Below are 57,671 nucleotides of genomic sequence, written 5' to 3' on the forward strand. Positions count from 1 at the left end.
AATCGGCCTTACGGCCGGCCTGCGTCTTGCAACCTGCCTGGGGTCAACATCAGGCACAGCAGGAGATTGGTGGTCCAATCCGGATGCAGTGGTGCGCCTGGCAGACCCTCATCGTCACGGTAGCCTTAGGCCTAAGTTTCATTTAAGAAACGTGCCCTGATCTGTTTGCGACACAACAGAGTCAACCAGTGCTGTGCCATGCCGCACAACGAGGGATGGACAATTCCCGGCGTGGGCCATCGATCACCCCCTTGAGGTGTGGCTCGCCGTCGGTGCTTGGGCTGCGCTGGACGACACCACCATTCGTTTTTCCCTGCGCTGACGGCCCATGCCAAGCAAAGCGCTACCTCTGGATGTGCCGGCCCTCACGGACGAGGAGTTGCGCGACATCTGCCTGCGCATGCGCAATCCGGACGTAAATGACCTGCTCAACTCCTTTACTCGTATCAGATTGCCCTGCAACTGTCACAGGAAGACGCCCTGACTTTCGCGCAGGTCATGGACTGCAGCAGGCGACGACCGTGGAAGCCTTGAACCTCGCCGCAGACCTGTCAGGTACGTGCCCGACATGGTGCAACAGGATGAGCTTCGAGCGGAATTCGAGCGCCTGAAGAAAGGCGACGACTAAACCCCGAGAGCAGAGCGCCGCGCGTGTGAGAACCAGGCGTGACAGCCGGCAGAGACCGGCACGCTTACAAACGTAGCAGGAACAAACATGACCAAGTACGGAAAGCTGGATTGCCTCATCTTGCGTTCCTTTGGCGAGCAGTCGGCGCAATTTGCTTCCATCCGCGACCTTCTGTGCGCTCCAGGCCTGTCAATCGTTGCCACGATCTCCGCCTCGACCTCTACCGCCGTCGCCCCCGCGATTTCCTCCACGGTCATCAGCGCGGTTGCCGCCGCGGCCACTGCTTCTGTCTTCGCCACGCTCGGCGCGGCGGTCCGAGCCGCGATTCTCCGCTCGCTCATCGCCGCGATTCCACCCACGCTTCTCACCGCGGTTTTCGCCTTGATTTCCACCACGATTCCAACCGCGGTTGTCACCGTCGTTCCAATCGCGGCCCCTGCTGCGTTTCTCGTCCCGGTCCCAGCCGCGATTCCAGTCACCATCCCATTTGCGATTACCGCCGTAGTACCTGGCGCCGCTCCAATCAGAGTAACCTCCGCCGTAGTATGGGCGCGAGTATCCGCCGTGGTAGTAGCCGTCATCGTAGGGAGCGACAGCACAGCCGGTGAGAAGTGCTGCCGTAGCTACGGTGAGCACGAGAGGGGGTTTCATGGTGACCTGCGTTTGCGGTTGGCGAATTTGCCGCAAGAATACCGACGGGCGACTCCCCCAGTTGTAAGAAATCGTGTCCCGTTGATGATCGTTCATGGCGTGCATCGCCACAGCCATCGGGGTTGATGGCGACGTCGAGGAGGAACTGGTCCTGGATCCCCTCTTCGCCGGACCCGATCACCGGCGCCGGCGCGCGGGACGCCCGATCCGTCGGTGTGGGTGGTGGGGTTCAGGAGGGTCGAGCGACAGACTTAAAACTCGAGTTCTTTCAGCGTCCTGGTGGCCAGGTATGTCGCAGCTTCCTTCGCCTCATCTCTAGTTGGGAAATCCTCCACGGTTTGGTGTGGCACTTCTGCATCCGGCTCTTCTTCCAAACGGCGGATATACACATACCCTCTGAACCGTCCAGGAGCGGTCTCCATAACCGCTATCCGGGCCACATGCGTGTCCGTGGCAAAAAGCTCATCTTCCATGGCAGCCTCCACTTCTAATGTCTCAGGATCGTAGCATGATCAAATCCCCCAGGAACCGCTATGAAACGACTGATCGAGACCACGCTGGACGGTGAGGGCGGATGCATCCTGTCGGATTGCGAGCAGTACCGGTACCGCCTCTGGCGCGCCTGGGACGACAACCGCCCAGCGCTCGGCTTCATCATGCTGAACCCGTCGACGGCCGACCACCACGTCAGCGACCCGACCATCACCAGGTGCCTGCAGCGCGCGCTGGCCGGCAAGTATGGTCGGCTCGAAGTCGTCAACCTGTTCCCACTACGATCGACGGATCCGGATGGCCTGCTGAGTCATCCGGATCCGCTCGGAGATCCGCCGGGTCGCAACGACGGCGCTGTCATGGATGCAATCGATGGCTGCTCGACGGTCATCTGCGCGTGGGGATCGCACAGAGCGGCACCGGCGCGTGCGGCGGAAGTGCTGCGAATCGTCCGCATGTGCGGCCGCGGCAACCTGCTTTACCACCTCGGACTCAACCATGACGGCAGTCCAAGGCATCCGCTCTACGTCGCGGCCACAGTCCAACCGCAGCCGTACACCGCCTGACCGGACCCGCGAAATATCATCGAGACAACCCCGCAACACAGGGACGCATAAATCCAAGCGCGGTACCCTGCCCGATCTACACGCCTACCTAGCAATTACAGCGCGGGTCTACGACCGGAGCAAAATGGTCAGACGCAAGGCACACTAGAGCCGTGCAGCGTCAAGGCGGAGCGTCTCCGATTCATAGACCGGGAACTTAGCGTTGTGCGTGACCTTCGCACCAGGCGCCAACCGCGCTTGAATTTCCGCGACCAAGTGCTCGAGCTTCTGCCAGTCCTTCGCGCCCGCCATGTTCTCTCCTCATTGTTACGGAAAAGTAACATGAGACCGGGGCGAGATTGGAGGGCTATTCCCACCGTGGGAATATGGCGGGAACAGACCACTGTATGGATGTCCAGAAAGCAAAACAGCCGCTTTTGTAAGCGGCTGTTTTGCAAAGAATTTTTGGGGTGGCTGATGGGACTCGAACCCACGACGACAGGAATCACAATCCTGGACTCTACCAACTGAGCTACAGCCACCGTAGAGGTCATCAGCGAAGCGCTGATCGACGAAAACTAAAATTATACAAACACTTTTCCGAGATGGCTAGTATCCCGCACAAATTTTTTACGGGGCTTGCATCACGCCTTGCGCGGCTGCCACTTGGCCTCCAGCAGCACTGCCTCCTTGATTGCGGCAATGGTCTCCGCCTCGGTGTCGAAGTGGCCCAGCAACCGGCGCGACTTTCCGTTGAGGACGGCTTCCTGCAATGCCCTGGCCGCGGCTGCCGAGGTGCCGTGGTGCCAGCAGTAGCGCGCCGTCCATTTGCCATCCTGCAGTTGTTCGGCGACCCAGACCAGCCTGAAGTCCTCAAACACTTCGCCGAATGACTCTTCGTTGTTTGCGTTCGCTTTGTCCACGCTTGCTGCCGTCCGTTCGCCCGTGGCGATGCGAAGAATCGTAGCACGCAGGCCAGGGCGCCAGACATGGGCGCGGAGCGCGGCAGCGAGAGGCCTTTGCGGTAAGTCACCAATCCACGGGCGATTTGGCGTGCACAGCCCCACCTCTGCAGGGTTCTTGCCGGTCGTGCGCACAGCGATACTCTGCCCCGAGGGATATTGCCCCCCCCCTCGATCTTCCCCTCAGGCGGCCCGCCCCATCGGGGGTTCGCTATTGCAATGGTTCGCTGGAACCTGGCGCACTGGCAGTGGCCCAACCATCTTCAGGATGAATTGCGGGGAAGGAGCATGCCAACGATGCTTGGACGTCTGGCGGGAGTCTTGCTGCTGCTGGGGATGGTCGCGGCCCTGGGGGGCTGTGCGGCCGGCGGAGCCGATGAACAGGAGTCGGGAATTACGGCCTACGGAACGCTGGACGTGGGCATCAGCCGTACTTCGCGATAGATCCAGCGCTACCGGCATGACCGATGGAACTCTTTTTCATGCAGTCCGGTCAAACCGGCTCGACTGGCGCGATCGCAGAAGGCCGCAGAAGGCCGCAGAAGGCCAAAAAAAGAGTCCGCAGCGCGGACTCTTAACTTTAGCGATCTCAAATGCCCTGAAGGCCGTTGCAATGTAACTGTCATCCGGGGATTGCACCATTCGGGTAAACGAAGAGCGCCGGACGCGCCGACGAAAAAAAGCCCGCCGAAGCGGGCCGAATAATCAGTTGAAGAAAGCCCTGTATTCGAGGGCAGGCACAGTGTAAAAAAGTGCCCTGCCTCGGCGAATTAGGGGAATCCCTTTGCGGGCGCCAGTTCCGGGGCGATCGGACATTGCAAGTGTCGCGTGCGCTACGCTCCCGGGAGCCATGCACAGTTTGGCGATTCGGTGTTAGAGCAGCGATTCAAGCGCCCAAAAGCATGCCGGTGCTCGATCGCTCAGCGCGACTCGCCCTATGCCGCCAGCGGCTCTGACGCCAGGGGACGCAGGTGTGTACGCGCCTCTGCAAACAGTGCATCCACATCGGCGCGAGTGCGCGCGGCATGCATGCGCTTCGCATCGGACAGCACGCGGCGCCAGCCTCGTCCTCCCGCAACGCCGCGGTACAGCCCCAGCATATGCCGAGTAGCGGCGCCCATGTACCCGCCGCGTTCGACCATGTCGCCGATGTAACCCTGCATCGATAGTTCTACATCCAGCCGCGATCGCACTGCCGCCTCGGCGTCGCCATAGAAGCGTACGTCCATTTCCGCCAGCAGATAGGGCTGGTGGTAGGCCTCGCGGCCAATCATCACGCCATCGACGTGCTGCAGGTGCCGAGCCATCTCGTCATAGGTGGCGATGCCGCCATTGATCAGGATCTCCAGCTGCGGAAATTCCTGTTTCAGCTGGTATGCCACTTCATAGCGCAGCGGCGGGATCTCGCGGTTTTCCTTTGGACTCAGGCCTTTCAGGATGGCATTGCGCGCATGGACGATAAATGTGTCGCAGCCCGCCTCCGCGACCATGCCGACAAAATCCCGCACGAAATCGTAGTGCTCGATGGTATCGATGCCGATGCGATGCTTTACCGTCACCGGGATGCTGACCGCATCGCGCATCGCCTTCACGAAATCGGCAACCAGTTCGGGCTCCGCCATCAGGCAGGCGCCGAAAGCGCCGCGCTGCACGCGTTCGGACGGGCAGCCGCAATTCAGGTTGATCTCCTTGTAGCCCCATTGCTCGCCCAACTTCGCCGCCGCGGCCAGGTCTGCCGGCTCGCTCCCGCCAAGTTGCAGCGCGACAGGCTGCTCGGCCGCATCGAAATCCAGGTGGCGCGGCACGTCGCCATGCAGCAGCGCACCGGTGGTCACCATCTCGGTGTACAGCCAGGTATGGCGGCTGAGCTGGCGATGGAAGGTGCGGCAATGGCGGTCAGTCCAGTCCATCATCGGCGCCACGGAGACGCGGCGCGGACTTGCCGCGGCAGGTTTACCTTGAAAATGGGTCATCTTGGAACGGATCGGCGCGACCAATCCTCATGCTACTCGCAGATATCAACAACGCCCGGTGGAGGCGATTCCCGTGCGGCGGAGGCGTCGCACAATGCAGCCGCAGCAGTATTGCGGCTTTTCGGGAGGCGCACGAGTTTACCACCCTGGCAGATCTTTCGCCTGAGACGCAGGCCGCCACGACCCGGCTGCAACGAAGGTCGCAGCCGGCGCGGCGAAATCTGAATCTACTCGACGATCCTGACCATGAACGATCAGTAATGCCCGGACGCGGCCGGGCCCAGGGGCTCATCGTGTGGCAGCAGTCTTGTCGATCCACGTGGCGAACGCGGTCAGGAACTTGTCGAGGAACCCCCGCGTGGATTCGTTGGCAATGCCGCCCTGTTCGTCGAGCAGTTTGTCGACACCGCTGATATAGGCCTCGGGCTGCTGCAGGACCGGAACATTGAGGAAAACCATCGACTGCCGCAGGTGATGATTTGCGCCAAACCCGCCGACGGCACCCGGCGAGGCACTGATGATGGCGCCGGGCTTGCCGTCCCAGACGCTGCTGCCATAGGGGCGCGAGCCCACGTCGATGGCGTTCTTCAACGGTGCGGGGACCGAGCGGTTGTACTCGGGCGTGACGAACAGCACCGCATCGGCGCGACGCACACGGTCGCGGAATGCGACCCAGGTCTGCGGCGGCTTGTCGTCCAGGTCCTGGTTGTAGAGCTGCAGGTCGCCGATCTCGACGATCTCCAGCTTGAGTTGTGCCGGCGCCTGCGCGATCAGCGCCTTGGCCAGCTTGCGGTTATACGACTCCTTGCGCAGGCTTCCCACCAGTACAACGACATCACGAGGATTACTCATCACGGCTCCCTTGTCTGTGTGGACACTTGAAGCGGACGGTGCGGGCGCCATGGCTGGCATGGCTAGCCGCGCCGGTCCAGCCACCACTCTACCCGAGTCGCGACTGGTCCACCGCGAAGCGAGCGGCGCGCACGGCCGCCCGGCCATGTGAACGGGCGCTCAGGCGCCCTTGCCCAGCGCGGCCAGCGGATGGTCTTCCGTACGCCACGGGCTGTCGAAGAACGACTGGATCGTCTCGCGGCCAACCTCATCCAGCCGGGCATGCTGCCAGCGCGGCTTGTGGTCCTTGTCGATCGCCAGGGCGCGGATGCCTTCGACGCCGTCGCCATTGCGGAACACGTAGTACATCATGTCCAGTTCCATGCGCAACTCATCTTCGAGCGACATGCCGCGCGCGCGCCGGATCTGCTCCAGCGACACGCACAGCATCAGCGGCGAGCGGCTGCGCAGCATGGCAGCGGTCTGCGCGGCCCAGTCGCCCGGCGCATCGCTGACGGCCGCCAGGATGTCCTGCGCGGTATTGCCGGCGAACAATGCGTCGATCTGTGCGGACAGGCCAGCCAGCGTGCTTTGCGCAGGGAGGCAGTCTGCGCGGTGCGGTGCGGTGAAGCCATCGATATGCGCGAGGACGGCCTCGCCGCTGGCAAACTGCTGCGCGCGCAGCGAAGCGACCAGCTCGGCCAGCCGGTTGCCGGGCAGGTAGGCATCGGCCAGGCCTGCGTACAGCGCATCGGCTGCGCTGATCGCGGTGCCGGTCAGCCCCAGGTATTCGCCGATATGGCCTGGCGTGCGTGCCAGGAACCAGCCGCCGCCGACATCGGGGAACAGGCCGATATTGGTCTCGGGCATGGCCATCCTGGTGCGCTCGGTGACCAGGCGCAGCCGGGCCCCTTGCGAAATACCCATGCCGCCGCCCATCACCACGCCGTCCATCAGCGCGATATAAGGCTTGGCGTAGCGGTGGATCAGGAAATTGAGCGCGTATTCCTCGACAAAGAACTGGTCGAGCAGCGGATCGCCTTCATGCGCCGCCTTGTGGAAGTAGCGGATATCGCCGCCAGCGCAGAATGCCTTGCCGCCGGCACCGGCAACCACCACCGCCACCACTTCGGGCGCCGAAGCCCACGCCTGCAGCGCCTGGGTCATGGCGCGGATCATGTCCAGCGACAGCGCGTTGAGCGCCTGCGGACGATTCAGCGTCAGGTATCCGATGCCACCGTGGACTTCGGTCGTGACGAATTCAGTCATGTCTTGCTCCTCCAATGCAACTGGCGATTTTACGCCAGTCGCACCGGCAGGCGTACCCCGTTGGCAGCTTGCGGCGCATGCAAGGGCCATGCGCGTGCGCCGCCGGCGGCCGCGTTCAGGCCAGCCTGAACGTCGCCACCAGCGCCGTCAGGCGCTGCGCCTGGTCTTCCAGCGAAGCGGCCGCGGCGGCGGCCTGCTCGACCAGCGCCGCGTTCTGCTGGGTCATGCTGTCCATCTGCGACACCGCCACGTTGACCTGCTCGATGCCCTGCGACTGTTCGTCCGACGCCGCGCTGATATCGCCGATGATGCCGCTCACGCGCCGCACGGCGTAGACGATGTCCTCCATGGCGCGGCCGGCATCGTCGACCAGTCCCGTGCCTTCGCGCACGTTCGCCACCGAAGCGCCGATCAGCGTGCGGATTTCCTTCGATGCGCCGGCGCAGCGCTGCGCCAGGTCGCGCACGTCGCCCGCCACCACCGCGAAGCCGCGGCCGTGCTCGCCGGCGCGCGCCGCTTCGACGGCGGCATTGAGCGCGAGGATATTGGTCTGGAACGCGATCTTCTCGATCACATCGATGATGTCCACGATCTTGCTCGAACTGCCGTCGATCGAACGCATGGTATCGACCACGCGCGACACCGCCTCGCTGCCCCGCTCTGCCAGCGCGCTGGCGTCGGTGGCCAGCGTGCGCGCCTCACGCGCGCTGTCGGCGTTCTGGCGCACGGTACTAGTCAGCTCTTCCATGCTCGACGCGGTTTCTTCCAGCGATGCGGCCTGTTGCTCGGTACGCTGCGACAGGTCGGCGTTGCCGCTGGCGATCTGCTTGCTGGCCGAGGCAATGGCGTCGGCACCACCGCGCACTTCACCCACCATCGCCACCAGGCTGTATTGCATGCGGCCCAGCATGCCGAGCATGCGCGCGGTTTCGTTGCGCGCCGACTCATCGGCCTGCACGCCACCGCCGTCCGCTGCCTGGACACTCAGGTCGCCGCCGGCGATCCTGTCGAAGCGCGCGATGGCGACATCGAGGGGCTGCACGATCGAACCGCGCAGGCGCCACGCCACCACGGTACTGAACGCCAGCCCGAGCACCAGTGCCATGACCGACAGCGTGAACAGGTTGCGATAACGGTGCTGCGACGCTTCGTAGACCTCCCTCGCGCTGGCCAGCTGCAGCTTGTTGAGTTCGGCATTGGCCGCGGTGAAGGCGATGTCGAGCCTGGGGATTTCCTCGAGCACGTACTTCATCACCGCATCGCGATCGGCCGCGTGCAACGCGGCGATCATGGGGGCCACACCTTGCTTGAACAGTGCGTCGCGCTTGGCGGTGACATCATCGACCATTCGCTCCTCATCAGCCGGGCGCTGCAGCGCAAGGTAGGCCTTCCATGCTTTCTCGGAATCGCGCGCAAAACCCTCGGCGGTCGCGGCGCGGGCCTTGGCGTCGGCGGGGTCCGTGGCAAAGGTGGCCTGGTCGAGCAGCACCCGCACCAGCAGCTGGTTCGAGCGCGCCTCGGCAAGATGCACCGCTGCCGACAGCTGCTGCGAATAGATCTGGCGCGTGGCATCGTTGCTGCGCGACATGCCGAGCCAACCGACGGCACCGACAATCAGGAGCAACAAGTTGGTAACGATGGTCAGGAACCACAATCTGGCTCCGATGGTGGTGTTCTTGAACATTGAAGCTCCGGGGTTAGAAGGGCGAAAAATGCGGGGCGAAGGCGTTTGCGAAACCAGGGGACGTGGCATGCCGCCCCCCTGCTCATCTACGGCGCGCACAACGGTTCCTTAACCCGGATTACTTGCCTTCCAATGCGCGACACAACTGCGCATCAGTACAGCAATGCGGGGATACGCCCGATGCGGCTCACCCGCGCTATCGCGCATGTTTGGAGGAACTCCTCGTAGCAATTCCGCATGAAATGTGCACACTGGCGGGATGACCACCGAATCGCTCGATCCCGAACTCGTGCTGCTGGCGTTTGCGCCGGTCTTCCTGTTGGCCATTGCCGGCGAGGCCTGGTACTGGGCACGCCGCGACCGGTCGGTGTACAGCCTGCGCGATACCGTCTCCAATGCGACGCTCGCGCTGATGCACCAGGCCTCGGACGCCTTCTTCCTCTGGCTGATGATCCGGACGGTGTATAGCTGGTGTTACCGGCATGGATTGCATGCCGTCCCGGAGACCGCGTGGTCGTTCGCGCTGTTGCTGCTGCTGCAGGACTTCCTGTACTACTGGTTCCACCGCGCCAGCCATCGCGTGCGCTGGCTATGGGCGTCGCACGTGACGCATCACTCGTCGGAAGGCATGAATTTCTCGACGGCGTTCCGGCAGAGCCTGACGTATCCGCTGTCCGGGATGTGGCTGTTCTGGATTCCGCTGGCGTATATCGGCTTCACGCCGGACTGGGTGATCCTGGCCGTGGGCCTGAATCTGGCATTCCAGTTCTTCGTCCATACGCGGCTGGGGCGGCGCCGGCCGTGGATCGAATCGGTGTTCAATACGCCTTCGGTCCATCGCGTGCATCACGCCAGGAACCCGCGGTACATCGACCGCAACTACGCCGGCGTGCTGACGGTATGGGACAGGCTCTTCGGCACCTTCGTCCCCGAGCGGGAGGCGCCGGTGTACGGCATCACGCGGCAGGTGCGCACGCACAATCCGCTGACGCTGACCTTCCACGAATGGCGCGACATGTTCGTGGATGCGTGGCGCGACCGGGATTTGCGCTACCTGTGGAAGCCGCCGGAATGGCGCAGCCCGCGTGCGTCCGCCACGGGGGTGCTTCCGGGAACGTAGGAGCCAGATGCATCTGGTGACGCGGCGGCAATAAAAAACCGCGCTCGAAAGCGCGGTTTTTTTTGACACCGAAAGCGCTTATGCGCCTTCGCGTGCGGCACGCTTGCGCTCATGCTCCTTCAGGTGGCGCTTGCGCAGGCGAATGCTCTTCGGCGTGAGCTCGACCAGTTCGTCGTCGGCGATGAATTCCACCGCGTACTCGAGCGACATCTGGATCGGCGGCACCAGGCGCACGGCTTCATCGGTACCCGAAGCGCGCACGTTGGTCAGCTGCTTGCCCTTGATCGGGTTGACCACCAGGTCGTTGTCGCGGCTGTGGATGCCGATGATCATGCCTTCGTACAGCGCATCGCCCGGCTTGACGAACATGCGGCCACGGTCCTGCAGCTTCCACAGCGCGTAGGCCACCGCATCGCCGTCGTCCTGCGAGATCAGCACGCCGTTGTGGCGCTCGCCCAGGCCGCCTTCGCGCACCGGCGCGTAGTCGTCGAAGATATGGCTGATCAGGCCGGTGCCGCGCGTCAGCGTCAGGAACTCGCCCTGGAAGCCGATCAGGCCGCGGGCCGGGATGCGGTATTCCAGGCGGGTACGGCCCTTGCCGTCCGACGCCATGTCGAGCAGTTCGCCCTTGCGGCGGCCCAGCTCTTCCATCACGCCGCCCTGGTGGCTGTCTTCGACGTCCACGGTCAGCAGTTCGTACGGCTCGTGCTTGACGCCGTCGATTTCCTTGAACACCACGCGCGGACGCGACACGGCCAGCTCGTAGCCTTCGCGGCGCATGTTTTCCAGCAGGATGGTCAGGTGCAGTTCGCCGCGGCCCGACACTTCGAAGACGGTGTCGTCGCCGGTATCGGCCACGCGCAGCGCCACGTTCGACTTCAGTTCGCGGTCAAGGCGCTCGCGCAGCTGGCGGCTGGTCACGAACTTGCCTTCACGGCCTGCCAGCGGCGAAGTGTTGACGCAGAAGTTCATGGTCAGCGTCGGCTCGTCCACCTTCAGCATCGGCAGCGCGTCCTGGGCGTCCGGCGCGCACACGGTGCAGCCGATGCCCAGTTCTTCGATGCCGTTGATCAGCACGATGTCGCCGGCTTCGGCCTCGGGCACGATCTCGCGCTCCAGGCCCTGGAACTTCAGCACCTGGTTGATGCGGCCCTTGATCGGGTTGCCTTCCGGGCCGAACTTGACCACCACGTCCTGCAGCGGACGGGCGCGGCCACGCGAGATGCGGCCCACGCCGATCTTGCCGACGTAGCTGGAGTAGTCCAGCGAAATGATCTGCAGCTGCAGGGGGCCGTCCCGGTCGTCGTCACGCACCGGCACCTTGTCCAGCACGGTCTCGAACAGCGGCTTCATGTCGCCGTCGCGCACGTCTTCGGTAAGGCCGGCAAAGCCGTTCAGGCCCGATGCGTAGATCACCGGGAAGTCGAGCTGCTCATCGGTCGCACCCAGCTTGTCGAACAGGTCGAAGGTCTGGTTGATGACCCAGTCCGGGCGCGCGCCCGGACGGTCGATCTTGTTGACCACCACGATCGGCTTCAGGCCCAGCGCCAGCGCCTTGCGCGTGACGAAGCGGGTCTGGGGCATCGGGCCCTCGACCGCGTCGACCAGCAGCAGCACGCCGTCGACCATCGACAGCACGCGCTCCACTTCACCGCCGAAGTCGGCGTGGCCCGGGGTGTCGACAATGTTGATATGGGTGCCGTTGTATTCGACGGCACAGTTCTTCGCGAGAATCGTGATCCCGCGTTCCTTTTCCAGGTCGTTCGAGTCCATCACCCGCTCGGCGACTTGCTGGTTGTCGCGGAAGGTGCCTGCCTGGCGCAGGAGCTGGTCGACCAGGGTGGTCTTGCCATGATCGACGTGGGCGATGATGGCGATGTTTCGGATGGCGCGGGTCATTGCTGCGTCTCGCTAAGAGCGGCCCTCGCAAGGAGGGTCGGAGAATCTGAGGTAACCAAATATTCTAGCATGTTGCGGCGCAAGATGCGTTGACTCAACCGTCACTCCCTTAGCAAATATTATTTCACAAAACGAAATAACGAATTTCCGTTCTTGCGCATCCTTAAACATGAACATATATTTGCCTCAGCAAAGATTGCAAAGGCAAAGATGTCAAAGGACCCTACCTCCGGACCGTCGGCAGCAGATACCACACTGTTCGATCCCGCCAAGTACCAGATGTGCGACAGCGTCGGCTATCTGCTGCAACGCGCGAAGAACACGCTGGCACATAGCGTCGAGCAGGAGGTCAGCAGCCTGGACATCACGCATGCGCAGGCCAGCTGCCTGATCATGATTGCCACCGGGCGTGCCGCTACCGTCACAGATCTGGGGCGCGAACTGAACACCGACATGGGCTCGGTTACGCGTCTGCTGAGCCGCATGGAAAAACGCGGCCTGGTCGAACGCCAGCGCCGCGACGACGACCGCCGCGTGGTCGACCTGTTGCTGACCGAACAGGGCCAGGCCCTGGCAGACCGGCTGCCGACCATCTTCTGCAAAGTACTTTCCCAGCACTTCAGGGGGTTTTCCGCCGACGAACTCCAGTTGCTGAAGACCATGCTGCGCCGGGTCATCGATAACAACAGCGGCTAGCGGCATGCCGGCCGGAACCCGGCAAGGCAGACCGTCCGGCACGCCGGACCACACCGCACCACCCGTCACAAAGCATGGCTCCGCACACGGAGCGACACCATGAAACAAGCCCTCTCTTCACAAGCCCCCCTGTCGGCACGCCCGCACCAGCTGGCACGCCGCGCGGGCATGCTGGCAGTGACCGCCGTGGCCGCGGCAGTGCTGGCCGGCTGCGCCGCGCTCGGCAATTCGCACAGCACGCAGACCATGGCCGAGCCGGCCGCGATGGCCAGCTCGCAAACCCTGCCCGGCGAACACGGCCAGTGGCCCACGCAGGACTGGGTAGACCAGTTCAAGGACCCGCAGCTGAGCGCGCTGGTTGATGAAGCGGTCAAGGACAACCCCAGCCTGCAGGCTGCGTTTGCGCGTGTGGAAGCTTCGCGCGCCATGGCCGATGCCACCCGCAGCGCGCTATATCCGCACGTGGAGTTCGAAGGCAGCCTGATCCGCCAGCGCTTCTCCGAGAAGGATCTGTTCGAAGGCACGCCGCTGGCCGGCTCGTGGCAGAACCAGTCGCGGCTGCAGGTCGGCCTGTCCTATGACTTCGACTTCTGGGGCAAGAACCGCGACGCGCTCGAAGCCGCGCTGTCGGACGACCGTGCCGCCGAGGCGGAAAGCCAGGCCTCGCGCCTGATCCTGGCGACCTCGATCGCGCGCAACTACGCCCGCCTGGCCGCGCTGTATGCCCAGCGCGACGTCGCCGAGCGCGCCATCGCGCAGCGCCGCGACCTGACCGAGCTGTCGCGCCAGCGGCTGGCCGCCGGCCTGGACACGCAGGTCGAGACCACGCAGGCACGCGGCACCGTGGCCGCGTCGCAGACCGACCTGCAGCGCGTCGACGAAGAGATCGCGCTGGCCCGCAACCAGCTCGCCGCGCTGCTGGGCAAGGGCCCGGACCGCGGCTTGCAGATCCAGCCGCCGGTGCTGCTGGCCCAGTCCACACCCACCCTGCCCGACGACCTGACCATCGGCCTGCTTGGCCGCCGTCCCGACCTGGTGGCTGCGCGCTGGCGCGTCGAAGCGGCATCCAAGGACATCAATGTCGCCAAGAAGGAATTCCTGCCCGACGTCAGCCTGACAGCGTTCGCCGGCCTGGCCGCGCTGGACCCGTCCAATCTGCTGATGGGCATCAGCCGCACCTTCGGCATCGGCCCGACCATCCGTCTGCCGATCTTCGAGGGCGGCAGGCTGCGCGCCAACCTGAAGGGCAAGTATGCCGGCTATGACATCGCCGTGGCCAACTACAACCAGGCGCTGGTCGATGCGCTGCGCGAAACCGCCGACACCATGACCAGCATCCGCAGCGTCGACAAGCAGATCGAGAGCCAGCGCGAAGCACTGGACCTGGCCGAGCACGCCTACGTACTGGCGACCACGCGCTACAAGGCGGGCCTGGGCACGCAGCTGACCGTGCTGAACGCGGAAAGCAACGTGCTGCAGCAGCGCCGGCTCGCGACCGACCTGCAGGCACGCCGCCTCGACTTGCAGATGGGCCTGATGAAGGCCCTCGGCGGCGGCTACCAGGAACCTGCCGAAGGCGAAGAGAGCCACGCCGGCCACAGCCAGGCCGGCACGGCGCAGCAACAGGACAAGACCCAGGCGGGCGCCCGCGGCTGATCCGCGCACCCAGTGATTGCAGACAGGATTCACCAGAGAACATCATGAGCAACAACCAGCAAGCGGCCGGCACCAGCAATCCCCAGCAAGCCCCGGCCCCCAACGGCAACGGCCAGCGCAAGCGCATGCTGCTGTCGCTGACCGCGGCGATCGTTGTCGCCGGCATCGGCTACGGCGTGTACTGGGGCATGTACGCCCGCCATTTCGAAACCACCGACGATGCCTACGTCGCCGGCAACGTGGTGCAGGTGACCCCGCTGGTCGCCGGTACGGTGGTGTCGATCGCCGCCGACGACACGCAACTCGTCACCGCCGGCCAGCCGCTGATCCAGCTGGACCGCGCCGATACCCAGGTGTCGCTGGAACAGGCCGAGGCGCAGCTGGCGCAGGCCGTGCGCGAGGTGCGCACGCTGTACGTCAACAACGGCTCGCTCGCCGCCAATGTGGCGCTGCGCGAGGCCGATGTCGCCAAGGCGCGCGAAGACCTGCGCCGCCGCCAGGCCATCGCCGGCTCGGGCGCGGTCTCCAATGAAGAAATCTCGCACGCGCAGGCGGCGGTCAAGGCCGCCGAATCGGCGCTGCTGGCAGCGCGCGAGCAGCTGGCCTCGAACAAGGTGCTGACCGACCAGACCACCGTGGAAAAGCACCCTAACGTGCAGCGCGCCGCCGCCAACCTGCGCTCGGCCTACCTGTCGTTCGCGCGCTCGACCATGCCGGCGCCGGTGACCGGCTACGTGGCCAAGCGCTCGGTGCAGGTGGGCCAGCGCGTGGCCGCGGGCGCGCCGCTGATGGCGGTGGTGCCACTGGACCAGGTCTGGGTCGACGCCAACTTCAAGGAAGTGCAGATCACCCATATGCGCATCGGCCAGCCGGTGACGCTGGAGGCTGACGTGTACGGCTCCAAGGTCGAGTACAAGGGCAAGGTCGCGGGCTTCTCGGCCGGTACCGGTTCCGCCTTCTCGCTGCTGCCGGCACAGAACGCCACCGGCAACTGGATCAAGGTGGTGCAGCGCCTGCCGGTGCGTATCGCGCTGGATCCGCAGCAGCTCAAGGACCACCCGCTGCGCGTGGGCCTGTCGATGACGGTGAAGGTCGACGTGCGCCGCGAGGAAGGCGCCGCCATGGCCAACGCCGCGCCGGCCAGGCCGATGCAGACCGACGTCTATGACAAGGTGGCGCAGGACGCCGACCAGCTGATCGCCCAGATCATCACCGCCAACAACGGCGGCCGCGCCGCCAGCCTGCCCGCCACCAATGGGACTGACGGCGCCAGCGCGGCCAACAACGCCAACGCCAAGCCTGCCCGCACCTGATCATGGCCAACTCCATCACCGCCGCGCAGTCCGGCGCCGGCACGCCGGCGCGGCCTGCCGCGCCGCTGGCGCCGCAACAGCCGCAGCCGCTGACCGGCGGCAAGCTGGTGATCGGCACCATCGCGCTGTCGCTGGCCACGTTCATGAACGTGCTGGACTCGTCGATCGCCAACGTGTCGATCCCGGCAATCTCGGGCGACCTCGGCGTGGCGCCCAACCAGGGCACCTGGGTCATCACCTCGTTCGCGGTGGCCAATGCGATCTCGGTGCCGCTGACCGGCTGGCTGACCACGCGCTTCGGCGCGGTGCGGCTGTTCATCACGTCGATCCTGCTGTTCGTGCTGGCGTCGTGGCTGTGCGGCGTCGCGCCCAACCTGGAAACGTTGCTGGCCGCGCGGGTCCTGCAAGGGGCGGTGGCGGGGCCGATGATCCCGCTGTCGCAGTCGCTGCTGCTGTCGAGCTATCCGCCGGCGAAGAGCACCATGGCGCTGGCGCTGTGGGGCATGACCACGCTGGTGGCGCCCATCATGGGCCCGCTGCTGGGCGGCTGGATCTCCGACAACATGACGTGGCCGTGGATCTTCTACATCAACGTGCCGGTGGGGATCATCACCGCCTACGCCACCTGGGCCATCTACAAGGACCGCGAGACGCCGACCAAGGTGCTGCCGATCGACCGCATCGGCCTGGCGCTGCTGGTGATCTGGGTGGGGTCGATGCAGCTGATGCTCGACAAGGGCAAGGAGCTGGACTGGTTCCACTCCACCGAGATCGTGGTGCTGACGCTGGTCGCCATTGTCGGCTTCCTGTTCTTCCTGGCATGGGAGAGCTATGAGAAGCATCCGATCGTCGACATCAGCCTGTTCAAGGGCCGCAACTTCAGCTCGGGGGTGATCGCCATCTCGGTGGCATACGGGCTGTTCTTCGGCAACCTGGTAATCCTGCCGCTGTGGCTGCAGACCATCGTCGGCTATACGGCGACGGATGCCGGCATCGTGATGGCGCCGGTGGGAATCTTCGCGATCCTGCTATCGCCGGTGATCGGGCGCAACCTGCCGAAGATGGATGCGCGCTGGGTCGCAACGGCCGCGTTCATCACCTTCGGCATCGTCAGCCTGATGCGTTCGGGCTTCACCACGCAGGTCGATACCTGGACGCTGATGGTGCCGACGCTGATCCAGGGCGCGGCGATGGCGATGTTCTTTATCCCGCTGACGTCGATCATCCTGTCGGGACAGCCGGCCGAGAAGATTCCGGCGGCATCGGGCTTGTCGAACTTCGTGCGGATTACCTTCGGCGGCATCGGCGCCTCGATCTCGACCACGGTATGGGAAAACCGCACGGCGCTGCACCACGCGCAGCTGGTCGAGCAGGTGAACCCGTACAACCCGGCCTATCAGGGCCAGCTCAGCCACCTGACGCAGATGGGCATGAGCCAGGCGCAGGCCGTGGGGGTGATCGAGCGCAACATCAGCCAGCAGGCAGCCATGCTGGGCGCCAACGATATCTTCTGGATCTCGGGGATGCTGTTCTTCGTGCTGATCGGCTTTGTCTGGCTCACGCGGCCAGCCAAGGGCGGCGGCGGTTCGGCGGACGCGATGGCGGCACACTGACGCATACACCTGCTTAGGGACAAAGGGACGCTTGCGAGCGTCCCTTTTTTGTCTTCTCGCCGGAACCCACCGGCACCCCTTGTATTCCGGCCTCGGCCGTCCTATGATTTCCAAACCGATTTACGGAACCACGGTTCCTAAAAACGGAACCAAACGGAAAACCAAAGAGACGGAGCGACGGTGTGAGCATTCTCGAGGGCGTGGAAAGCGTGCTGGCCATGTTCGAACAAGGCCGGCACGAAGTCACGTTCAACGACGTCATTGACGAACTCGGCCTGGCCAAGAGTTCGGCTTCGCGGCTGCTGGCGCAGATGGTGCGCTACCGGCTGCTGGAGCTGCAGCCATCGACGCGGCGCTACCGCCCCGGGACGCTGCTGATCCGCGCCGCCCAGGCGGCGACACAGGCGCATCCGTTCGACGAGCAATGCCGGGCGATCCTGGCCGCGCTGTCTGACTCCACCGGCTTCACCGCCTACCTGTCGATGCTCGACGGCACCGACACCGTGGTCCTGCAGCGCCTGAACGGCAGCAACCCGGTGCAAGTGCTGTCGCCGCCAGGCGCGCGCCGGCCGGCATTCACCACCGCGATGGGCCGCGTCCTGCTCTCGCGCCTGCCGGAAGCCGAATTCAGCGCACGCTATGGCACTTCCGGCGCGCGCAAATTGCCCGAGGCGCCGGCTGGCTGCCCCGCTACCGTGGCCGAACTGGCCGAGCGCGTGGCAAGCGCCAGCCGCGAGCGCAGCGCGATCGCCGTGAATGAAGGCATGCCGGGCATTGGCGCCGTGGCCACCACGCTGGCCGATCCGCTTTCCGGAGATGTGCGCGGCCTGTGCCTGTCGTTCACCGCGATGCAGGTCAGCCAGGCCCAGGCCCACGCGCTGCGTGAAACGCTGGTGCAGGCAGTGGCGCCGGTCGGGCAGCGCATCGGCGATCCGCTCTGGCTTCATCCCGGCGACACCGCCGGGCAATAGCAATCCCGGCAGCTCAATCCCATGGAACTCCTGTTACTCAGCAACTCCACCAGCGACGCGGGCTACCTCGTCCATGCCCACGACGCGCTCCGCGAACTGGCCGGCGGGCGCACCCGCGCCTGCTTCCTCCCGTTCGCCGGCGTCACGCGCGACTGGGACACCTATGAAGCGCTGGTGCGCGACGCGCTGGCCCCGGCCGGCATCGAAGCGCACTCGCCCCACCGGCTCTCCGATGCCGAATGCGTGCGGGCCGTGGAAGCGGCCGAACTGATCGTCATCGGCGGCGGCAACACCTTCCGCCTGCTGCAATGCCTGCGCGAACGCGGCCTGCTGCCCGTCATCGCGCGCCAGGTGGCTGCGGGCGCGGCGCGCTATATCGGCTGGAGCGCCGGCACCAACGTCGCTTGCCCGACCATCCGCACCACCAACGACATGCCGGTCGCCGACCCCGGCGGCCTCGATGCGCTCGCGCTGGTCCCATTCCAGATCAACCCGCACTACTTCAACCTGATGGTGCCCGGCTTCCGCGGCGAAACGCGTGACCAGCGGCTGGCCGAGTTCACGGTGCTGCAGCCGCAGATGCCGGTGCTGGGCTTGCCCGAAGGCAACTGGGTGCGCGTATCGGGCGATCGCATGGAGATGGGCGGCGCGCATGGCGCACGCTGGTTCCTTGGCCAGGAGATCGTAGACGTCGCCCCCGGCGCATTGTCCGTGCCGGCCTGCGCCGCTGCCATCTGAGCCATCGCAATACAGGAAAGCAAGGAACCCAAGCAAGATGTCCGTCAAGCAGGTGATTGAATCGATCGAGCTGCTGTCCGCAGCCAATGTCGACGGCGCAGCCGTTGCCACTTTGCTGCGCGCGCGCGGCATCAGCGACGTAACGGTGACGCGCGTGGAAGAGAACGGCCTCTGCACCGACTTCCTCGCCTGCACCCTGCCCGGCCGCAATCCCGACGCGCCCGCGCTGGGCGTGGTCGGCCGCCTCGGCGGCGTGGGCGCACGCCCGGCCGTGACCGGCCTGGTGTCCGATGCCGACGGTGCCATCGTCGCGGTCGCCACCGCGCTGAAGCTGGCCGACATGGCCGCCGGCGGCGACGTGCTGGCCGGCCCGGTCCGCATCCACACCCACATCTGCCCGCATGCCGCCACCCGGCCGCACCAGCCGGTGCCAATGATGAGGTCGCCCTTCGCCATGCGCACGATGATGTCGCACGAGGTCCATCCGCAAATGGCGGCGATCCTGTCGGTCGACACCACGCGCGGCAACCGCTTCGTCAACCGGCGCGGCGTCGCGCTGACGCCGGTGGCCAAGGAGGGCTGGCTGCTGCGCCTGCCCGAACGCATGCTGGACCTGATCGGCTGGGTCAGCGGCGAGCTGCCGGTGGTGCTGCCGCTGACCACGCAGGACATCACGCCCTACGAGAACGGGCTGTGGCACGTCAATTCGATCATGCAGCCCGCCATCGTCACCGATGCACCGGTGGTCGGCGTGGCGCTGACCGCGCAGACCACGGTGCCTGGCTGCGCGACCGGCGTGACCAATGCCCATGACCTGGATGTGGCCACGCGCTTCTGTATCGAGGTCGCGAAGCTGTTCGGCCAGGGCCAGTGCGCCTTCTACGACGTGGACGAGTGGGCCGAACTGCAGCGGCGCTATGGGTCGCTGGCACACCTGCAGACCGTCGGGGTAGCGGCATGACCGCCACCGCCGGACGGCTGCCGCGCGTGGCCTTCGTCACCATCGGCCAGGCGCCGCGGACCGACGTGGTGCCGCAGATGCTGGCCGATCTGGGCTTGCCGGTGGCGGCGGAAGAATTCGGCATCCTCGACGACCTCGAGGCGGGCCAGATCGCCGCACTCGCCCCCACAGAGCGCGAGTATCGCTTTGCCAGCCGCCTGCGCGACGGCTCGCAGGCGGTGATGGGCAAGCCGGTGGCCGAGGCCATGCTCGCGCGGCTGATGGCATCGCTGGACGATGGCCGCTTCGACGCACTGGTGCCGCTATGCACTGGCACCGCGCTGCCGCCGATGCGCACGCTGGTGATCGAGCCGCAGCAAGTGGTGGATCACCTGACCGTCGCGCTCGCCCGGGGATGCAAGCGGCTCGGCATCGTGCTGCCCCTCGAAGTCCAGGTCGGCAGCTTTCACCTGATCGAGCCGGTGTCCTGCGAACTGCGCGTGACGCATGCCTCGCCTTATAAAGACACCGGCACCGGCCGCTTCGCGCAGGCCGGCGCGACGCTGCGCGGCTGCGACCTGGTGGTGATGCACTGCATGGGGTACACCGAGGCGATGCGGGCCGAAGTCGCGCGCCATGCCGGCGCGCCGGTGGTGCTCTCGAACCGGATGGTGGCCAGGCTGCTCGGCCAGGTGCTGGAAGGCCGCGCCGGAAGCCGCCTGTGATGTGGCTTACGGGTAAGGGCAAGCCCGCTGACAGATTGCCCGTGACACTGCTGGAGTGGAAGTAACGATGGAAAAGGTGGCGAAGTGGATGGGGCCGCTGCTGCGCGGCATGGTGTGCATGAGCCTGGGCGCGGTAGCGGCCACGGGCGCGCATGCGCAGGAGTGGAAGCCGTCGAAGCCGGTGCGGTTGCTGGTGGGCTTCGCGCCGGGCGGTTCTGCCGACCTGCTGGCGCGACTGGTGCAGGGACCGTTGTCCGAAAGCCTCGGTGTGCCGGTGGTGGTGGAAAACGTCCCGGGCGCGGGCGGCAACATCGCTGCCGACAAGCTGGCCAAGGCGCCGGCTGACGGCTACACCATCGGCATGGGCGCGGCCGGTGCGATGGCGGTCACGCATGTGCTCAACGCGAAGGGCACGCCGTACAAGGCGGACGATTTCACGCCGATCGCCATGCTGGCGACGCAGCCCAACGTAGTGATCATCAACCCGGCATTGCCGGTCAGGTCGATGGCCGACTTCACCGCGTACGTGAAGAAGACGCCGCAGGTCACCTATGGCACGGCGGGCGTCGGCACGTCCAACCACCTGATCGCCGAGACCATGCTGCACCGCCTCGGCGTCGACATGGTCCACGCGCCGTACAAGGGCGCCACGCCGGTGATCACCGACCTGATGGGCGGCCATATCGCCATGACCGTGGACAACATCACCACGGCGGCATCGCTGGCCAAGTCCGGCAAGGTCCGCGCCATCGCCGTCACCGGCAGCAAGCGCTCGCCGCTGTTGCCCGACGTGCCGACGCTGGCCGAGAGCGGCCTGAAGGATTTCAATATGCCGACCTGGCAAGGGATCTTCGGCCCGAAGGACCTGCCCAAGCCGATCGTGGCCCGCTACAACCAGGCACTGGTGAAGGCGCTGGCGAATCCGGAAGTGAAGAAGAAGATGGCGGAGTTCGGCTCCGAGCCGGTCGGCGACACGCCCGAGCACTTCGCCGGGTTCCTGGCGCAGGATCGCAAGATGTGGGCCGACGTGATCAAGGCAGCAAAAATCACGCTCGACTGATCGCTCCCGGCGAGGAGCGGCGCCTACAGCTTGACCAGCCGCTCCGGCCGCAAGGCTCCCTCGCGCATGCGAGCAACGCCGAGCAGGCGCGCCGGCGCGCCGGCATAGACGCGCGCCAGCACGCCTTCCGCGATATCGGTGCCATCGGGCAGGTCCCGGTGCGCAATGCGCTGTCCCTGCAGGAAGCGCGCAGCGGCAGCTTCGTCCAGCGTCACGGGCGGACTTTTCTGCAGCAAGGCGTCGACGGGGGCCAGCATGTCCGGCCGCGCGGCATCGTCCTGTTGCTCGATCTGCTCGAGCGTCACCGCGCCGTCCAGCGTCAGGTCGCCCACGGCAATGCGGCGCAGGCCGGTCAGGTGGGCGCCGCAGCCCAGCGCCTCGCCGATATCCTCGGCCAGCGTGCGGATGTAGGTGCCCTTGCTGCAGGTCACGCGCATGGTGAACGCGGCCGTGCTGAACGCCGGGGGCAGCGCGCAACCCAGCAGTTCGATCGCATGGATGGTGACGCGGCGCGCGGCGCGCTCGACCGTCTGCCCAGCGCGCGCGTACTCATACAGCGGGCGGCCATCCTTCTTCAGCGCCGAATGCATCGGCGGCACCTGTTCGATCTCGCCGGTAAAGCGCGCCAGCGCCTGCTCCACCGCGGCGCGGTCGCAGGTCACCTCACGGACATCGAGCAACTCGCCCTCGGCGTCGCCAGTACTGGAGCGCGCACCCAGCCGCACCACGGCGTCATAGGTCTTGTCCGCTTCCAGCAGGTCCTGCGAAAACTTGGTGGCCTCGCCAAAGCACAGTGGCAGCAGGCCGGTGGCCAGCGGATCGAGCGTGCCGGTATGCCCGGCCTTGTTGGCGCGCAACAGGCGCTTGGCGCGCACCAGCGCATCGTTGGACGACAGGCCCAGCGGCTTGTCGAGCAGCAGCACACCATGGACATCGCGGCGCGGCAGGCGCGGCGGACGGGCGGCGTTGGAATCGGTCATCGGAGGAAACAGGAGCGACGCTGATGCGGCGCGGCGTGCGACCCTGGCGGTCGCGTTGCCCATGCCTGGCGGCACGGGCACCGGCTCAGTCGTCTTTCGAACGCGTGGCGTTCGCTTCGTTGATCAGCTTGGACATCTCGATCGCGTGTTCGACCGAGGTGTCGTGCAGGAAGCGCAGCGTCGGCACGGTATGGATGTGCAGGCGCTTGTACAGCAGCGAGTGCAGGAAGCCGGCCTTCTCGTTGAGGATGGCTTCGGCCGTTGCCGGCTCGGCACCCAGCACGGTGAAGTGCACCTTGGCGTGGGCATAGTCCGGCGTCAGCGTGACCGACTGCAGCGTGACCAGGCCCAGGCGCGGGTCGCGCAGCTCGTGCTGGATCATCTCGGCCAGGTCCTTCTGGATCTGGTCGGAGATGCGGAGGTTGCGGGAGGAGATATTGCCTTTCTTGGCCATTCAATACTGTTCTGCTGAGATGACAACGGCAGGCCGAGGCCTGCCGTTGCTTGCGACGCTTACAGCGTACGCGCCACCTCGGTGATTTCGTACACTTCGAGCTGGTCGCCTTCCTGAACATCGTTGAAGTTCTTGATCGACAGACCGCACTCGAAGCCTTGCTTCACTTCCTTGACGTCGTCCTTGAAGCGCTTCAGCGAATCGAGCTCGCCGCTGAAGATGACCACGTTGTTGCGCAGCACGCGCACCAGCGAACTCCGCTTGACCACGCCATCGGTGACCATACAGCCCGCCACCGCGCCGACCTTCGGCACACGGAAGACCTGGCGCACCTCGACCGTGCCGGTCGTGGTCTCGCGCTTCTCCGGCGCCAGCATGCCCGACATCGCCGCCTTGATCTCGTCTACCGCATCGTAAATGATGTTGTAGTAGCGGATATCGATGCCGTTGTGCTCGGCCAGCTTGCGCGCGCCAGCGTCGGCACGCACGTTGAAGCCGATGATGACCGCCTTCGAGGCCGTCGCCAGGTTGACGTCGGACTCGGAGATGCCACCCACGCCGCCGTGCACGATCTGCACGCGCACTTCGGCGGTCGACAGCTTCTGCAGCGATTGCACCAGCGCTTCCTGCGAACCCTGCACGTCGGCCTTGACGATCAGCGGCAGCGTTTGCACTTCGCCTTCCGTCATCTGCTCGAGCATGTTCTCCAGCTTGGCGGCCTGTTGCTTGGCCAGCTTCACATCGCGGAACTTGCCCTGGCGGAACAGCGCGATTTCGCGCGCCTTGCGCTCGTCCGGCAGCACCAGCACTTCCTCGCCGGCGGCAGGCACTTCCGACAGGCCCTGGATTTCCACCGGGATCGACGGGCCGGCTTCCTTGGTCGGCTTGCCGTTCTCGTCCAGCATGGCACGCACGCGGCCATAGGCGCTGCCAGCCAGGACCACGTCGCCACGCTTGAGCGTGCCGCTGCTGACCAGGATGGTAGCGATCGGGCCCTTGCCCTTGTCGAGCTGGGCTTCCACCACCAGGCCCTTGGCCGGGGCGTCGACCGGCGCCTTCAGTTCCAGCACTTCAGCTTGCAGCGACACCTGCTCCAGCAGGTCTTCGATACCGGTACCGGCCTTGGCGGACACCGGCACGAACGGCGAATCGCCGCCGTACTCTTCCGGCACCACCTGCTCGGCCACCAGTTCCTGCTTGACGCGGTCCGGGTTGGCTTCGGGCTTGTCGATCTTGTTGATCGCCACCACGATGGGCACGCCGGCAGCCTTGGCGTGCGCAATCGCTTCCTTGGTCTGCGGCATCACGCCGTCGTCGGCCGCGACCACCAGGATCACGATGTCGGTCGCCTTGGCACCGCGGGCACGCATGGCCGTAAAGGCCTCGTGACCCGGGGTGTCCAGGAACGTGATCACGCCGCGGTCGGTTTCCACGTGGTAGGCACCGATGTGCTGCGTAATGCCGCCGGCTTCGCCCGCGGCAACCTTGGTGCGGCGGATGTAGTCCAGCAGCGAGGTCTTGCCGTGGTCGACGTGACCCATCACGGTCACCACCGGCGGACGCGGCAGCAGTTCGGCGTCGGTGTGCTCTTCACCGTCCACCACCAGCAGCGCTTCCGGATCGTCCAGCTTGGCGGCGAACGCCTTGTGGCCCATTTCTTCCACCACGATCATGGCGGTTTCCTGGTCCAGCACCTGGTTGATCGTCACCATCTGGCCGAGCTTCATCATCTGCTTGATGACCTCGGACGCCTTCACGGCCATCTTGTGGGCAAGATCCGCCACCGAGATGGTTTCCGGCACGTGCACTTCACGCACCACCGGTTCGGTCGGCGCCTGGAAGCTGCTGCGGCTGTCGTCATGCTGCTGCTGACGGCCGCCGCGGCCACGCGGGCCACCGCGCCAGCCGCCCACGCCGCCCGACGAATCGCCGCGCGTCTTCAGGCCACCGCCCTTCTTGCGGCTGCCTTCGTCCTGCCACGTGCCAGGCTTACCCACCTTGCCCTTCTTGTCGGCGGTGGTGGTGGTCGTGGCCGTGGTGGCGGGCTTCTTGTCGCCAGCCTTGGCTTCGGTCGCGGTCGCGGAAGCCGGCTTGACCGGCTTGTGCAGCGTGCCGGTCTGCTCGGCCTTCTTTTCTTCGGCCTTGCGCTCGGACGGCGCCTTCAACACGCGAGCCGGCGCATTCAGCATCTGCTGGATGGCGCGGGCTTCGGCTTCGGCAGCCTCGCGGCGCTTGCGCGCGGCAATCTCTTGTTCGGCACGGGCCTTGTCGGCGGCAGCCTTGGCCTCGTCGGCGGCCTTCTGGGCCTCGGCGCGCTCGGCGGCCACACGGGCCTTCTCGTCCTCGGCCTTCTTGCGCGAGGAGTCTTCCGCAGCCTCGGTCACGGCACGCGACGCAGCAGCCTCTTCCTCCGCCTTCTTGGCGGCGAGTTCGGCCTGGCGGCGCTGTTCCGCTTCCAGGGCTTCCTGGCGGGCACGGCGCTCGGCTTCCTCGCGCTCGGCAGCCTCGCGGGCGGCCTTGGCTTCGGCTTCCTGGCGCGCCAGCAGTTCGGCCTGGCGTCGTTCTTCCTCTTCGCGGCGTGCCTGCTCGGCCGTGTCGACAACCGGGGGCTGAGCCTCGGCCGTATCAGCGTGCGCCTCGGGGTGGGCTTCGTCGCGCTTGATCAGGACGCGCTTCTTGCGCACTTCGACCTGGACCGTGCGGGTCTTGCCGGCGCCATCCGACTGGCGGATCTCGGACGTCTCGCGCTTCGTCAGCGTGATCTTCTTCCGGGAGCTGTCGTCGGCCTGGCCGTGCGAACGCTTCAGATAGTCCAGCAGCCTGGTCTTATCCGATTCCGTGATGATGTCTTCTGGCGCAGCTTTGCCCACCCCAGCCGCCTGCAATTGTTCCAGCAGGGCAGCTGCGCTGCGACTCAGTTCTGCGGCCAGTTGGGCAACTGTTGTGCTTGCCATTCAAACCCTTTCAATGCTTGGTGTCTTCGTCGGGACAAATCGTATGCGGAAAGCGCGCCCGGGCTGGTATTGGCCAGCCCGGCCCCGTGTCCCTCAGTTGAACCAATGTTCCCGTGCTTTCATGATCAGCGCCTTGGCTTCTTCCTCGGTGACGCCGGTCATCTCGACCAGTTCGTCGACGGCCAGTTCGGCCAGGTCGTCACGCGTGTGGATATCACCTTCGGCCAGCTTGCCGATCAGTTCCGGGTTCAGGCCGTCGAGCGAGCGCAGATCCTGCGACACCTCTTCCACCTTTTCTTCCCGGGCCAGTTCCATCGTCAGGAGCGCATCACGCGCGCGGTTGCGCAGCTCGTTGACGGTGTCTTCGTCAAAGGCCTCGATCTCCATCATTTCACTGATGGGGACATAGGCCACTTCTTCCAGCGTGGAGAAGCCTTCCTCGATCAGGATGTCTGCCACTTCCTCATCCACGTCCAGCTTGGACATGAACAGCTTGCGCACGACATCGCTCTCTTCGGCCTGCTTCTGCGCCGATTCTTCCTGCGTCATGATGTTGATCTGCCAGCCGGTCAGCTCGGACGCCAGGCGTACGTTCTGACCACTGCGGCCGATGGCGACGGCGAGGTTTTCCTCGTCGACCACCACGTCCATGCTGTGCTTCTCTTCATCGACCACGATCGACTGCACTTGCGCAGGTGCCAGTGCGCCGATCACAAACTGCGCCGGGTCTTCCGACCACAGCACGATATCCACGGCCTCGCCGCCGATCTCGTTGCGCACCGCGGTCACGCGCGTACCGCGCACGCCCACGCAGGTGCCGATCGGGTCGATGCGCTTGTCATGCGCCACCACCGCGATCTTGGCACGCACGCCCGGATCACGCGCGGCGGCCTTGATTTCCAGCAGGCCCTGCTCCATTTCCGGCACTTCGTTTTCGAAGAGCTTGATCAGGAACTCGGGGGCCGTGCGCGACAACTCGATCTGCGGGCCGCGCGCGGCGCGGTCCACGTTCAGGATATAGGCACGCACGCGATCGCCGGTGCGCAGGTTTTCCTTCGGGATGATCTGGTCGCGGGCCAGCAGCGCTTCGACGCGGCCGGATTCCACGATCAGGCCCTTCTTGTCGGCGCGCTTGACCGTGCCGGTCATGATCTTCTCGCCGCGATCCAGGTAGTCGTTCAGGATCTGCTCGCGCTCGGCGTCGCGGATGCGCTGCAGGATCACCTGCTTGGCTGCCTGCGCGCCGATACGGCCGAACTCGACCGACTCGATCTGCTGCTCGATGTAGTCGCCAAGCTCAAGGCTGGGGTTCTCATCGCGGGCTTCGAACAGAAGGATTTGCTTGTCCGGCTCCTGCAGGCCCTGCTCGTCGGGAACGACCAGCCAGCGGCGGAAGGTTTCATGCTCGCCCGACTCGCGATCGATCGCGACCCGGATATCCACGTCTTCTTCGAAACGCTTCTTGGTGGCCGAGGCGAGCGCCGCCTCCAGGGCACCGAATACCACATCCTTGTCGACGTTCTTCTCACGCGCAAGCGCATCGACGAGCAACAGAACTTCGCGGCTCATTGCTTGTTCCCTTTTCTTTGATTTCCTTTGAAGTCGAATACCGGCACCAGGCGTGCCTTGTCGACATCGGATACGGCAAATTCCAGCAGTGCCGGGCCATCCTTGCCCTCGAACTCCAGGCCGACCTTCTCCGCGCCAGCCTCGCCGGCCGGTTCGCGCAGGATGCCCGTGAAGTTCTTCTGCCCGTTCACCGGCAGGCGCAGCGTCACGCGCGCCTCGGCGCCGGCAAAGCGGACGTAGTCGGCCAGCTTCTTCAGCGGCCGGTCCAGTCCGGGCGACGAGACCTCGAGGCGTTCGTAGTCGACGTTCTCGACCGTGAACACGTGGGTGAGCTGGCGGCTCACCTTTTCACAATCCTCGATGGCGATGCCGGTTTCAGGCTGATCGATATAGACACGCAGCAATCCGGCCGGGGCACGCTCGAGCTCAACCAGCTCATATCCCATGCCGTTAAGGGTGGTTTCGATCAAATCTGCCAGATGCACTGTTATCCCGAGTAATGGCCATCAACACCGTTGGCAGGCAAACCCGCCGCTGCCGTCCGGGACGACCCTGCTGCAGTGCTGCCTGTCCGCCATCCCGCACGCGCCGGGGCGCGGGACCGAATTCGGGCGAACCAAAAAAAAATGGGCGCAATGCCCATCATTCGCCCACCCTCGGCGAGGATGGCTTTTTGAATAGACTTGAATTATACGCGGATTATGTCGAAAAGGCAAAAGCCAGACATACTCGCGGATTACGCGCCGCGCCGGCGGGTCGTCACCCCGCCGTGCGCGGCATCAGGCACTCAGCGATTGCCGCCGCGATTGCCCCCGCGGCTGCCTCCGCGATTGCCACCACCGCCGCCGCCACCACGCTGGCCGCGGTTTCCGCCTGCCTTCGCCGCCTTCGGCATGACGTTTCCGTTCGCCTCGCCGCCGCCACGACGCTGCGGCTTGCCTTGCCCGCCAAGCCCGGCGCCACCGCCACCACGCGCCTGGCGCGCGCCGGTGCCGCGGCCGCCGCCAAGGTTGGCCGCGTGCGAGGTCAGCAGCGTGGGGCCGTGGCTGATGTAGCCCATCGACGTCTTCATCGGATCCGGCTGGCCGCCGCGGCTGCCGCCCCGCGCACCGCCCTGCTCGTAGCGCGGCAGGCCGTCCATGCCGGTATGCATCGGCATGCCGGCAATCGCCGCTTCGGTACGCTGCTTGCGCCCGCCGACCTTGGTCGCGCCCTTGCCGGACTGCTCGCCCTTGCCCGGCACCTTCAGGCCGACGGCGGTCATCAGCGCCTTGACGTCATTGGGCTCGACCTCCTGCCAGCGGCCGCGCTTGAGGCCGCGCGGAAGCAGGAACTGCCCGTAGCGCGTACGGATCAGGCGCGACACGGTCAGGCCGACCGCCTCGAACATGCGCCGCACTTCGCGGTTGCGGCCTTCGGTCAGCGCCACGTGGTACCACTGGTTGACGCCCTCGCCGCCGCCGTCCGCGATGCGCAGGAAGTTGGCCTCGCCGTCGTCCAGCTTGATGCCGTGCAGCAGGCGCTGGCGGTCGGCTTCGGCCAGCTCGCCCAGCGTGCGCACCGCGTATTCACGTTCGACGCCGTAGCGCGGGTGCATGAAGCGGTTGGCGATATCGCCCGAGGTGGTGAAGATCAGCAGGCCCTCGGTATTGAAGTCCAGCCGGCCAATGGCGACCCACTTGCCGGACTTGATGCGCGGCAGGCTGTCGAACACGGTCGGACGGCCTTCCGGGTCCGACTGGCTGACGATTTCGCCGGCCGGCTTGTGGTACAGCAGCACGCGCGGCGGCTTGGTCGAGACCTTGCGGTGAATCAGCTTGCCGTTGACGCGCACCTGGTCGGCCGGCAGGATGCGCTGGCCGATATGCGCCGGCAGCCCGTTGACCGAGACCCGTCCCTGCAGGATCAGCTCTTCCATTTCGCGGCGCGAGCCCAGGCCGCCCTCGGCCAGCACCTTGTGCAGCTTCGGGGCGTCGTCCTCGGCCGACAGCTCACGCACCGGCTTCGCCTTGGTGCGCGGGATGACCGTGTCTTCCTTGTCGTACTGCTCGGAAATCACGAAGCGGAACAGGTCCTCGCTGCTGGCCGCGGCCTTGTCGCCACCACCCTGGCCCTGGCCCTGGCCCTTGCGCTGGCCCTGCGGCTTGGCACCCTCCTTGCGGCGGCCCTGCGGCTGCCGGCCGGCAGCGCCCTGGCCCTCGGCCGGAGCGGCTGACTTGCCGCTGCGCGGGTTCGGCTTGCGCTTGCGGGGCGCCTGCTCACCCTTGTCCGCCCTCTCGGCTCTTTCGGCTTTCTCGCCGCTTTCAGCCTTGTGCGCCTTGTGCGCCTTGTCGGCCGGGGCCTGCGCCGACTGGCCGCCATCGCCCTGAGCCGGCTTGCGCTTGCCGCGGCCGCGCTGGGCACCGCGCCCGCCGGCCGCCGCTGGCGCCGGGGCCGCTTCCGCGGCGTCGCCGGGCATACCGGCCTCGGCGCCTTCGGCGCGGCCGGCATCGCGATCTTGCGTGGCCTGGCGGCGCGACGCCACCAGGTTCCTCAGCCCGCGGCGCAGCCCCTTGCGGCGGGGCGCGGCTTCGCTGCCCGATCCGGGTTCGGCGGCGCCGGAATCGGCGGGTGCGCCCGCATGGCGGGTGTCTTGCTCAACGGAATCAGACAAGATATTCACTATCGGATGTTGCATGTTGTTCAGTTCGGCACGCGTTCGTCGTGCTCGCTCGGGTGCGGCGAGGCGCCGTCTTCCGGCAGTTCAGCCCGTGCCCCGTCCGGATCGGAATCGGCAGGATTGCCCAGCTCGGTTGGATCGCCTTCGGCACCCAGTTCCTCCGCCCCATGCTGGTGCGGCTGCAGGTCGAATCCGTTGGCGACTGCGCCGTCGGCGGACGCCTGGCCGGCGTCCGTGGCTTCGGGCTCGCCTGTGGCGGATGCCTCGGGCCGGGCCGGCTCGGCAAACGCCTCTTCATCGGCACTGGCAGGCTTGCCTGCCGCCAGCGCCTCGAAATCGATGGCCTGCTGGTCCAGCAGCGTTGCCTGCGCCTGCGCCTGGGCATCCTCGAGCGGGGGCAACTCGTCCAGCGTGCGCAGCCCGAGGTCGTCCAGGAACGCCTTGGTGGTGGCATACAGGGCCGGACGCCCCGGCACGTCGCGGTGCCCGATCACCTCGATCCAGCTGCGGTCTTCCAGCTTCTTGATGACTTCCGTGCTGACCGTCACGCCGCGGATTTCCTCGATATCGCCACGCGTCACCGGCTGGCGATAAGCGATGATCGCCAGCGTCTCCATCACGGCGCGCGAGTATTTCGGCGGCTTTTCCGGATTCAGGCGATCAAGGTATTCACGCATCTCGGGGCGGCTCTGGAAGCGCCAGCCGCTGGCCAGCGACACAAGCTCCACGCCGCGCGGGCGCCAGTCCTGGCGCAGTTCCTCCAGCAGCACGCGGACGGTGTCCGCGCCGACGTCGTCGGCGAACAACCGTCGCAGATCATTGACGCGCAAAGGCTCCTGCGCGCAGATCAGCGCCGTCTCGAGGACGATCTTCGCCTCTTGGGTATTCATGTTGATGGTGTGCAGCCTGTCTTTGCACCTGCTCCCGGACGGATCCGGGGCACCGGAGATTTTGGATACAGCGATGCCAATGCCATCGCCATCTCATTGCGCAGCTCACCCGGATGCCTGCTGCATCCAAGCCGTGCACTTCCCTTTCTTTGCATCGAGTTGCCGGGTCACTCCGGCAGGAGATCGTTCGCATGCCGCCATGGGCCGGTCAGCGAACCTCTTGCGTGGCGCGTCCGCACAACGGACGCCGCTGTCGGCGAACTGAACGCCTCGGACGCAAGAAAAACGGGTATCGGGAGCAAGGCCGGCATCTCCAACACCGCAGTGCCAGCCGGGCTTTTGAACCAGATCATTTGAACCGGATGGACCGTGGGACGGGCCGGGAATCGAACTACCAACACTCCCCGCCGCCCTGGGCGCACCTTCTGGCAGGAAGGCCGCTGGCGCTGCTCGCCGCTGCTTACAAAACACCGCGCGATACCGCAATGCTGGCGATTGTATGGCATTCCCGCCCTCGCCCGCAACCACCATCCGACGCGCCGAGCGCCGCATACGTCTCAAAAGACCAGGCAGAAACCCTGCTCTGCCAGCGAATGTGGCAACAACACCGCGCGCGCCAGACCAAGGGCCCCGAACACCATGACCGCCACGCCCGCGCCCACGCGCACCGCGCGCCGCCGCGACAGGCTGCGCAGGTAGCCGGACAGCCCCGACAGCACCAGCAGGTTGGGCAGCGTACCGATGCCAAACACACCCATCACCAGCGCACCGGAACCGGCATTGCCGGCGAGCAGCGCCAGCGTCAGCGCTCCATAGACCATGCCGCACGGCACCAGCCCCCACGCCAGGCCAACACCATAGCGCCTGGCAAGCCCCCCATGCGCACGCACGAAGGTGGGCATGGCGCCGCCGCCCAGCCGCCCAAGCTGCCGCGCCAGCACGCTGCCTGCCCGCACCGCCAGCCGCTCGAGCCACGCGACGGTAAAGGCATTGCCGCGCAGCACGCGCCAGCCCGACCACAGCAGCATGGCACTGCCGGCACCAAACAACCAGCGCTGCAACGGCAGGTAGTCCTGCTTCCAAGCGCCGGCGCCAATCGCGCCCAACAGCGCGCCAAGCAGCACATAGGTCGAAATCCTGCCCAGGTGCATTGCCAGCAACTCGCCGGCCCAGGCAGCGCGGCTACGCACGAAGGTCAGGGCCGCGACGCCGCCACGCGGCTGTTCAACCGCCAGTGCGATGCCGCCACACATTGCCGCGCAGTGCACGCCGCCCAGCAATGCCAGCATAAAAACGCTAATTAGTACACCAAATGGCAAATCTGACTCCCTGCCTCATCACATCGCACGGTAAAATGGCGGGGTCGCGCCCTCGCATCCACTCTTGCAGGTCCCAATTGCTCACCTCCATTCCAATCACTGAGATGTCGCCCCGTTGCTCCACTTGCGCGATGGGGCAACTGTGCCTTCCGGTTGGCATGTCCCAGCAAGACCTCACCAAGATGGACACGCTGGTGCAGGAACGCATCCGGGTCCATAAGGGTGAGACCTTGTATCGCATGGGCGATCCCCTCACCGCGGTTTACGCCGTTCGCTTCGGCACGCTGAAGACCCATGTCACGACCGAAGACGGCCGTTCACAGATTACCGGTTTCCACCTGCCAGGCGAAATCGTCGGCCTCGACGGCCTCGGTGAGATGCAGCACGCCTCGGACGCCACCGCGCTGGAAGATACCGAGGTCTGTGTAGTCCGCCTTGGGGACCTGCAGACGCTGTCTGCAGACCTGCCTTCGCTACAGCATCAGTTCCTGCGGCTGATGGGCAAGGAAATCACGCACGACCAGATGATGCTGGTGACACTCGGTTCGATGCGCGCCGAAGAACGCCTGGCCGCTTTCCTGATCAACCTGTCTGAGCGCCTGTCGGCGCGCGGCTACTCGTCGACCGAATTCGTGATGCGCATGAGCCGCGAGGAAATTGGCAGCTACCTGGGCCTGAAGCTGGAAACCGTCAGCCGCCTGTTCTCGCGTTTCGCTGAAGCCGGCCTGATCCAGATTCGCCAGCGCCACGTCAAGCTGGTGGATCTCGCCGGCATCAAGCAGCTCTACAGCCGTAGCTGCTGACCCTTCCCACCACCCGCCGCTTTGCGCCTGCGCCGCGCGGGGCGGCGCAGGCATCGGCATTCACTCCAACTCGTCGGTATCGCTGAGCCGCGTCGGCATCGTGTACAGCGTCAACCCGCTGGACAGCGCGCAGAAGATCCACGCTAGCAGGAAGCTCATCGTGTAGATCGATTCGCGCGACGCCTCGATCGGATGCCCGAAGAACTTCAGATCACCGGGGTCCACGACCGAGAACACCGTCGCGGTGGCGAAGCCCGCCATCAGGAACCCGGGCCACAAGACCCACATCAGCCAGCGCAACCTCATGGCTGCCTCGCTGCGCTCGGCTGAGGCCGCACCGCCTCGGCCTTCTCGACCACCAGTCCATGGCGCGCTGCGCCCTGCACCGGCACGTCAGGATGCGACGACGCAAGCCAGATGGTGACGCCGCACGCCACCATCGCGACCAGCGGGCCGCTCATCAACAGCCACGGCCACGGCTCTTTCCACCACGGATTGCCTTGCTGATTCATCATGCCCCCTTGAGTTCTGCACCGAGCGCCTGGCGTCACAGGTCGCGCGGCACGATAAAGCTGGTGCTCTGCCGGATCTCGGCGTTGCCCTGCTCCGATCCTTCGCTGGTCACCGTCACGCTGATCTTGTGCGTACCCTGCGCCGCGTCTTCGATCGGCACGCGTATGCGGATCGGCAACAGCCGGTTCGAGGTCGGCGCCAGCGATTCGGCCTGCTTGTCATATTCGACCGTCAGGTGCTTCAGCTCGTCGCTGTCGGCTCGCACGCTGATGTGCATCGGCCCCTCGGTCGTGTTGATCAGCTGCAGGCGATACACATTCTCGATCCAGCGGCCTTCGACCTCCCGGCCCAGCGCGCCGCGGTCGCGGATGATGTCCACCTTCAGCGGCGTGCGCAGCGCGATCGAAGCCACAAAGCCAGCGAGCAGCGCGACCCAGATCACGGAATAGATGATGACACGCGGACGCAGCAGGCGCTTGCGCGATGCTGCCGCGGACAGCGCCTTGCGCATGGCATTCTCCGAGGTGTATCGGATCAGCCCGCGCGGGTAGGACATCTTGTCCATGACCTGGTTGCAGGCGTCGATGCACGCGCCGCAGCCGATGCATTCATACTGCAGGCCATCGCGGATATCGATGCCGGTCGGGCACACCTGCACGCAGATGCTGCAGTTGACGCAATCGCCCAGGCCCGCCTGGCGATGGTCGGTCTTGCGCGAACGGCTGCCGCGCGGCTCGCCCCGGCCGACGTCGTAGGTCACGACGTAGGTGTCGCGGTCGACCATCACGCTCTGGAAACGCGCATACGGGCACATGTACTTGCACACCTGCTCGCGCATGAAGCCAGCGTTGCCCCAGGTGGCGAACGCATAGAACAGCATCCAGAACGTCTGCCACGGGCCCAGCGACAGGCTCGCCAGCTCGCCACCCAGCTCACGGATCGGCGCGAAGTAGCCGATGAAGGTGAAGCCGGTCCACAGCGCGATCAGTACCCACAGGAAGTGCTTGGTGGCCTTGATACGCAGTTTGCGCAGGCTCCAGGGGTCGCCGTCGAGACGGATGCGGGCGATCCGGTCGCCTTCGATCCGCCGCTCGATCCACATGAAGATCTCGGTATAGACCGTCTGTGGACAGGCGTAACCGCAGAACAGCCGCCCGGCGATCGCCGTGAACAGGAACAGCGCCAGCGCCGAAATGACCAGCAGCACGGCGAGATAGATGACATCCTGAGGCCACAACACCAGCCCGAAGATGTAGAACTTGCGTTCGCCAAGGTCGAACAGCACGGCCTGGCGTCCGTTCCACTGGAGCCAGGGCGTGCCGTAGTAGATCAGCTGCGTGAAGAGGACCAGCCAGACGCGCCAACTGGAGAAAGCGCCCGTAACGGAGCGCGGATAGATCTTGCGGCGGACCTCGTACAGCGTTTCATCCGAGGTCTCGGCAGGCGCAGCGGCCGACCGCTGGCGGTCGGCCGCCCGGGCCATTTCTTCGGTCCCGGGTGCGTTCATGGATGGTTTCTCCTGCGGGCGGCCCGCGCCCGCTCAGATGAGTCGCCTGTCATTGGCCGGCACCCCCGCCGGTATTCGACAGACCCCAGACATAGGCCGTCAGCATGCGGATCCGCTCTGGCGTCAGGATCTCTTCATGTGCCGGCATATGGTTGTTATGCCCCTTCAGGATGGCGTCGACGATGCTGCCTTCCGAACTGCCATACAGCCACACGTTATCGGACAGGTTCGGCGCGCCCAGTGCCTGGTTGCCCTTGCCGCCGGCACCGTGGCAAGCCGCGCAGGTCGACTTGAAAGTGCTCTCGCCACGCGAGGCGCGGATGGGATCCGAAGACAGCCCCGACAGCGAGCGGACATACTGCGCCACGTCGCCTGCCAGCTTGCCGTCGATGGTGGATGCGAACGGCGGCATCACGCCATTGCGGCCCTTGGCAATGGTCTGCTGGATGGTCTCGGGTTCGCCGCCATACAGCCAGTCGCCGTCCGTCAGGTTGGGAAAGCCGCGGCTGCCGCGCGCATCCGAACCATGGCATTGCGCGCAGTAGTTCAGGAACAGCCGCTGGCCAATTTCGCGCGCCTGCGGATCTCCAGCCACCTGCTTGACATCCATCTTCAGGTACTTGGCATAGATCTCGTTCTGCATCTGCTCCTGCGCGGCACGATGCGCGGCCAGTTCGCCCTGCGTCGAGAACTTCAGCACGCCTGAGTACTTGCCCAGACCCGGATACAACACGAGGTAGACCAGGCCGAAGATACAGGCCAGCAGGAACATCCACATCCACCAGCGCGGCAGCGGGTTGTTCAGTTCGCGCAGGTCGTCGTCCCAGACGTGGCCGGTGTCGTCGCCCCCGCTGGCGGTCTTGGTGATCTTGCGTTGCGAGAACAGCAGCCATACGCACCAGACGATGCCGACGAGCGCGATCGCGGCAATGTAGTAACTCCAGAAATCGGAAAAGAAATCGCTCATGGCTAGGTGTTCCGGCTCGATGTTGTCGTGGTTTCGTCAGGCAGCGCGAACGGCAGCATGGCGGATTCCCGGTTGGCGGCCTGCCGGCCGGCCGACCACGCCCACCAGCAGATGCCAAGGAAGACGACCATCGACACGACGGTCGCAATAGCGGTGATCATGGCCATGGCTTACTCCTTCGCCGGTGCAACTGCTGCAGCGGTGTCCACGCGGACATTGCGGCGGTTGGTGCCCAGAGCCTGGAGGTAAGCCACCAGCGCGTCTTCCTCGGTCTTGCCCTGGAGCTCGTCCGGCGCCTTGGCGATGTCGGCCTCGGTGTATGGCACGCCCAGCTTCGCCAGCGCCCGCATGCGCGCCTGGATATCGTTGGTCGGCAGCGCGGCCTTCTCCAGCCACGGGTAGGAAGGCATCACCGACTCCGGCACCACGTCACGCGGGTTGCGCAGGTGGATGCGTTGCCAGTCGTCCGAGTAGCGGCCGCCGACGCGTGCCAGGTCGGGACCGGTACGCTTCGAGCCCCACAGGAACGGGTGATCGTAGACGGCCTCGCCCGCGGTGGAGAAATGGCCGTAACGCTCGGTTTCGGCCTGCAGTGTCCGCACCTGCTGCGAGTGGCAGCCGACGCAGCCTTCGCGGATATAGACATCCCGGCCCATCAGCCGCAGCGGCGAATACGGCGTGATACCCGGATCCGGCTTGGTCGTGGAGTGCTGGAAGAACAGCGGCACGATCTGCACCAGACCCGCGATGCTGACCACGAGGATCGTGCAGATGATCAGCCAGCCGATGTTCTTCTCCAGCGTTTCGTGGGAAAAGAATCTTTGTTTTTCCGACATCTTTCTATCCTGGAATGATCAGTGTGCGGAGGCCGGGATGCTGGCCGGGATCGGCGCATCCACGGCACGCTTGCCGACGATGGTCTTGGCGACGTTGTAGGCCATCAGCAGCATGCCGGAGAGGAAACAGATGCCACCCAGCAGACGGATCAGGTAGAACGGGTACTTGGCCTTGACCGCTTCGACGAAGGCATAGGTCAGCGTGCCATCAGGCTGCGTGGCGCGCCACATCAGGCCTTCCATCACGCCGGCGATCCACATCGAGGCGATATACAGCACCACGCCGATGGTCGCGATCCAGAAGTGCCATTCGATCAGGCGCACGCTGTACATCTGCTTCTCGCCGAACAGCCGCGGGATCAGGTAGTAGAGCGAACCAATCGAGATCATTGCGACCCAGCCCAGCGCGCCGGAGTGCACGTGGCCGATGGTCCAGTCCGTGTAGTGCGACAGCGCATTGACGGTCTTGATCGACATCATCGAGCCTTCGAACGTGGACATGCCATAGAACGACAGCGCCACCACCAGGAACTTCAGGATCGGGTCGGTGCGCAGCTTGTGCCAGGCGCCCGACAGGGTCATGATGCCGTTGATCATGCCGCCCCACGACGGCGCCAGCAGAATCAGCGAGAACACCATGCCGAGCGACTGCGCCCAGTCTGGCAGCGCGGTGTACTGCAGGTGGTGCGGGCCGGCCCACATGTAGGTGAAGTTCAACGCCCAGAAGTGGACGATGGACAGGCGGTATGAATAGATCGGACGCTCGGCCTGCTTGGGAATGAAGTAGTACATCATCCCGAGGAAGCTGGTGGTCAGGAAGAAGCCCACCGCGTTATGGCCATACCACCACTGGATCATTGCGTCCTGCACGCCGGCATAGGCCGAGTAGGACTTCCACAGCGACACCGGCATCTCGATGTTGTTGACGATGTGCAACAGCGCGATGGTCAGGATGTAGGCGCCGAAGAACCAGTTGGCGACATAAATATGCCGTGTCTTGCGCTTGACGATGGTGCCGAAGAACACGATCGCATAGGCCACCCAGACCGCGGTGATCAGCAGGTCGATCGGCCATTCCAGTTCGGCGTATTCCTTCGAGGAGGTAATGCCCAGCGGCAGCGTGATGGCCGCGGCGACGATAACCAGTTGCCAGCCCCAGAACGTGAACGCCGCGAGCGGGCCGCAGAACAGGCGGGCCTGGCAGGTGCGCTGGACCACGTAGTACGAGGTCGCGAACAGCGCGCTGCCGCCGAAGGCAAAGATCACCGCATTGGTATGCAGCGGCCGCAGGCGGCCGAACGACAGCCAGGGCGTGTTGAAGTTGAGTTCAGGCCAGATCAGCTGTGCTGCCAGCAGCACGCCGACGGCCATGCCGACGATCCCCCAGACTACCGTCATGACAGCGAACTGTCTTACGACGCCGTAATTGAAGGTGTCGACGCGTGAAGACGCGGCAGTGACATCCATTCAGACCCCCAAAGCTTAGAGAAGAGAAAAAACCTACTGACGTTGTGACTTTAGAAAAACCCCGCCACCGGTGTGTTGATCTTTATCAAGTCGCTCAGGACCGGCAATGAACCTCGCGGCGCGGCCCCGGTCCGAGGCCGATGTCATCCCACGACATGCGCGCATCAAGGCTTGTCGTTGTCCAGCAGGATCGATTCCGCGGGCCGGTCGAGATCGTCGTACTGGCCCGCATGCAATGCCCACCACAGCGCGGCGGCGATCACGACGACGAGTACCAGGCTCATCGGCACGAGCAGGTAAAGCGTTTCCATGAGGCTCCTAGACCGACTTGCGGCCGGCGCGCAGCAGACGCCAGGCGTTGGCCACCACCAGCAGCGACGACAGTGACATGCCGATACCGGCCATCCATGCCATCACCAGCCCGGTCGCCGCCAGCGGGATCGCCACCACGTTGTAGAAAAAGGACCAGCCCAGGTTCTGCCGCACCACGCGCCGCGCCTTGCGCGACACCGCCAGCGCGGTTGCGATCTCGTCGATGCCGCCGTGTGTCAGCACGGCGTCGGCGCCGGCCTGCGCCAGCGGCGCGCCGCTGCCGATCGCGATCGAGACCTGCGCCTGCGCCAGCACCGGGGCGTCGTTGATGCCGTCGCCCACGGCCAGCACTACCGCCCCGCCCTGCTGCAGCCGCGCGACGTAGTCGCGCTTGCCCTCGGGTGTCACTTCGCCGGCGGCATGGCCGATGCCGAAGTGCTCTGCCCACCAGCGCACGGCCGCGGCGTTATCGCCGGAGACGAGGTGGCAGCGCACGCCCAGCGCACCGAGCCGCGCCAGCAGCGCGGACGTCTGCGCGCGCTCGACATCGGCCAGCACGAAGCTGGCGAGCACGCCGTCCTGTGCCGCCAGCCACACGACCGTGGCGCCGGGATGGGCCGGGCCCGCAACCGCCGGCACTGGCACGGATGAGCCGCCGCTAACGAGCCCGCGCGCGAAATCCAGCCGGCCGAGCCGCAGGCGGCGTCCGTCGACCGTGGCTTCAAGGCCCTGTCCGGGCACGTTGCGGATGCCGGTGACCGCCACGGCATGGCCCCCTCCATCGGGCACGGCCGCGAGCAGTGCGCGTGCGATGGGGTGCTCGCCGCCGCGCTCCATCGCCGCGGCCAGTGCAAGGCATTGCGCCTCGCTCAGGTCGGCCAGCGGCTGCACTGCCGCCACGGCAAAGCGTCCTTCAGTCAGCGTGCCGGTCTTGTCCAGCACCACATCGGTCACGCGCGCCAGCGTCTCCAGCGCATGGCCGCGCGTCAGCAGTACGCCGCGCCGCGACAGCGCGGCGCCCGCGGCGGCCAGCGCGGCCGGCGTGGCCAGCGACAGCGCGCACGGACAGCTGACCACCAGCACGGCGATCGTCACCAGCAGCGCGCGTGACGGATCGATCCACAGCCCCCACACCAGCCCGGTCAGCGCCGCCAGCACCAGCAGCGTCGCCACGAACCAGCCGGCGACACGGTCGGCCAGCGTGGCCAGGCGGGGCTTCTCCGCCAGTGCGCGGTCGAGCACCGCCACGATCTCGGCCAGCCGTGTGCCGGCGCCCACGCGCGACACGCGCAGCTCCAGCGGGCTGGCGGTGTTGAAGCAGCCGGCCAGCACGGTTTCACCGGCACGGCGGCGCACCGGCCGGCTTTCGCCGGTCAGCATGGACTCGTCCAGTTCGCTGGCGCCGGCGACGACGGTCCCGTCGGCGGGAACGATCTCGCCAGCCTTCACGCGGATCAGGTCGCCCTGGCGCAAACGTGCCACCGGGATGCGTTCACCCGTGGCCCCTATTCCGGCAAGCCGCTCGCAGGTGGCGGGAAGCTGGCGCGCGAGCATCTCGGCACCGCTGCGCGATGCCTGGCGCACCCGCAGTTCGAGGTAGCGCGCCAGCAGCAGGAAGGCGACGAACATCGTCACCGAATCGAAATAGACCTCGCCGATGCCGCGCACGGTGGCCAGCGCACTGGCGATAAATCCCGCGCCCACGCCGATGGCGACCGGCACGTCCATGCCCATATGGCGCTGGCGCAGGCTGCGCCAGGCGCCGCCAAAGATCGGCGATGCGGAATAGAAGACCACCGGCAACGTCAGCGCAAAGCTGGCCCAGCGCATCAGCTGCAACTGGCCGGGGTCGATGGTGGCCTCGTGCGTGTAGATCGGCCATGCGTACATCATTACCTGCATCATGCCGAGCATGGCCACGGCCATGCGCATCAGCAGGCTGCGGCGCGCGCGACGGTCCTGCTGGTCGGTGCGCGAGACCTCGAACGGCCACGCCATGTAGCCGATGCCGGCGAGCGCGGCCAGCAATCCGGCCACGGACTGCGTGCCTTCGCGCCAGCGCACCACCACGCGGCGGGTGGCGACATTGGCAACCGCGGATTCCACGCCGGGCTGGCGCGTCAGGTGCTGCTCGATCAGCCAGGCGCAGGCGGCGCAGCGGATGTTCTCCGGCGCCAGCGTGATCTCGGCGCGGCCGTTGTCGAGCGGGCGCACGAACTGGGTGCGCAATTCGGGGGTGTCATAGGCGCCCCAGATCGGCTCGGCTTCGCGCCGCGCCGCGTCGTCGATCGGACGGGCAAAGCGGGCCTCGTCACCATATAGATGGGCAAATCCGGCTGCGTGGAGGGTCTGCGCCAGGGCCTGGCAGCCGCCACAGCAGAAGACCCGGCGGGCGCCGTCCAGTTCGGCAGCCAGTGGCTCGGCCTGCGCGACGGGCAGGCCGCAATGGAAGCATGCGAGTTGCGCCCCAACAGCGGCCGTGCCAGCGTTGGCGGCAGGCGCCGCGGACGCTGCATGCAAGGCCAGCACGCTGGCGGAAGGGATGGTGGCTGGGGACGACATGGGAACCTTTTTCTACCCCCTGCAGGGTATAGGGCGGTCCCGGCATCGGCCTTGATTTAGGTCAATGCGGCCCGGCTATCGTCGCGCCGGGCCGAAATACAACGCTTGCCGACGCTCAGGTGAGCGACGTGTCCATGGTGCGGCGCTCGGATTCCAGGTACTCGCGCGACTGCATCTCGATGATGCGCGACACGGTCCGGTGGAACTCGTTGGCCATCTGCCCCTCTGTGTAGAGTTCGTCCGCCGGCACTTCTGCCGACATCAGCAGCTTGACCTTGTGGTCGTAGAAGACGTCGATCAGCCAGGTAAAGCGCCGTGCTTCCGACGACATGCGCGGCGTCATGCGCGGCACGTCGGACAGGATCACGGTATGGAACTGCGAAGCCAGCTCCAGGTAATCGTTCTGCGAGCGCGGCCCGCCGCACAGCGTGGCAAAGTCGAACCACACCACGCCATTGGCCTTGCGCAGCGAGCGCAGTTCGCGGTGCTCGATATGCAGCAGCGGCGACTCGTCGGCCACGCCGGCAATCGACGTGAAGGCATCGCGCAGCGCCGAGTTCGCGCTGGCGTCGAGCGGCGTGTGGTAAGCCTGCACCTGTTCCAGTGCGCGCTTGCGGTAGTCGATGCCGGCATCGACGTTGAGCACGTCCATCTTCTGCTGGATCAGCGCGATGGCAGGCAGCACCCGGTCGCGGTGCAGGCCGTCCGTATAGAGCAGGTCCGGCCGGTAGTTGGAAGTCATCACGAACTGCACGCCGTTGTCGAACAGCTGCTGCAGCAGGCGGTGCAGGATCATCGCGTCGGCGACGTCGCTGACATGGAACTCGTCGAAACAGATCAGCCGGAACCGGCGCGCGATGCGCCTGGCCAGTTCATCCAGCGGGTCCGGGCGGCCGCGCAGCTCTTCCAGCTGGCGATGGACCTCGCGCATGAATTCGTGGAAGTGCAGCCGCGTCTTGCGCACCACCGGCACGCAGGTATAGAAGCTGTCCATCAGGAAAGACTTGCCGCGCCCCACCCCGCCCCACATGTAGACGCCCTTGGGCACGTCGGGACGGACCAGCAGCTTCTTCAGCGCGTTGTTGCGGCGGCTCTTGTAGGCCACCCATTCGTCGTAGCACTGCTGCAGCCGCGCCACGGCACGCAACTGCGCCTCGTCGGATGTGTAGCCGCGCTCCTTCAGTTCCTTTTTGTAGTACTCAGTGACGTTCATGCTGGGGGCTCACGCGGCACGCGCCGCAAGTGAAAACGGCGCGCCGCTGGTGCGGCGCGCCGGTACTCAAACAATGCGAGGCATGCGCCTTACATATTGAGTTGACGCTTGTCGACAGCCAGCGCGGCTTCACGCATGACTTCCGACATCGACGGGTGCGGATGGCAGACGCGGCCGATATCTTCGCTGGCGGCCTTGAACTCCATCGCCACCACGGCTTCGGCGATCAGGTCCGACGCGTTGGCAGCCACGATGTGCACGCCCAGGATCTCGTCGGTCTTGGCGTCGGCCAGCATCTTGACGAAGCCATCGGCGTGACCCATGCCCAGCGCACGGCCGTTGGCCATGAACGGGAACTGGCCAGCCTTGAACTCGCGGCCTTCTGCCTTGAGCTGGGCTTCGGTCTTGCCGACCCATGCGATTTCCGGGAAGGTGTAGATCACCCACGGCACGCAGTTGTAGTCGATATGCGGCTTCTGGCCGGCGATGCGCTCGGCCACGGCCACGCCTTCGTCCTCGGCCTTGTGCGCCAGCATCGGCCCGCGCACCACGTCGCCGATGGCCCACAGGCCCGGCACCTTGGTGGCGCAGTGGTCGTCCACCTCGATGAAACCGCGCTGGTCGGCGGCCAGGCCGACAGCATCCAGGCCCAGGTTGTCGGTGTTGGGCACGCGGCCGACCGACACGATCAGGCGATCGACTTCCAGGGTCTGGGCGGCGCCGTCCTTGTCGGTGTATTTGACGGTGACGCCGTTCTTGCCGGTGGTCACTTCGCTCACGTTCACGCCGAGGCTGAACTTCAGGCCTTGCTTGGTCAGCTGCTTCTGGGCTTCCTTGGCCACGCCTTCGTCGGCGGCGCCCAGGAACGCGGGCAGCGCTTCCAGCACGGTCACGTCCGAGCCCAGGCGGCGCCACACCGAACCCAGCTCCAGGCCGATCACGCCGGCGCCGATCACGCCCAGCTTCTTCGGCACTGCGGGGAACTTGAGCGCGCCCTCGTTATCGCTGACCAGGTCGTTGTCGACCTTGATGCCCGGCAGGTGGCGGGCCTTCGAACCGGTGGCGATGATGACCTGCTTGGCGGTCACGACTTCACCGGCGATCTCGACCTGGAAGCCCTCGGCGGTCTTGCCGACGAACTTGCCGTAGCCCTTGAGCAGCGTCACCTTGTTCTTGCGGAACAGGAACTCGATGCCCTTGGTCATCTTGCCGACGATATCGTCCTTGCGCTTGAGCATCTTGGACACGTCGACCTTGACGTCGCCCACGGTGATGCCGTGGTCGGCCAGGTGGTGCTGGGCGTTCTCGAATTCTTCCGAGGAAGCCAGCAGTGCCTTTGACGGGATGCAGCCCACGTTCAGGCAGGTGCCGCCCAGGCGCGGCTCGTTCTTGGGATCGTCGTAGGCGTTGCCTTCGCAGCAGGCCACGTTCAGGCCGAGCTGGCCGGCGCGGATCGCGGCGATATAGCCGCCGGGGCCGGCGCCGATCACCAGCACGTCGAATTGTTTGCTCATGGGGATTCCTTTGTGGCACCGGCAGCGTGTGCCGGCGCGCGATCAACTCTGGAGATGCGCACCGCGCGCGCCGGCATGAACCAACGCGCGCAGGGGGGACCGTCGATTACAGGTCCAGCAGCAGGCGGGCCGGATCTTCCAGCGCGTCCTTCATGGCGACCAGGCCCAGCACGGCTTCGCGGCCGTCGATGATGCGGTGGTCGTAGGACATGGCCAGGTAGTTCATCGGGCGGATCACGATCTGGCCGTCTTCCACCACCGGGCGATCCTTGGTGGCGTGCACGCCCAGGATGGCCGATTGCGGCGGGTTGATGATCGGGGTCGACAGCATCGAACCGAACACGCCACCGTTGGAGATCGAGAAGGTCCCGCCGCTCAGCTCGTCCAGCGACAGCTTGCCGTCACGGGCCTTCACGCCAAACTCGGCGATCTTCTTCTCGATGTCGGCCAGGCTCATCTGGTCGGCATTGCGCAGGATGGGCACCACCAGGCCGCGCGGCGAGCCCACGGCGATACCGATGTCGAAATAGCCGTGGTAGACGATGTCGTTGCCGTCGATCGAGGCATTGATCAGCGGGAACTTCTTCAGCGCGTGCACCGCGGCCTTGACGAAGAACGACATGAAGCCCAGCTTCACGCCGTGTTCCTTCTCGAAGCGGTCCTTGTACTTGTTGCGCAGGTCCATCACCGGCTTCATGTTGACTTCATTGAAGGTGGTGAGGATGGCGTTGGTGGCTTGCGATTGCAGCAGGCGCTCGGCGATACGGGCGCGCAGGCGGCTCATCGGCACGCGCTCTTCCGGGCGGTCGCCCAGTGCGGCGAAGTCGACCGGAGCCGAAACCTGCTGCAGCGCCGGCTTGGCGGCGGCCGGAGCCGGGGCGGCCTTGGCGGCCGGAGCGGCAGCGGCGGCCAGCGCGTCACCCTTGGTGATGCGGCCGTCCTTGCCGGTGCCGGCAACCTGGCCAGCCGACAGGCCGGCTTCGGCCATCAGCTTGGCAGCAGACGGCATGGCCACGCCGCCTGCGGCGGCAGGAGCGGCCGGTGCCGGGGCAGCGGCGGCAGGCGCCGGAGCGGCAGCAGCCGGGGCGGCGGCACCAGCAGTGGCTTCGGTATCGATCTTGGCGATGATTTCATCGGCCACGACGGTATCGCCGTCGTTCTTGACGATGATCGACAGGACGCCTGCCGACGGGGCCGGCACTTCCAGCACGACCTTGTCGGTTTCGATCTCGATCAGGATCTCGTCCTGGGCAACGGCTTCGCCAGGCTTCTTCTTCCAGTTGAGCATGGTCGCTTCGGCGACCGATTCGGACAGCTGCGGAACCTTGACGTCAACAATAGCCATGGTTGTGAATTCCTCGTGTTATGCGTGTTGTCTTTATATCGGCAAGCCACGGCGCAGCTGCGCGCGTCGCCGTGGCTGCCTCTGATTACTTGGTCAGAACAAAGCCCTTGAGCTTGGCGAAGGCAGCTTCCAGCAGAGCCTTCTGTTGCTCGTTGTGCTTTGCGTAGTAGCCCACCGCCGGCGAAGCCGAGGCGGGACGACCGGCATAACCGAGCTTCTGGCCATCCGTCATGTTTTCCATGATGTAGTGCTGCACGAAGAACCAGGCACCCTGGTTCTGCGGCTCGTCCTGGCACCACACGATCTCGGTGGCGTTCGGATATTTCTTCAGTTCCGCGGCAACAGCCTTGTGCGGGAACGGATACAGCTGTTCCAGGCGGATAATCGCGGTGTCGTTGGCCTCGCGTTCCTTGCGCGTGTTGACCAGGTCGTAGTAGACCTTGCCCGAGCACATGATGACGCGCTTGACCTTGCTGGCGTTCAGTTCTTCCTGGTCGGCAATCACGGTCTCGAAGTGGCCCTTGGCCAGTTCAGACAGCGACGACACGGCGTCCTTGTTACGCAGCAGCGACTTTGGCGTCATGATCACCAGCGGCTTGCGGAACAGGCGGATCATCTGGCGGCGCAGCAGGTGGAAGATCTGGGCCGGCGTGGTCGGCTGGCAGACCTGCATGTTGTGGTCCGCGCAGAGCTGCAGAAAACGCTCGATACGAGCCGAGCTGTGCTCCGGACCCTGGCCTTCGTAGCCGTGCGGCAGCATCAGGGTCAGGCCCGAGGCGCGGCCCCACTTCACTTCACCCGACGAGATGAACTGGTCGATCACCACCTGGGCGCCGTTGACGAAGTCGCCGAACTGGGCTTCCCAGATCACCAGCGCGTTCGGCTCGGCTGCGGAGTAGCCGTATTCGAAGCCGAGCACGGCTTCTTCCGACAGCACCGAGTCGATCACCGTGAACGGTGCCTGGTTTTCCGACACGTTCTGCAGCGGCACGTACGAGCCGGCATCCCAGCGCTCGCGCGCCTGGTCGTGCAGCACGGCGTGGCGGTGGGTAAAGGTGCCGCGGCCGGCGTCCTGGCCGGTGATGCGCACCGGGTAGCCCGAGGACACCAGCGAGGCGAAGGCCAGGTGCTCACCCATGCCCCAGTCCAGCGGCTGGTCGCCACGGCCCATGTTGGCGCGGTCCTTGACGACCTTCTCCACCAGCGGGTGCAGCTTCAGCGTCTCAGGCGTGGTGGTGATGCGCTCGGCCAGGCGCTTCAGTTCGGTCACCGGCACCGCGGTGTCGGCGGCGTCGGTCCACTTGCGGTTCAGGAACGGCATCCAGTCCACCGCGAACTTGTTCTTGAAGTTCGACAGGACGGGGTCGGCGGTGTGCTTGCCGGCGTCCATCGCAGCGCGGTATTCCTTGACCTTCTCGTCGCCAAACTCGGCCGGGACCAGCTTCTGCGCGGCCAGCTTCTCGGCGTACACCTTGCGCGTGCCGGGGTGCTGGCTGATCTTCTTGTACATCAGCGGCTGCGTGACCGCCGGGGTATCCTGCTCGTTGTGGCCCAGCTTGCGGAAGCAGATGATGTCGACCACGACGTCCTTGTTGAATTCCATGCGGAAATCAACCGCCAGCTGCATCGCGTACACCACGGCTTCGGGATCGTCGCCGTTCACGTGCAGCACCGGGGCCTCGATCATCTTGACCACGTCCGTGCAGTACAGCGTCGAGCGGGCGTCGCGCGGGTCGGAGGTGGTGAAGCCGATCTGGTTGTTGATGACGATGTGCATCGTGCCGCCCGTGCCGTAGCCGCGGGTCTGCGCGAGGTTCAGCGTCTCCATGACCACGCCCTGGCCGGCAAAGGCGGCGTCGCCGTGCACCTGCACCGGCAGCACTTCCTTGTGGCCGACTTCGCCGCGGCGTTCCTGGCGGGCCTTGGCCGAGCCTTCCACCACCGGGTTGACGATTTCCAGGTGCGACGGGTTGAACGCCAGCGACAGGTGCACCGGGCCGCCTTCGGTCGAGACATCGCTCGAGAAGCCCTTGTGGTACTTGACGTCACCGGCCGGCAGGTCGTCGACGTGCTTGCCTTCGAATTCGGCGAACAGGTCGGCCGGCATCTTGCCCAGCGTGTTGACCAGCACGTTCAGGCGGCCGCGGTGGGCCATGCCGATCACGATTTCCTGCACACCCTTGGTGCCGGCGCGCTGGATCAGTTCGTCCATCGCGGCGATGAAGCTTTCGCCGCCTTCCAGCGAGAAGCGCTTCTGGCCGACGTACTTGGTGTGGAGGAAGCGCTCCAGGCCTTCGGCCGCGGTCAGGCGGTCGAGGATGTGCTTCTTCTTCTCCAGCGTGAAGACCGGCTTGGAACGCGTGGTTTCCAGGCGCTCCTGCCACCAGCGCTTCTGCGCCTGGTCGCTCACGTACATGAATTCGGCGCCGATGGTGCCGCAGTAGGTTTCGCGCAGGTTGTTCAGCAGCTCGCGCAGGCTCATCGACTCCTTGCCAAAGTACGTATTGCTGGCATTGAAGACGATGTCGAGGTCAGCTTCGGAAAAACCGTAGAACGCGGGGTCCAGATCCGGCAGGGGCGGACGCTCCTGGCGCTTGAGCGGGTCCAGGTCGGCCCAGTGCGAACCGATGTTGCGGTAGGCGGCGATCAGCTGGGTGGCAGCGACGCGCTTGCGGCCCATGTCGGAATCGGCCGAGGCAACGATGGTCTTGATGGGGCCTTGCTTGGCGCGCTCGGCGAACGAGGCAACGATGGGAGCGTGGGCGACATCCCGGCCGTTCGAGCCGTCGACGGCGGGAACGTTCTGCATGGCGTCGAAATACGAACGCCAGTTGTCGGGAACCGAGGCGGGATTCTGGAGGTAGGCTTCGTACAGTTCTTCGACATACGGGGCGTTACCGCCGAAGAGGTACGAATTGCTCTGGTACTGCTGCATCATGGGACGCTCACTATTCTCCGGGTATGCCGGAGTTCAGCGGGTTATTCAACCTTCCGCGACACGGCTTGACCGGTTAGCGGATTGCAAACAACTCTTGGGAGCCCAACTGAGGACCCTGCGCAAACGGCGCCACCGGGGTGCCGCATGTGCTGGCTTCCTCACAAGGCCCGAAAGGGCAAGTTGTGCGGGGAAGGACCTAAGTCTTCACGGCGGTAAGAATAGCATGTTTGCCTGAACGGGATGTGGACTTTTCGCGATGCGGAACTTCATCGCACGACAACTCGCATCGCCATCGGCGTTTTGGCAACAGCTACACAACATTCAGACGTGCGGCTCTATCTTGTCGACGGCATCGGTGATCAGCCCGTCCAGCCCCCAGCCCAGCAGTTGCGCGGCCTTCGCCGGGTCGTTCACGGTATAGCTGAGGACGCGGTAGCCGGCCGCGTGGGCGGACGCAATGACGCCCTCGTCCAGCTCTCGGTAATTCGCATCGAGTGCCACGCAGCCGAGCCGGCGCAACCGCTCGAGCCAGTCGGCCGGCAGCTTGTCGAGCAGCAGCGCTCGCGGCAGGTCTGGCGCCACGCGTGCTGCCGCAGTCAGTGTCTCTTCCGAGAACGACGACAGCAGCGGCGGCACCGCAGCGCCGGCCCACAGCGCCGCGGCATCTAGCGCGACCGCCGCGCCAGTGCGCGCTTCGGTGCCGGGCACCGGCTTGATCTCGATATTGGCCAGGAAGCCGTTGGCCTGCGTATAGCGGGCGATGGCGGCCAGCGTCGGCACCGGCTCTCCGGCCCAGGCCGGGCCGTGCCAGCTGCCGGCATCGAGCAGCGCCAACTCGCCAAGCGTCAGCGCATCGACCCTGCCCTTGCCGCTGGTGGTGCGGTCGAGCGTCGCGTCGTGCATCAGCACCGGCTTGCCGTCGGCAGTCAGCTTGACGTCGAACTCGAACATCCGGTACCCAAAGGCGGCGCCGTGGCGGAACGCGGCGAGCGTGTTCTCGGGCGCCAGCTTGCCCGCGCCGCGATGCGCGATATGGCGCGGGTACGGCCAGGACTGGGTGTCTGCGATGGCTGGCATGTCAGGCCTCGATGCGCTTGCCGGTATCCGGCGCGAAGAAATGGAGGTGGTCAGGCGACGAGGTCACAGGCAGGCGGTCGCCTGCGCTCACGCGCGCATGGCTCTCCAGCCGCACCACCACCGGCTGGCCGCCGAGCGAACCATAGGCGAACGAGTCGGCGCCGAGCGCCTCCACCACGCGCACATCGACCTCGGCGATGGCCTCGTGCGCGGCGCACGGCTCGATATGTTCCGGCCGCAGTCCCAGCAACGCCTGTTCGGGCAGGTGCAGTCCCATCGGCAGGTGGCCGAGCGTGGCGGGAGCGCTGTCGGCGCCCTCCTTCGCCACCACCCGCATCTGCGCGCCACCATTGCCCGCGCCGTTGCGAACCACCGGGATCAGGTTCATCGGCGGCGAACCGATAAAGCCCGCAACAAAGGTGCTGGCCGGCTTCGAATAGACTTGCAGCGGCGTGCCGATCTGCTCCACGCGGCCCGCGTTGAGCACCATCATGCGGTCGGCCAGCGTCATCGCCTCGACCTGGTCGTGGGTCACGTACAGGCTGGTGGTGCCGAGGCGGCGATGCAGGTCCTTCAGTTCCAGCCGCATCTGCACGCGCAGCTTGGCGTCGAGGTTGGACAGCGGCTCGTCGAACAGGAACACCGCCGGCTCGCGCACGATGGCACGGCCCATGGCCACGCGCTGGCGCTGCCCGCCCGACAGCTGGCGCGGCTTGCGGTCCAGCAGCGGCGACAGCTCCAGGATGCCGGCGGCATGCTCCACGCGCTGCTGGATCTCGGCCTTGGCCATGCCGCGGATCTTCAGGCCGTAGGCCATGTTGTCGTACACGCTCATGTGCGGGTAGAGCGCGTAGTTCTGGAACACCATGGCGATGTCCCGCTCGGCCGGCTCCAGGTTGTTGACGATCTTGTCGCCGATATGGATCTCGCCCCCGGTGATGGTTTCCAGCCCCGCCACCATGCGCAGCAGCGTTGACTTGCCGCAGCCCGAAGGGCCGACGATGACGATGAACTCGCCGTCGGCGATTTCCATGTCGATGCCGTGCACCACCTGGGTACCGCCGGCGTAGGTTTTCTGAACGTTGCGAAGCGACAGTTTTGCCATTGCTGTTGTCCTGCGCGCGCGCGGGTGGCGCGCCACGCCTTGTTGTTCCGCTTATTTTTCGGTTTCGACCAGGCCCTTGACGAACCACTTCTGCATCAACACCACCACCACCGCGGGCGGGATCATCGCCAGCATCACCGTGGCCATCACCAGGTTCCAGTCGGTGGCGGCATCGCCCGAGCGCGAGATCATCTGCGTCACGCCCACCACCACCGGCGTCATCGACTTCTGCGTGGTGATCAGCAGCGGCCACAGGTACTGGTTCCAGCCGTAGATGAACTGGATCACGAACAGCGCGGCGATGCTGGTGCGCGACAGCGGCAGCACCACGTCCCAGAAAAAGCGCAGTGGCCCCGCGCCGTCGATGCGCGCCGCTTCGGCCAGTTCATCGGGAATGGTCAGAAAGAACTGGCGGAACAGGAAGGTCGCGGTCGCCGACGCGATGATCGGAATGGTCAACCCGAAGTAGCTGTCGAGCAGCCCAAGGTCCGACACGACCTTGTAGGTCGGCAGGATCCGCACCTCGACCGGCAGCATCAGCGTGATGAAGATCAGCCAGAAGAAGGTCTTGCGCAGCGGGAACTTGAAATAGACGATGGCAAAGGCCGAGATGATCGAGATTGCGATCTTGCCCAGCGCAATGCCGAGCGCCATGATCAGGCTGTTCTTCATCATGGTCGAGACCGGCGATGCGGCCTCGCCCACGCCCTGGAACAGCACGGTGCGATAGTTCTCGATCAGGTGGCTGCCCGGGATCAGCGTCATCGGCGCGTCCAGCACTTCTTCCGCAGTCAGCGTCGACGCGACGAAGGTCAGGTACACCGGGAACACCACCACCACGATGCCGAGAATCAGCACCGCGTGGGTCAGGAAATCAAGGAAAGGACGTCGTTCTACCATGGCTGCCTCCGTCAGTACTGGACCTTGCGTTCCACGTAGCGGAACTGCACCACGGTCAGCGCGATCACGATCACCATCAGCACCACCGACTGCGCGGCCGAGCCACCAATATCCATGCCGCGGAAGCCGTCATGGAAAACCTTGTACACCAGCGTGTTGGTCGAGTTGAACGGGCCGCCATGCGTGACCGCGTCGATGATGGCGAAGGTATCGAAGAAGGCGTAGACCACGTTGATCACCATCAGGAAAAAAGTGGTCGGCGACAGCAGCGGGAAGATGATCGACCAGAAGCGGCGCCACGGCCCGGCGCCGTCGATGGCCGCGGCCTCGATCAGCGAGCGCGGGATGCTCTGCAGCCCGGCCAGGAAGAACAGGAAGTTGTAGCTGATCTGCTTCCATGCCGCGGCCAGCACCACCAGCAGCAGCGCCTGGTTGCCGTTGAGCAGGAAATTCCATTCCACGCCCATCTTGCGCAGTGCGTACGAGACCACGCCCAGCGTCGGGTTGAACATGAACATCCACAGCACGCCCGCCACCGCCGGCGCGACCGCGTACGGCCAGATCAGCAAGGTCTTGTAGCCGACCGCGGCGCGGATCACGCGATCGGCAAAATAGGCCAGCGCCAGCGCGGTGGTCAGGCCCACCACGGTGACGCCGATGGCGAAGATCGCAGTGGTCTGGAATGACTCCACATACAGCGGGTCGTTCCACAGCATGCGGAAGTTATCGAGGCCAACAAACTCCAGGTTGATGCCGAAGGCATCCTGTTGCAGCATCGATTGATACAGCGCCTGCCCCGCGGGCAGGAAAAAGAAGATCAGCGTGATCGCGATCTGCGGCAAGACCAGCAGATACGGCAGCCACGGCGAGCGGAAAACAACGCGTTTTTCCATGAACGGATTCCGGCGGATGCCGCGGGTCGCGGCATCGTTCCAGGTACGGCCGGATGCGGCCGGCCACAATGCAAGCGGGCGGAGGTTTCGCCGCCGCCCGCCCTTTCCTATCAGCTTGCTGTCAGCCCGCGCTTATTCGCGCGCGGTCTTCTGGAAGCGCTCCAGCAGATCGTTGCCACGGGCCACAGCCGAGTCCAGCGCTGCCTTGGGCTCCTTCTTGCCGGCCCAGACGGCTTCCAGTTCCTCGTCCACCACGGTACGGATCTGCACCATGTTGCCCAGGCGCACGCCGCGCGACTTGTCGGTGGTCTTGACCACCATCTGCTGCACCGACACATCGGCACCCGGGTTTTTGTCGTAGTAGCCGGATTTCTTGGTCATCTCGTAGGCGGCCATCGTTACCGGCAGGTAGCCGGTGGCCTGGTGCCAGTCCGACTGGATCTCCGGACGCGACAGGAAGTTGAAGAACTTGGCCACGCCCTTGTACTCGTCCGGCTTCTTGCCGCCCATCACCCACAGCGAAGCGCCGCCGATGATGGTGTTCTGCGGGGCGCCCTGCACGTCCGGGTAGTACGGCAGCTGGGCTACCGCGAACGCGAACTTGGCGTTCTTGCGGATATTGGCCAGCGAGGCCGACGAGCCGGTAAACATCGCGCACTCGCCGTTATAGAACTTGGCCTGCGATTCCGCCTTGCGGCCGCCATAGCTGAAGTAGCCCTTCTTCACCATGTCCTGCAGGTTGGTGATGTGCTTGACGTGCAGCGGGCTGTTGAAGACCAGGCGCGTGTCGGTGCCGCCGAAGCCGTTATTCTTGGTGGCATACAGCGTGTTGTGCCAGGCCGAGAAGCTTTCCAGGTGGACCCAGCCCTGCCAGTCGGTGGTGTACGCGCAGTTGCTGCCCGATGCCTTCAGCTTGGCCGAGTACTGCATCACCTCCGGCCAGGTCTTGGGCGCCTTCTCCGGGTCCAGGCCGGCCTTCTTGAAGGCATCCTTGTTGTAGTAGAAGACCGTGGTCGAACTGTTGAACGGGAACGACAGCATCTCGCCCTTGGACGAGGTGTAGTAACCCGCCACTGCCGGGATGTAGGCCTTCTGGTCGAATTTCTCGCCGGCGTCCTTCATGACTGTCGACACCGGCTTGATCGCGCCCTTGGCGCTCATCATGGTGGCGGTGCCGACTTCGAACACTTGCAGGATGGCCGGCGCGCCGCCGGCACGGAAGGCGGCGATGCCGGCCGCCATGGTTTCGTCGTAGTTGCCCTTGTTAACGGGCACCACCTTGTAGTCGGACTGGCTGGCGTTGAACTTGTTGGCGATCTCGTTCACCTTGTCGTTCAGGGCGCCTTGCATGGCGTGCCACCACTGGATTTCAACGGCGGCCTGCGCGCTGCCGGCCCCGGTCAGGGCGGCCAGCACGGCAAGTTTAAGCGCGGTACGGGATATGGACATGGGTGGCTCTCCTTGGTCTCACTTGTTTCTGGGCGGTCGGAAACCCGACAGCATGTGATTCTTTTGTGACAGCGGCATGTTACGCCGGTCGCACCCGGGCAAGCAAATCAGCAACTTCACGGATCCCCGCCGTTTTGCGCTGCAATATGCGACTTAGCCGACGAAGACGGCGGAACGGCGGTTACAATGGCCCGCCATGCAATCCCTGAACAAGCTCTCTAATTCCGTGCTGCAGCGCGTGCGCGGCGTGCTGACCGATATTGACGGCACGCTGACCACCGACGGGCGGCTGCGCGCCTCCACCTATCTGGCGCTGGACGGGCTGCGCCAGGCCGGCCTGCACGTCATCCCGGTAACGGGGCGCTGCATTGCGTGGGCCGAGATCCTGACCCGCCTGTGGCCGGTGGACGCGATCATCGGCGAGAACGGTGCCTTCTATTCGCACCTGCGCGATGGCCGGCTGCATACCCGCTTCCTGGACGACGCGTCCACCCGCGCGCGCAACCTCGAGCGCATCCATGCGCTTGGCCAGCGCATCCTGCTTGAGGTGCCGGGCTGCGCGCTGGCGTCGGACCAGGCCTGGCACGCCGCCGACCTTGCGATCGACCATGCCGAAGACGTGCCGCCACTGCCGCAGGAAGCGGTGGCACGCATTGCCGCCTTGATGCGCGAGGCCGGCATGACTGCCACGGTCAGCTCCATCCATGTCAACGGCTGGTTCGGAGAGCATGACAAGCTCTCGATGAGCAAGCTGTGCGTGGCGGAACTGCTCGGAGAAGATCTGGATGCTTGCCGCGATGAATGGCTGTTTATCGGCGATTCAGCCAACGATGCCAGCATGTTCGCGCATTTTCCGCTGTCGGTCGGAGTGGCCAATGTGCGGGATATCCTGCCGCAGTTGCCGGTGCCGCCGGCCTTCATCACTGCGGCGGCGGGTGGCGAAGGTTTCGCCGAGATGGCGCAGCGGCTGGTGCAGGCGCGCGGCTGAGATCTGGCAAGGCAAAAAGCAAAACGGCCGGGCACATGCCCGGCCGTTTTTTTCCGCTCTGCCCGCTCAGTCGAATCCCAATTCCTGCAGCTTGCGCGTAATGGTATTTCGCCCGATGCCCAGTCGCGTCGCGGCCTCGACCCTACGCCCGCGTGTGACACCCAGCGCGGCCTCCAGCACCGCCTTCTCGAACCGGCGTGTCAGCACATCCATGACCTCCGGCTGCCCGGCCTCGAGCATGGCGCGCGCTTCGCCGGCCAGCAGGTGCTCCCAGCCGGCGGCAGTGCCGGCCGGCGCGGCGCTGACAGCCGGCGCCGGCCGCACCACGGTCGCCGTATCCGCCTCCGCCACCGGCATGGCAAAGCCGCCGTAGTCGGCCAGCTCATGACCGGCTTCGTACTCGGCGGCACGCGCCTCGACCACGCGCTCGGGCCGCGGCGCATTGATCGGCTCGCTGACGCCAGCCTCCAGCATTTCGCGCGGCAAGTCCTTGACCTCGATGGTCTGCGCCGGTGCCATCACCGTCAGCCAGTTGCACAGGTTCTCGAGCTGGCGCACGTTGCCGGGGAACGGCAGCGTGCTGACATAGGCCAGCGCCTCGTCCGACATGCGCTTGGGCTCGACGCCCAGTTCCTTGGCGCTCTTCTGCAGGAAATGGCGCGCCAGCAGCGTGATGTCCTCGGGCCGTTCGCGCAGCGGCGGCAAGCGCAGCCGGATCACGTTCAGGCGGTGGAACAAGTCCTCGCGGAACAGGCCTTCCTTGACGCGCAGCTCCAGGTTCTGGTGCGTCGCGGCGATGACCCGCACATTGGCGCGCAACGGGTTGTGGCCGCCGACGCGATAGAAGTTGCCGTCGGACAGCACGCGCAGCAGGCGGGTCTGCAAATCGAACGGCATGTCGCCGATTTCATCGAGGAACAGCGTGCCGCCCTCGGCCTGTTCGAAGCGGCCGCGGCGCATGGTCTGCGCACCGGTGAAGGCGCCGCGCTCGTGGCCGAACAGTTCGGATTCGAGCAGGTCCTTGGGAATGGCCGCAGTATTGAGCGCGATGAACGGGCCGTTGGCACGCGGGCTGTGCTTGTGAAGCGCGCGCGCAACCAGTTCCTTGCCTGTGCCGGACTCGCCGGTGATCATCACCGTGACATTCGACTGCGACAGCCGCCCGATGGCGCGGAACACATCCTGCATCGCCGGCGCCTGGCCGAGGATCTCCGGCGCATCGACCAGCCGGTCGTCCATCTCCTCTTCGCGCAGGCTTTCTTCGAGCGCACGGCGGATCAGCTCGACCGCCTTGTCGACATCGAACGGCTTGGCCAGGTATTCGAAGGCGCCGCCCTGGAACGCCGCCACGGCGCTGTCCAGGTCCGAGTAGGCGGTCATCACGATGACCGGCAGCCCCGGATGCCGCGCCTTGATGGCCTGCAGCAGATCCAGCCCGGAGCCGCCGGGCATGCGGATATCGGAAATCAGCACCTGCGGCTGGTCTTCTTCCAGCGCGGCCAGCACGTCTCGCACATTGGTGAAGCTGCGCGAGAGCAGGCTTTCACGGGCAAGGGCCTTTTCCAGGACCCAGCGGATTGATTGATCGTCGTCGACTATCCAGATCGGCTTCATGTGCGTCGCTTGTCTGCTCGGTGTCATTTGGTCTTCCACATACCCGGCACTGCGGCGCGATCGCTCGCGGACAGCTAGTGCAACGGCAGCAGGATGCGGAAGTCGGTACAGCCCGGCCGGCTCTCGCATTCGATCAAGCCCTCGTGCTGCTGCACGAAGGTTTGAGCGAGTGTGAGACCGAGACCGCTGCCGCCATCCCTACCCGATACCAGCGGATAGAAAATGCGCTCGCGAATGTCTTCGGGGATTCCCGGGCCGTTGTCGATCACATGCAAGTCCAATGCCAGCTTGAACAGGCGCTTGGCGATGGTGACCTGGCGCGCCACGCGCGTGCGCAGCACGATCTGCGCATCGCCGCGCGCAATGCGGTCGGCCAGCGCCTGCGCGGCGTTGTGCACGATGTTGAGCACCGCCTGGATCAGCTGCTCCATGTCGCCCTGCAGCTCGGGCAGGCTGGCATCGTAGTCGCGCACGATATCGAGCCCGTTCGGGAATTCGGCCAGCACCACCGAGCGCACGCGCTCCAGCACCTCGTGGATATTCAGGCTCGATACGATATGCGGATGGCGGTGCGGCTCCAGCAGCCGGTCCACCAGCGTCTGCAGCCGGTCCGACTCCTTGATGATGACCTGCGTGTATTCGCGCAGCGAGCGCTCCGGCAGCTCGAACTCCAGCAGCTGCGCGGCGCCGCGGATGCCGCCAAGCGGGTTCTTGATCTCGTGCGCCAGGTTGCGGATCAGTTCCTTGTTGGCCGAGGTCAGGTCGAGGATGCGCTCCTCGCGGTCGCTGCGCACCTTCTGCTCGTTGGGGAGGATTTCCACCACCACGGTGTCGCCGGACGCTTCCAATGCGGCGATCACTACGTGCGCATGGATGGGTTCCTGCAGCGGCGGGTGCAGCACCAGGTCCTGCCGGCGCACGTCGAACTGGCGCGCGACCACGGTGTCGAGCATGCTGTGCAGCTCGTCCGAGTGGCCGAACAGGTCCGGCAGCGACAGCTCCACCATGCCCCGGCGCGACACGCCGAAGGTCGCCTCGGCGGCGGGGTTGGCGTAGACCACGCGCAGGCCGGGCTGC

Annotated in this window: 50 protein-coding genes and 1 tRNA gene (1 of these 51 running past the window's edge); 14 read left to right on the forward strand and 37 right to left on the reverse strand. The window is 65.5% G+C overall.

What is annotated here, in order from left to right; genetic code table 11:
- Positions 1–715 precede the first annotated feature (715 nt).
- Positions 716–1,405, forward strand: coding sequence for a hypothetical protein (locus E1J61_RS37480; RefSeq protein WP_165971524.1), 690 nt, complete (start codon positions 716–718; stop codon positions 1,403–1,405).
- A gap of 125 nt (positions 1,406–1,530) precedes the next feature.
- Here E1J61_RS37480 and E1J61_RS24000 read toward each other — a convergent pair whose 3' ends face one another.
- Positions 1,531–1,752, reverse strand: coding sequence for a hypothetical protein (locus tag E1J61_RS24000; RefSeq protein WP_133096470.1), 222 nt, complete (start codon positions 1,750–1,752; stop codon positions 1,531–1,533).
- A gap of 60 nt (positions 1,753–1,812) precedes the next feature.
- Here E1J61_RS24000 and E1J61_RS24005 point away from each other — a divergent pair, with 60 nt between their 5' ends.
- Positions 1,813–2,337 carry a DUF1643 domain-containing protein gene (locus tag E1J61_RS24005; RefSeq protein ID WP_133096471.1) on the forward strand — a complete coding sequence of 175 codons (525 nt, stop codon included), beginning with the start codon at positions 1,813–1,815 and terminating at the stop codon, positions 2,335–2,337.
- A 144-nt stretch (positions 2,338–2,481) separates the two neighbouring features.
- Here the strand turns inward: E1J61_RS24005 and E1J61_RS37485 are convergent, their stop codons facing one another.
- The 7 genes from E1J61_RS37485 to E1J61_RS24045 form a co-directional block, all read right to left on the reverse strand.
- Positions 2,482–2,628: a hypothetical protein gene (locus E1J61_RS37485; RefSeq protein WP_165971525.1), complete on the reverse strand. Its 147-nt coding sequence runs from the start codon at positions 2,626–2,628 to the stop codon at positions 2,482–2,484.
- Positions 2,629–2,782: 154 nt separating this feature from the next.
- Positions 2,783–2,858: transfer RNA gene (locus tag E1J61_RS24015), tRNA-His, on the reverse strand.
- Positions 2,859–2,960: 102 nt separating this feature from the next.
- A complete protein-coding gene (locus E1J61_RS24020) occupies positions 2,961–3,239 on the reverse strand; it encodes a hypothetical protein (protein ID WP_133096565.1) in 279 nt (92 codons plus the stop codon).
- 974 nt (positions 3,240–4,213) lie between these two features.
- A complete protein-coding gene (gene dusA / locus E1J61_RS24030) occupies positions 4,214–5,251 on the reverse strand; it encodes a tRNA dihydrouridine(20/20a) synthase DusA (protein WP_133096473.1) in 1,038 nt (345 codons plus the stop codon).
- Positions 5,252–5,539: 288 nt separating this feature from the next.
- On the reverse strand, positions 5,540–6,103 hold the full coding sequence (locus tag E1J61_RS24035) for an NADPH-dependent FMN reductase (RefSeq protein WP_133096474.1): 564 nt from the start codon (positions 6,101–6,103) through the stop codon (positions 5,540–5,542).
- Between the two features lie 159 nt (positions 6,104–6,262).
- Positions 6,263–7,351, reverse strand: a complete 1,089-nt coding sequence (locus E1J61_RS24040) for an enoyl-CoA hydratase/isomerase family protein (protein ID WP_133096475.1) — start codon at positions 7,349–7,351, stop codon at positions 6,263–6,265.
- Between the two features lie 115 nt (positions 7,352–7,466).
- Entirely contained in the window at positions 7,467–9,035 is a 1,569-nt protein-coding gene (locus E1J61_RS24045) for a methyl-accepting chemotaxis protein (protein WP_133096476.1), read from the reverse strand.
- Between the two features lie 259 nt (positions 9,036–9,294).
- On the opposite strand from E1J61_RS24045, the gene E1J61_RS24050 reads away from it, so the two are divergent.
- On the forward strand, positions 9,295–10,155 hold the full coding sequence (locus E1J61_RS24050; RefSeq protein ID WP_133096477.1) for a sterol desaturase family protein: 861 nt from the start codon (positions 9,295–9,297) through the stop codon (positions 10,153–10,155).
- A 78-nt stretch (positions 10,156–10,233) separates the two neighbouring features.
- On the opposite strand, the gene typA is transcribed toward E1J61_RS24050, so the two are convergent.
- Entirely contained in the window at positions 10,234–12,054 is a 1,821-nt protein-coding gene (gene typA / locus E1J61_RS24055; protein ID WP_133096478.1) for a translational GTPase TypA, read from the reverse strand.
- Positions 12,055–12,264: 210 nt separating this feature from the next.
- Here typA and E1J61_RS24060 point away from each other — a divergent pair, with 210 nt between their 5' ends.
- The 9 genes from E1J61_RS24060 (at position 12,265) to E1J61_RS24100 (ending at position 21,766) form a co-directional block, all read left to right on the forward strand.
- Positions 12,265–12,750 carry a MarR family winged helix-turn-helix transcriptional regulator gene (locus E1J61_RS24060; protein WP_133096479.1) on the forward strand — a complete coding sequence of 162 codons (486 nt, stop codon included), beginning with the start codon at positions 12,265–12,267 and terminating at the stop codon, positions 12,748–12,750.
- Between the two features lie 99 nt (positions 12,751–12,849).
- Positions 12,850–14,406 (forward strand): AdeC/AdeK/OprM family multidrug efflux complex outer membrane factor, encoded by a 1,557-nt coding sequence (locus tag E1J61_RS24065; RefSeq protein WP_133096480.1) that lies wholly within the window; start codon positions 12,850–12,852, stop codon positions 14,404–14,406.
- Between the two features lie 44 nt (positions 14,407–14,450).
- Positions 14,451–15,719 carry an HlyD family efflux transporter periplasmic adaptor subunit gene (locus E1J61_RS24070; protein WP_133096481.1) on the forward strand — a complete coding sequence of 423 codons (1,269 nt, stop codon included), beginning with the start codon at positions 14,451–14,453 and terminating at the stop codon, positions 15,717–15,719.
- Positions 15,720–15,721: 2 nt separating this feature from the next.
- Positions 15,722–17,332, forward strand: a complete 1,611-nt coding sequence (locus E1J61_RS24075; RefSeq protein WP_133096482.1) for a DHA2 family efflux MFS transporter permease subunit — start codon at positions 15,722–15,724, stop codon at positions 17,330–17,332.
- Between the two features lie 182 nt (positions 17,333–17,514).
- Entirely contained in the window at positions 17,515–18,303 is a 789-nt protein-coding gene (locus E1J61_RS24080) for an IclR family transcriptional regulator (protein WP_133096483.1), read from the forward strand.
- Between the two features lie 21 nt (positions 18,304–18,324).
- Positions 18,325–19,041 (forward strand): dipeptidase PepE, encoded by a 717-nt coding sequence (gene pepE, locus E1J61_RS24085; protein ID WP_133096484.1) that lies wholly within the window; start codon positions 18,325–18,327, stop codon positions 19,039–19,041.
- A gap of 37 nt (positions 19,042–19,078) precedes the next feature.
- Complete coding sequence (locus E1J61_RS24090; RefSeq protein ID WP_133096485.1) at positions 19,079–20,002, forward strand: DUF1177 domain-containing protein; 924 nt, start codon at positions 19,079–19,081, stop codon at positions 20,000–20,002.
- A complete protein-coding gene (locus E1J61_RS24095; protein ID WP_133096486.1) occupies positions 19,999–20,706 on the forward strand; it encodes an AroM family protein in 708 nt (235 codons plus the stop codon). The genes E1J61_RS24090 and E1J61_RS24095 overlap by 4 nt, the downstream gene beginning before the upstream one ends.
- A 67-nt stretch (positions 20,707–20,773) precedes the next feature.
- Positions 20,774–21,766 (forward strand): tripartite tricarboxylate transporter substrate binding protein, encoded by a 993-nt coding sequence (locus E1J61_RS24100; RefSeq protein ID WP_133096487.1) that lies wholly within the window; start codon positions 20,774–20,776, stop codon positions 21,764–21,766.
- Positions 21,767–21,789: 23 nt separating this feature from the next.
- Here the strand turns inward: E1J61_RS24100 and truB are convergent, their stop codons facing one another.
- The 8 genes from truB to E1J61_RS24140 all read right to left on the reverse strand — a co-directional run bounded on the left by truB (position 21,790) and on the right by E1J61_RS24140 (position 32,591).
- Entirely contained in the window at positions 21,790–22,746 is a 957-nt protein-coding gene (truB, locus tag E1J61_RS24105) for a tRNA pseudouridine(55) synthase TruB (RefSeq protein WP_133096488.1), read from the reverse strand.
- A gap of 85 nt (positions 22,747–22,831) precedes the next feature.
- On the reverse strand, positions 22,832–23,200 hold the full coding sequence (rbfA, locus tag E1J61_RS24110) for a 30S ribosome-binding factor RbfA (RefSeq protein WP_133096489.1): 369 nt from the start codon (positions 23,198–23,200) through the stop codon (positions 22,832–22,834).
- A gap of 59 nt (positions 23,201–23,259) precedes the next feature.
- Entirely contained in the window at positions 23,260–26,154 is a 2,895-nt protein-coding gene (infB, locus tag E1J61_RS24115; protein WP_133096490.1) for a translation initiation factor IF-2, read from the reverse strand.
- A 93-nt stretch (positions 26,155–26,247) separates the two neighbouring features.
- Entirely contained in the window at positions 26,248–27,723 is a 1,476-nt protein-coding gene (gene nusA, locus E1J61_RS24120) for a transcription termination factor NusA (RefSeq protein ID WP_029046199.1), read from the reverse strand.
- Positions 27,720–28,208, reverse strand: coding sequence for a ribosome maturation factor RimP (rimP, locus tag E1J61_RS24125; protein ID WP_029046198.1), 489 nt, complete (start codon positions 28,206–28,208; stop codon positions 27,720–27,722). The genes nusA and rimP overlap by 4 nt, the downstream gene beginning before the upstream one ends.
- A 302-nt stretch (positions 28,209–28,510) precedes the next feature.
- Positions 28,511–30,400: a 23S rRNA pseudouridine(2605) synthase RluB gene (gene rluB, locus E1J61_RS24130; RefSeq protein ID WP_133096491.1), complete on the reverse strand. Its 1,890-nt coding sequence runs from the start codon at positions 30,398–30,400 to the stop codon at positions 28,511–28,513.
- A 5-nt stretch (positions 30,401–30,405) separates the two neighbouring features.
- The gene (gene scpB, locus E1J61_RS24135; RefSeq protein ID WP_133096492.1) at positions 30,406–31,272 is read right to left on the reverse strand and encodes an SMC-Scp complex subunit ScpB; all 867 of its coding nucleotides are present in this window, start codon (positions 31,270–31,272) and stop codon (positions 30,406–30,408) included.
- A gap of 557 nt (positions 31,273–31,829) precedes the next feature.
- Entirely contained in the window at positions 31,830–32,591 is a 762-nt protein-coding gene (locus tag E1J61_RS24140) for a sulfite exporter TauE/SafE family protein (protein WP_133096493.1), read from the reverse strand.
- A 77-nt stretch (positions 32,592–32,668) separates the two neighbouring features.
- On the opposite strand from E1J61_RS24140, the gene fnr reads away from it, so the two are divergent.
- Positions 32,669–33,394 carry a fumarate/nitrate reduction transcriptional regulator Fnr gene (gene fnr / locus E1J61_RS24145; RefSeq protein ID WP_063238060.1) on the forward strand — a complete coding sequence of 242 codons (726 nt, stop codon included), beginning with the start codon at positions 32,669–32,671 and terminating at the stop codon, positions 33,392–33,394.
- 60 nt (positions 33,395–33,454) lie between these two features.
- Here fnr and E1J61_RS24150 read toward each other — a convergent pair whose 3' ends face one another.
- The 18 genes from E1J61_RS24150 to ugpB form a co-directional block, all read right to left on the reverse strand.
- Entirely contained in the window at positions 33,455–33,700 is a 246-nt protein-coding gene (locus E1J61_RS24150) for a hypothetical protein (RefSeq protein ID WP_029046193.1), read from the reverse strand.
- Complete coding sequence (locus E1J61_RS24155; protein WP_133096566.1) at positions 33,697–33,906, reverse strand: FixH family protein; 210 nt, start codon at positions 33,904–33,906, stop codon at positions 33,697–33,699. Before E1J61_RS24155 ends, E1J61_RS24150 begins: the two co-directional genes overlap by 4 nt.
- Before the next feature lie 35 nt (positions 33,907–33,941).
- On the reverse strand, positions 33,942–35,414 hold the full coding sequence (gene ccoG, locus E1J61_RS24160; protein WP_133096494.1) for a cytochrome c oxidase accessory protein CcoG: 1,473 nt from the start codon (positions 35,412–35,414) through the stop codon (positions 33,942–33,944).
- 49 nt (positions 35,415–35,463) lie between these two features.
- The gene (gene ccoP / locus E1J61_RS24165; protein WP_133096495.1) at positions 35,464–36,381 is read right to left on the reverse strand and encodes a cytochrome-c oxidase, cbb3-type subunit III; all 918 of its coding nucleotides are present in this window, start codon (positions 36,379–36,381) and stop codon (positions 35,464–35,466) included.
- A gap of 2 nt (positions 36,382–36,383) precedes the next feature.
- Positions 36,384–36,548, reverse strand: a complete 165-nt coding sequence (locus E1J61_RS24170; protein ID WP_010809472.1) for a cytochrome oxidase — start codon at positions 36,546–36,548, stop codon at positions 36,384–36,386.
- 3 nt (positions 36,549–36,551) lie between these two features.
- Positions 36,552–37,217, reverse strand: a complete 666-nt coding sequence (gene ccoO / locus E1J61_RS24175) for a cytochrome-c oxidase, cbb3-type subunit II (protein WP_133096496.1) — start codon at positions 37,215–37,217, stop codon at positions 36,552–36,554.
- A gap of 18 nt (positions 37,218–37,235) precedes the next feature.
- Positions 37,236–38,684 (reverse strand): cytochrome-c oxidase, cbb3-type subunit I, encoded by a 1,449-nt coding sequence (gene ccoN / locus E1J61_RS24180; RefSeq protein WP_133096497.1) that lies wholly within the window; start codon positions 38,682–38,684, stop codon positions 37,236–37,238.
- A gap of 164 nt (positions 38,685–38,848) precedes the next feature.
- Positions 38,849–38,995, reverse strand: coding sequence for a cbb3-type cytochrome oxidase assembly protein CcoS (gene ccoS, locus E1J61_RS24185; RefSeq protein WP_063238066.1), 147 nt, complete (start codon positions 38,993–38,995; stop codon positions 38,849–38,851).
- 7 nt (positions 38,996–39,002) lie between these two features.
- Entirely contained in the window at positions 39,003–41,558 is a 2,556-nt protein-coding gene (locus E1J61_RS24190; protein ID WP_133096498.1) for a heavy metal translocating P-type ATPase, read from the reverse strand.
- Between the two features lie 115 nt (positions 41,559–41,673).
- Positions 41,674–42,771, reverse strand: coding sequence for a cell division protein ZapE (gene zapE / locus E1J61_RS24195; protein WP_133096499.1), 1,098 nt, complete (start codon positions 42,769–42,771; stop codon positions 41,674–41,676).
- Between the two features lie 89 nt (positions 42,772–42,860).
- A complete protein-coding gene (lpdA, locus tag E1J61_RS24200; RefSeq protein WP_133096500.1) occupies positions 42,861–44,285 on the reverse strand; it encodes a dihydrolipoyl dehydrogenase in 1,425 nt (474 codons plus the stop codon).
- 106 nt (positions 44,286–44,391) lie between these two features.
- Positions 44,392–45,630 carry a 2-oxoglutarate dehydrogenase complex dihydrolipoyllysine-residue succinyltransferase gene (odhB, locus tag E1J61_RS24205; RefSeq protein ID WP_133096501.1) on the reverse strand — a complete coding sequence of 413 codons (1,239 nt, stop codon included), beginning with the start codon at positions 45,628–45,630 and terminating at the stop codon, positions 44,392–44,394.
- Positions 45,631–45,715: 85 nt separating this feature from the next.
- A complete protein-coding gene (locus E1J61_RS24210; protein WP_133096502.1) occupies positions 45,716–48,568 on the reverse strand; it encodes a 2-oxoglutarate dehydrogenase E1 component in 2,853 nt (950 codons plus the stop codon).
- 321 nt (positions 48,569–48,889) lie between these two features.
- Positions 48,890–49,645, reverse strand: coding sequence for a glycerophosphodiester phosphodiesterase (gene ugpQ, locus E1J61_RS24215; RefSeq protein ID WP_133096503.1), 756 nt, complete (start codon positions 49,643–49,645; stop codon positions 48,890–48,892).
- 1 nt (position 49,646) lies between these two features.
- Complete coding sequence (locus E1J61_RS24220; RefSeq protein ID WP_133096504.1) at positions 49,647–50,750, reverse strand: sn-glycerol-3-phosphate import ATP-binding protein UgpC; 1,104 nt, start codon at positions 50,748–50,750, stop codon at positions 49,647–49,649.
- Between the two features lie 51 nt (positions 50,751–50,801).
- On the reverse strand, positions 50,802–51,650 hold the full coding sequence (gene ugpE / locus E1J61_RS24225) for a sn-glycerol-3-phosphate ABC transporter permease UgpE (RefSeq protein WP_133096505.1): 849 nt from the start codon (positions 51,648–51,650) through the stop codon (positions 50,802–50,804).
- Positions 51,651–51,661: 11 nt separating this feature from the next.
- Positions 51,662–52,543 (reverse strand): sn-glycerol-3-phosphate ABC transporter permease UgpA, encoded by an 882-nt coding sequence (ugpA, locus tag E1J61_RS24230; protein ID WP_029046178.1) that lies wholly within the window; start codon positions 52,541–52,543, stop codon positions 51,662–51,664.
- Between the two features lie 132 nt (positions 52,544–52,675).
- Entirely contained in the window at positions 52,676–53,992 is a 1,317-nt protein-coding gene (gene ugpB, locus E1J61_RS24235; RefSeq protein ID WP_133096506.1) for a sn-glycerol-3-phosphate ABC transporter substrate-binding protein UgpB, read from the reverse strand.
- Between the two features lie 196 nt (positions 53,993–54,188).
- On the opposite strand from ugpB, the gene E1J61_RS24240 reads away from it, so the two are divergent.
- Positions 54,189–54,980 (forward strand): HAD-IIB family hydrolase, encoded by a 792-nt coding sequence (locus tag E1J61_RS24240; protein ID WP_133096507.1) that lies wholly within the window; start codon positions 54,189–54,191, stop codon positions 54,978–54,980.
- A 66-nt stretch (positions 54,981–55,046) separates the two neighbouring features.
- On the opposite strand, the gene ntrC is transcribed toward E1J61_RS24240, so the two are convergent.
- Together ntrC and glnL are read right to left on the reverse strand one after the other, a co-directional pair.
- Entirely contained in the window at positions 55,047–56,594 is a 1,548-nt protein-coding gene (ntrC, locus tag E1J61_RS24245) for a nitrogen regulation protein NR(I) (RefSeq protein ID WP_133096508.1), read from the reverse strand.
- Positions 56,595–56,668: 74 nt separating this feature from the next.
- A protein-coding gene (gene glnL, locus E1J61_RS24250; RefSeq protein ID WP_133096509.1) for a nitrogen regulation protein NR(II) crosses the window boundary here: on the reverse strand, positions 56,669–57,671 show its 3' portion. Its footprint extends 176 nt past the window's final position; 1,003 of the gene's 1,179 nt are visible here — the last part of the coding sequence; the start codon falls outside the window, past its right edge; the stop codon is at positions 56,669–56,671.

This window comes from Cupriavidus sp. L7L (assembly GCF_004353535.1).
In the GTDB taxonomy this organism is placed as follows: Bacteria; Pseudomonadota; Gammaproteobacteria; order Burkholderiales; family Burkholderiaceae; genus Cupriavidus; species Cupriavidus oxalaticus_A.

Coding starts and splice junctions, on each gene's coding strand:
- E1J61_RS37480 (WP_165971524.1), top strand. CDS start 716: ATGACCAAGTACGGAAAGCTGGATTGCCTCATCTTGCGTTCCTTTGGC.
- E1J61_RS24000 (WP_133096470.1), bottom strand. CDS start 1,752: ATGGAAGATGAGCTTTTTGCCACGGACACGCATGTGGCCCGGATAGCG.
- E1J61_RS24005 (WP_133096471.1), top strand. CDS start 1,813: ATGAAACGACTGATCGAGACCACGCTGGACGGTGAGGGCGGATGCATC.
- E1J61_RS37485 (WP_165971525.1), bottom strand. CDS start 2,628: ATGGCGGGCGCGAAGGACTGGCAGAAGCTCGAGCACTTGGTCGCGGAA.
- dusA (WP_133096473.1), bottom strand. CDS start 5,251: ATGACCCATTTTCAAGGTAAACCTGCCGCGGCAAGTCCGCGCCGCGTC.
- E1J61_RS24035 (WP_133096474.1), bottom strand. CDS start 6,103: ATGAGTAATCCTCGTGATGTCGTTGTACTGGTGGGAAGCCTGCGCAAG.
- E1J61_RS24040 (WP_133096475.1), bottom strand. CDS start 7,351: ATGACTGAATTCGTCACGACCGAAGTCCACGGTGGCATCGGATACCTG.
- E1J61_RS24045 (WP_133096476.1), bottom strand. CDS start 9,035: ATGTTCAAGAACACCACCATCGGAGCCAGATTGTGGTTCCTGACCATC.
- E1J61_RS24050 (WP_133096477.1), top strand. CDS start 9,295: ATGACCACCGAATCGCTCGATCCCGAACTCGTGCTGCTGGCGTTTGCG.
- typA (WP_133096478.1), bottom strand. CDS start 12,054: ATGACCCGCGCCATCCGAAACATCGCCATCATCGCCCACGTCGATCAT.
- E1J61_RS24060 (WP_133096479.1), top strand. CDS start 12,265: ATGTCAAAGGACCCTACCTCCGGACCGTCGGCAGCAGATACCACACTG.
- E1J61_RS24065 (WP_133096480.1), top strand. CDS start 12,850: ATGAAACAAGCCCTCTCTTCACAAGCCCCCCTGTCGGCACGCCCGCAC.
- E1J61_RS24070 (WP_133096481.1), top strand. CDS start 14,451: ATGAGCAACAACCAGCAAGCGGCCGGCACCAGCAATCCCCAGCAAGCC.
- E1J61_RS24075 (WP_133096482.1), top strand. CDS start 15,722: ATGGCCAACTCCATCACCGCCGCGCAGTCCGGCGCCGGCACGCCGGCG.
- pepE (WP_133096484.1), top strand. CDS start 18,325: ATGGAACTCCTGTTACTCAGCAACTCCACCAGCGACGCGGGCTACCTC.
- E1J61_RS24090 (WP_133096485.1), top strand. CDS start 19,079: ATGTCCGTCAAGCAGGTGATTGAATCGATCGAGCTGCTGTCCGCAGCC.
- E1J61_RS24095 (WP_133096486.1), top strand. CDS start 19,999: ATGACCGCCACCGCCGGACGGCTGCCGCGCGTGGCCTTCGTCACCATC.
- E1J61_RS24100 (WP_133096487.1), top strand. CDS start 20,774: ATGGAAAAGGTGGCGAAGTGGATGGGGCCGCTGCTGCGCGGCATGGTG.
- truB (WP_133096488.1), bottom strand. CDS start 22,746: ATGACCGATTCCAACGCCGCCCGTCCGCCGCGCCTGCCGCGCCGCGAT.
- rbfA (WP_133096489.1), bottom strand. CDS start 23,200: ATGGCCAAGAAAGGCAATATCTCCTCCCGCAACCTCCGCATCTCCGAC.
- infB (WP_133096490.1), bottom strand. CDS start 26,154: ATGGCAAGCACAACAGTTGCCCAACTGGCCGCAGAACTGAGTCGCAGC.
- nusA (WP_029046199.1), bottom strand. CDS start 27,723: ATGAGCCGCGAAGTTCTGTTGCTCGTCGATGCGCTTGCGCGTGAGAAG.
- rluB (WP_133096491.1), bottom strand. CDS start 30,400: ATGCAACATCCGATAGTGAATATCTTGTCTGATTCCGTTGAGCAAGAC.
- scpB (WP_133096492.1), bottom strand. CDS start 31,272: ATGAATACCCAAGAGGCGAAGATCGTCCTCGAGACGGCGCTGATCTGC.
- E1J61_RS24150 (WP_029046193.1), bottom strand. CDS start 33,700: ATGAGGTTGCGCTGGCTGATGTGGGTCTTGTGGCCCGGGTTCCTGATG.
- E1J61_RS24155 (WP_133096566.1), bottom strand. CDS start 33,906: ATGAATCAGCAAGGCAATCCGTGGTGGAAAGAGCCGTGGCCGTGGCTG.
- ccoG (WP_133096494.1), bottom strand. CDS start 35,414: ATGAACGCACCCGGGACCGAAGAAATGGCCCGGGCGGCCGACCGCCAG.
- ccoP (WP_133096495.1), bottom strand. CDS start 36,381: ATGAGCGATTTCTTTTCCGATTTCTGGAGTTACTACATTGCCGCGATC.
- E1J61_RS24170 (WP_010809472.1), bottom strand. CDS start 36,548: ATGGCCATGATCACCGCTATTGCGACCGTCGTGTCGATGGTCGTCTTC.
- ccoO (WP_133096496.1), bottom strand. CDS start 37,217: ATGTCGGAAAAACAAAGATTCTTTTCCCACGAAACGCTGGAGAAGAAC.
- ccoN (WP_133096497.1), bottom strand. CDS start 38,684: ATGGATGTCACTGCCGCGTCTTCACGCGTCGACACCTTCAATTACGGC.
- ccoS (WP_063238066.1), bottom strand. CDS start 38,995: ATGGAAACGCTTTACCTGCTCGTGCCGATGAGCCTGGTACTCGTCGTC.
- E1J61_RS24190 (WP_133096498.1), bottom strand. CDS start 41,558: ATGTCGTCCCCAGCCACCATCCCTTCCGCCAGCGTGCTGGCCTTGCAT.
- zapE (WP_133096499.1), bottom strand. CDS start 42,771: ATGAACGTCACTGAGTACTACAAAAAGGAACTGAAGGAGCGCGGCTAC.
- lpdA (WP_133096500.1), bottom strand. CDS start 44,285: ATGAGCAAACAATTCGACGTGCTGGTGATCGGCGCCGGCCCCGGCGGC.
- odhB (WP_133096501.1), bottom strand. CDS start 45,630: ATGGCTATTGTTGACGTCAAGGTTCCGCAGCTGTCCGAATCGGTCGCC.
- E1J61_RS24210 (WP_133096502.1), bottom strand. CDS start 48,568: ATGATGCAGCAGTACCAGAGCAATTCGTACCTCTTCGGCGGTAACGCC.
- ugpQ (WP_133096503.1), bottom strand. CDS start 49,645: ATGCCAGCCATCGCAGACACCCAGTCCTGGCCGTACCCGCGCCATATC.
- E1J61_RS24220 (WP_133096504.1), bottom strand. CDS start 50,750: ATGGCAAAACTGTCGCTTCGCAACGTTCAGAAAACCTACGCCGGCGGT.
- ugpE (WP_133096505.1), bottom strand. CDS start 51,650: ATGGTAGAACGACGTCCTTTCCTTGATTTCCTGACCCACGCGGTGCTG.
- ugpA (WP_029046178.1), bottom strand. CDS start 52,543: ATGGAAAAACGCGTTGTTTTCCGCTCGCCGTGGCTGCCGTATCTGCTG.
- ugpB (WP_133096506.1), bottom strand. CDS start 53,992: ATGTCCATATCCCGTACCGCGCTTAAACTTGCCGTGCTGGCCGCCCTG.
- E1J61_RS24240 (WP_133096507.1), top strand. CDS start 54,189: ATGCAATCCCTGAACAAGCTCTCTAATTCCGTGCTGCAGCGCGTGCGC.
- ntrC (WP_133096508.1), bottom strand. CDS start 56,594: ATGAAGCCGATCTGGATAGTCGACGACGATCAATCAATCCGCTGGGTC.